This window comes from Labedella gwakjiensis (assembly GCF_003014675.1).
GTDB classification, from domain to species: Bacteria; Actinomycetota; Actinomycetes; order Actinomycetales; family Microbacteriaceae; genus Labedella; species Labedella gwakjiensis.
In genome coordinates this window covers 1,975,848-2,031,485 of the sequence record NZ_PYAU01000001.1, presented here as the reverse complement: position 1 = coordinate 2,031,485, position 55,638 = coordinate 1,975,848, and the positions used below count along the sequence as shown (strand labels likewise).

The window sequence follows — 55,638 nt, the reverse complement described above, 5'->3', positions numbered from 1 at the left end:
GCCGTTACTCCTGGGCGGGCGTCGTCGCCTCGACGATCGGGACCACGGGATGCGCGTCGAGAGCGGCGATCTGGCGCTTGAGGGCCACCTGGCGGTACGACGCGTCGATCAGTTCGGCGATGAACGTCCAGTCCGTCTCGGGCGACTCGTCCACGTCAGCACCGATCCATCCGCCCGGGCCGAAGTACGGCGGCACGAAGATGCGGGGCAGTTCGAGCAGGGCTCGCCGCTCCTCCGCGTCCGGCTTCACGACGATCGCGTGCGGACGCTGCATCGACGACCCGAGGGTGACGAAGATCTTCTTCCCCGCGCGGAACGTGGGACGCCCCCACGCCATGACCTCGGCGGACTCGGGGTACGGAGCGCACAGCGCGCGGACGCGCGCGACCACCGGGTCGCCCTCCTCGAAGAGCAGCGGGTGTTGCCGTTCCATGCGGAGAGGCTACAGCCCGCCGCCGACGTCGGACGCGGTCGAGGGATCAGGCGCCGGCGAGCGAGTAACCGGCCTCCGCGATCGCGGCCTCGACGTCGGCCGATGCGAGCGGGCGCGAGACGGTGACGTCCACGCGGGAGACGCCGCCCGCGTTCAGGTCGACGTCCACACCCTCGACGCCGTCGATCGCCGACAGCTCCTCGGTGACGGCGGAGACGCAGTGGCCGCACGTCATGCCGGCGACGAGGTACTCCTCGTGGAGGGTGGGGGCGGATTCGGTCGAGCTCATGGTGCACCTCGCGGATCGTGGGCACTCCATCGAGTACCCGGGTGGGGTATCTACGATACGCCCACGTCCACGATCGAGCAACGCCGCCCCGGGCACGTCGGCTCGGGGCGGCGGGTCGGCTCGGGATCAGCGCGAGGCGAAACCGCGGCGACGCGCGATCACAAGGGTCGCGCCGAGGGCCAGCAGGAGGGCGGCGAGCGTGCCGCCGGCCCAGACGATGCCGCCATCGGTTCCGGTGACGGCCAAGCCGCCCCCGTCCGCCTCACCGGTCGAACCGTCCGTCGGATCGGCCGGAGTCGTCGGTCCCGTCGGATCCGTGGGATCGGTCGGATCCGTGGGATCCGTCGGGTCGACCGGCGGGTCCGTCGGGTCGACCGGCGGGTCCGTGGGGTCCGTGGGTTCCACCAGCCCGGCGATGGCAGCCCGCAGCCCCTCAGCCGCCGCGGTGTAGGTCTCGAACGACGCACCCTCGTCCACGGCGCGCGCCGCGTCGAGCGCTGTCGCCAGCGCCGCCACGCTCTCCGGCGAGTACGGAGCGGTGTCGATCGCCTCGGCCTGCTCGATCAGACCCGGGAGCTGCCGGACGACCTTCCACACCATCTGCTCGGTCGCAGCCGTCAGGATGCGCGCTGCCGCATCGGCCTCGGGCTGCGTCACGTCGGGGTCGGCGGCGACGCGCTCGGCCTCGTCGAGAGCGGAGCGGAGCACCGCCACATCGATGGCGACGTAGCGCTCCTCATGCTCAACGATCGCCTGGGCGCCGTCGATGGCGGCCCGCAGCGTCGTGAGGTCGGCGGGCGGCACCTCTCCCTCCTCCGGCGCGAACTCGAACCAGTCCAGGTTGGACACGTACTGGTAGGACTGGCCGGGGACGGGATCGGAGTGCATCACGACCACGAGGGTGTGACGACCGGACACGGCCTCCGCGAGATCGACGGTCGTGGTCACGTAGGTGCCCCACCCGCCGGTCTTCGGCAGCGCGACCTCGCCGACCTTGTTCGCCTCGCTCGGCTCGTCGAGGTAGAACTCGAGTCGCGGATTCGCTCCGACCCGCTCGTCGCGTGTGGACGTGCGCACCGTGAGCGACGTCAGCTCGCCCCGTCCGAAGTCGACGTCGGCGTAGGTGAGCCGTCCGCCGTCGTAGGTGCCTCCCACATTGCCGGTCGGGCTCGTGCCCTCCGCGACGAGGGAGCCGCCACTCGACCCGGTGAAGGCCTCGGCCTCGACGCGGACCGGATCGACCGCGACAGCCTCGGACGCCGCCAGGAGCGTCACCCGATCGATGGAGATCGTGCCCGGGTCGAGGCGCAGGCTCAGTGTGGGGTCCCAGCCCGCGAGCTGCTCGGCCGTCAGCTGCGAACCGAGATCACCCGAGCGGAGCTTCCGCCACGTGCCGTCCTCCTCGATCCACGACGTGATCACACCGTCCGACACGACCGTCGCGAAGCGGTCTCCCGGATTCCAGACCACGCCCGTCGAGGTACCCGCGCCGATGTCCTTGCCCTGCCCGTCGACGACCACATCCATGCCGCTCTCGGTTCGCGTGTTGTTGAACCAGCTGTGCGCGCGGTTCGACGGTCCGTCGGTGAGGCCGATGAACAGGCTGTCCTCCGCCGCCTTCGTTCCGGCGAAGCTCTTCGGCTCGACGATCAGGGCGAAGTCCTCCCCGCCGCTCGCGGGGAGTGCGATGTGACTCCACCGCCGGCCGTCGGCCGTTGCCTCGAGCGCGCCATCGGCGGTGTCGACGGAGACGTCGGCCGAGGCCTCGCTTCCGTCACCGAACACGGTGTACTCCGACAGTCGATCCGTCGAGAAGTCGTCGTCGAAGCGGACCTCCCCGTAGAGCGTGCCGTCGAGGCGCACTTCGTCCGACGTGTCGGCGATCGTCAGGCCCGCAGCCGCGCGGGTCAGGGTCGTGTGCGCGGAGTGCAACTGCTCGTCCGTCGCCTGGTCGTTCGCGAGGGCGGTCTTCGCAGCATCCCGTGCAGCCGTGAAGGTGTCGAACGAGCTCGTCGTGTATGCGCCCTTCACGACGAGGTCGGCCTCCTCGACGAGGGCGGTGAGCTTGGCGCGCCACTGCTGGTCGACGGCGAGTGTGAACGAGCCGAGGCCCGAGATGCCGTCTCCGCTGACCTCAGTCGCGAGAGCGCCGACGAACGCCGCGTCGGTGAACGCGAGCGCGAATCGTGCGCGCTGGAGGTCGCCGAGCGATCCCCGCAGCCGGAGGTCGATCGTCGTCGCGTCCCGCTTCACCGCGGTCGCGGTGACGCCGGCGGGGAGGCCCGGGACGGTGAGCACGCCATCAGCCACGAGGTCCCGTCCATTCACGCCGGCGAACGCCGCACCGCTGATCGTGAGCGCGACCGACGTGTCGACGGTGCCGTCGGCCGACGCCGTGAGCGCCGTCTTCTCTGCGTGCAGCGCGGCACCATCGAACGTGACCTTGAACGCGAACGAGCGCGTCCCGGTGGACGGCTTCTTGGAGAAGGCCGCGTCGGCGACGCTCAGCTCGAGGTCGTCGATGCTGTCGAGTGCGCCGTGCGTCTCCGCCTGGCCCGTGAGCGCGAGCGTCACTCCGCGGTCGCCGGTCCGCGTCGCCACGAGGTTCAGACCCGCCGGCACGTTGTCGGCCGAGATCGCTCCGGTTGCCGCGAGATCGTCGCCGTTCGTGCCGGCGAACGCGCCGTTCCGCAGCGTCAGCGCGATCTCGTCGCCGACCGAGCCGTCCCCGGCCTCACTCTCGCTGAACTCGCGAGAAGCGACAGAGATCGCGCTCGTCGGGTCGTAGACCGAGCTCGGGAGGACGTCGCTCAGCGACGACGCCGACACCCCATCGGCCGCCCAGTCGGAGGCCTCATCGCCCATCTCGAACGCGAGCTCGCCTCCGGCGGTGAGCTGGTCGTACGTGACCCACGTCCGCTCGAAGTCCTGGCCGTTGAGAGTGGCCGACTGGATGTAGTAGTCGTCGGGCGAGACGCCGTTCGCGCTGATGTCGAACGTGCGGCCCGACTCGTAGCTGATCTGCACATTCTCGAAGAACGGCGTGCCGATCTGGTACGAGTCGGAGCCCGCCTGCACCGGGTAGAGCCCGAGCGCCGCCGCGACGAACGTGGCCGACATGGCCCCGGTGTCGTTGTCCTGCGTGGGCAGGAAGCCCTGCGGCGAGTTCTTGTAGACCTTGGTCTTGATCGGGGGTCGGAACTCGCCGCCGCTCGTCGGGTACTCCCCCGTGGACCCGGTGGCGATGTACCGGTTCCACGTCTCCTTCGTATAGAGGGAGCGCACCCAGTGCTGCGTCTTCGAGGGCGCGCCCACGTAGTTGAAGAGGTAGGGCACCTGCAGATCGGTCTCGTTGGCGCTCGAATACAGCATGCGTGAGCCGTCGTCGGGTGCCTGCTCACCGAACATGAAGCTCAGTGCCGAGAGGGTCTCGTCCTGGCCGCCCATGAGGTCGATCATGCCGCCCATGTCGCTCGCGACCGTCCAGTTGTACTGCCAGAGCGTGCCCTGGTAGACGTTGCCGGCCTCGAACGCCTCCGGGTTCGCGTTCACCCACGAACCGTTCGCATCCCTCGGGAACACGAGTCCGGCGGTGTCGCCGCCTGCGACGGTCACCGCGTCCTTCTTGTAGAGGTTCGTCCAGTTCGCCGCGCGCAGCCGGAAGCCGTCGGCCTCCTCGGTCCGACCGAGGGCGTCGGCGATCGTCGCGAGCGCCGTGTCGTCGTAGGCGGCCCCGAGGGTGTCGTCGACCTCGTTCGGGATGTAGCCGCGCTTGACGTTGTCCGGGTCGGCATAGCCTCCGGCGGATTGCGACACGAGAGCGGGCCACGCGTTTTCGAGGCCGCGCAGCTCGGCGCCCTTGGCGACGGCGTCGGCGATCACCACGGCTGCGCGCTCGAACCGTACCGTGGGGACGGAGTGGACCACACCGGACAGCGAGCTCTTCCCACTCGTCGCGAAGGACGCGTAGAGGTCGACGAGCGACTGCGCCATGTCGCGGAAGACCTCGGGATACCCGATCGCGAGCACCTCGAACTTGCGGAAGTCGTCCCAGGTGCCCCACCCGTCGTAGTGCGTGTATCCGTCGGCCTCATGGATCTCGCCGTCGAGACCGCGATAGGTCCCGCTCGTGCTCGTCGCGTTCACGGGCTGACCGAACATGCGGTAGAGATGCGTGTAGAAGAGCTCCTGCAGATCGCCGTCCGGGTCGCTCGTCTGAGAGGCGCTCACGGCGAGGCGGCCGAGGATCTCGTTCCAGTCCGCCTTCGTGTCTGCGCGCACGTCCTCGAACGCGCGGTCGCCCATCTCGACCGCGAGGTCGGTCTTCGCCTGCGCCGCGCTGATCGGGGAGATCGCGACCTCGAGGCCCACCTGCTCGCCCGCATCGACGTCGAATTCGAGCACGGCGCCGAGGTTGGTGCCGTCCTGGTGCGTCGCGGAACCGAGCGAGCCGGAGGCGCCCCAGGTGCGGACGGACGACGTCGCGTCCGTCGTCTCGACGTAGTAGTACATCGCGTAGTCGTAGCCGTTGAAGTGGCCGGCGATCTTCCCGCTCAGCGCCACGCGCCCGTCGGCGAGCGTCGTGACGTCGATCGACGCGTCGTTACGGCGCGTGAAGTTGTTGCGCAGGTCGACGACGAGCGAGGCCTTTCCGGCCTGGGGGAACGTGTAGCGCTCCTGGCCGGTGCGGACGTCCGTGGTCGCCTCGGCGAGGATCGGGCCCTTGTCGGTCTCGAGCTCCACGCCGTAGTAGCCGGGCTCGGCGTCCTCGGCGTCGTGGCTGTAGTCCTTGGCGTACGACTCGGTCGTGGGGACGTTCGCGTAGCTCGTGTAGGTCGGCACGACGAGCAGATCACCGCCACCGCCCGACCCTCCCACGCCGTCGAGATTCGTGTGGGTGAAACCGGCGATCTGGTCCTCGGCGTAGTCGTAGCCGCTGTGGGAGCGACCCGGCGTCGTCATGGGGTTGATCTTGACGATCGAGCTGGGGGCGGAGGCTCCCGGCATGTCCTGCCCGAAGTCGTCCTCCGTGGAGATGAACGCGTCGACCAGGTCGGCGTAGTCGATGCCCTCGGCGGGCGAGGGGGCGGCGATCGCGGAGGCCGGCACGAGGCCGGATGCGAGGACCGCGGCGAGCAGCCCTCCGGCCAGGAGGCGTCGGGAACGAGGTGACGTGGACATGGGTGGCGGGTTCTCCCGGGTGGCGTGGATGGACGCGGCCCGTGAGTGGGCGCGGCGGAGGTCGGGCGCAGCGTGGGTGGGCGGACATCCGCCCGGGGACCGTCGGGGACCGGCGCGAGCCGGCCCCCGACGGGGTGCGCGTCAGCGCTGGGTGATGCGGGTGCGACGGGCGATCAGCAGGGCGCCGCCACCGGCGAGGAGGAGCGCGGCGAGTGCCACGGAGCCCCAGGCGGTTGCCGCGTCGGAACCCGTCACGGCGAGGCCGTCGCCGGGACCGGTGTCCGCCGCGACCACGAACTGCGACCAGCCGATCAGTGCGCCCGCGTCGTCGAGCACGGCGACGCGGTGCGCGCCTGCGTCGAGGTCAGCCGGGAGGGTGGCCGTCGCTGCGCCGTTGGCGTCGGCCTGCACCCAGCCCATTCCGGTCGGCGCGGAGTACACGTAGACGTAGTACCACTCGCCGGCGGTGAGACCGGTGATGCTCACGGTTCGACCCGAGACCGTCACGTCGACCGCGTTGCGGAGGTCCTCCGGCAGGTCCGACCCGTCCGCGACCGGCGGGGCCGGTGTGGTGGTGGGCTGCTCGGGGGTGCCCGGCTCGGTCGGCGGGTCCGTCGGGTCCACCGGCGGGTCCGTCGGATCGACCGGCGGGTCCGTCGGGTCCGTGGGATCCGTCGGAGCGACCACCGTGACGATCCGCTCGGCGGTCGTCGTGTTGCCGCGAGCATCCTTCACCGTGTAGGTCAGGGTGTACGCGCCGGCTGTGGCGGTGTCGACCGAGCCCGCGACCTCGATCGCCTCGGTGAGGTCGCCGTCGACGTTGTCCGTCGCGGAGACCCCGTCGCGCGGGTCGAACTCGGCGCCCTTCTCGACCTCGCCGTCCTCCGGCACCGTCAACTCGGGAGCGGCGTCCTTCGTGAGCGTGACCTCGTCCACGACGCTGTTCACGGGCTTCTCCGAACCGTTCTGCTGGCTGCGGAGCGTGCGCACCGAGATCTCGTCGTCCGAGACGTCGAGGACGGTGTAGTTGCGCACCTTCTCCTGGTTGATGACGGAGGCCCACCACGCACCCGGGTTCTCGGTGTCGTAGTACTTCGAGCCGCTCGAGGAGTTCGCGGTCACGTACATGACCTCGCCGTCCTTCGCCTCGACCTTGACCGCCGCGGGAACCTCGTTCTCGTCGGCCTTGTGGCCGTTCTTGATGAGGTAGGTGCGCGCGTAGTTGTGGTCGTGGCCCATGAGGACCAGGTCGATGCCGAGCTCGGAGATCTTCTCCGGCATGGTGCTGCGACGGTCGATCACGTCACCGTCGTCCTGGTGCGGTCCCACCGAGTAGAGCGAGTGGTGGAAGGACACGGCCTTCCACTTCGCCTTGTCACCCTGCTCCGCGATGACCTTGTCCATCCACGCGTAGTGCGACGTGTAGTCGCGGCTGTTCGAGTTGATGTTGAGGAACAGCACGTCCTTGTAGATGAACCAGTAGTCGCCACCCGACGACGTGGCCGAACCGGCACCGGCCGTGAGGTCCTCGTTCGGGAGGTTGAAGTGCTGCTCGTAGGCCTTCGATCCCACGTCGTGGTTTCCGTTGTTCGCCACGAAGGGCAGCTCCCGCAGGTGATCGGACTGGAGGAAGAGCTCGTACTGCTGCTCGTTCGACGCGCTCTCGACCTGGTCGCCCGAGGAGTAGAGGAGCTCGGCGTCCGGGTAGCTCTGGGTGGCCACGTCGAGCGTGTCCTGCCACCCGGCCGCGTCGGCCACGGCGTTGCCAGAGGCGCCGAGCTGCGGGTCGCCGAAGAAGAAGAACGAGAAGTCCCCGGAGAAGTCCTGCGTGCGGAACGTGTACACGTCCGACCAGCCCTTGTCGTCGCTTCCGACGCGGTAGGAGTACTCGGTGTTCTCCTCGAGCCCGTCGAGCGTGGTGTCGCGGAAGTACTCGCCGCTCGTCGTGCCGCCGGTCTTCGTCGTCTCGATGGTGCGTGCCGAGTCCGGGAAGGCTCCGTCCACGACGGTCGAGCTCTTCGCGAGCTGGGCCGCCTGGGGCACGTCCACGTCGGAGTACCAGGCCAGCGTGCGCTCGGCCTCGGTCGCTCCCACGCCGAGCACGAGGTCCGAGATGGTGGCCTCGGTCGGCTCCGGGGTCGCCACCGTCGGAACGAGGCTCTTGAGGTCCAGGTAGATGTCGCTGCTCGACGCACGGTCCTGGTAGAGCGCGATCGCGATCGTGTTCTCGCCCGCCTGGAGGGCGTCTGCGGGGATCTGGAAGGTGCTCGTCACCGGGTCGCCGCCGCTGCTTCCGGCGTACGTGAGGTTCTGGTTCGCGGCGCCGTTCACGCGGTCGTCGACGAACCCTGCGACCTTCTCGCCGTTCACGTAGATGCGCACGGCGTCGTCGTACGTGACGGTGCCCTCGAGAGCCTCGATCTGCGCGAGGTCACCAGCCGGGACCTCGAACTCGTTACGGAAGTGGTAGGTCTCGATCGTGTCGGACGAACCGGTCTTCGCGTACTGGACGAGCGTCTTGGCGACGAAACCGTTACCGAGATCCGCGGCTCCGCGCTTCGATCCGAAGGATCCGGCGGCGTTCTTCCAGGCGGAGTCGTCGAACGCGGCCGTGGTCCACGACAGGGAGCCGTCGCCCGACGGGTCCGTCCCGTTGTCCGAGTACGACCAGGGATCGGCGGAGGTGAGGTACGACTCGGGCAACGGAGCGGCCGTGAACTCGAAGTAGTCGAAGTTGCCGACGTACGGGTGACCGGAATCGGCGGTCACGTGCATGACCACGATGAGCGTGTGCTCGCCGGAGACCTCGGCGGCGAGGTCGACGGTCGTCGTGTTGTAGGACTGCCAGTTGGTCCCGGTGACCGGGAGCGCCGTCGTCGCGATCTTGTTCGCGTCGGTCTTCTCGTCGATGTAGAAGTCGAGCGACGGGTTCGCGCCGACGCGGCCCGAGTTATTGACGTAACGCACCGTCAGCGACGACAGCGGAGCGGAACCGAAGTCGACCTTGTCGTAGGTGAGCTCGCCGCCGTCCCAGGTGCCGCCGACGTTGCCGAGTGAGGCGCCCGTCGAGTCGCTCGACGTCTCCTTCTTGAGGCCGTTGCCGTTGTCGCCGGTGTAGTCCTCGGCTTGGACCCGGACCGGCTCGGCGGCGATGCCGCTGGCGGCCGCGAGCACGGTGGGCGTGGATGCGGCGGCGGGAAGGCTCGCCAGCGCGAGTCCCCCCGCGGTGAGCGAGAGCAAGACGAGACCGGCGACGCCGCGTCTCCCGTTCCTGATCATTCGGGACGAAGCCGAGGGGACCGGCGTCGATTGAGGTGTCAGCAAGATGTCACAGGCCAATCGTGGGTGTGGAGAAAGAGGGCAGGAGAGGGCGCATTCCCAGCGCCCCTCCGCAACCCTTGGGGCTCATCGTGACGAGCACGAGACGGGTCGATGAACGGCGCGTGTCCCACCTGTGAAGCGTCAGGGAGTTCGGTGCGAGACCGGTGGGACGTCTTCCGTTTGGGCCGGAACGTGGTCGTCCGGAGCGTCAACCCAGGCTCAGGACGACCCCGGTCAGTCCTGCTCGGATGCTCTCGATCCCGGTACCGAGCGCGTCGATCCCGCGCTGCGATGTCACACTCCCGTCGTCGGCCGGCTCCCGCGACGTGGCACCGGGCCAGATCACGGCCGTCACGTTCTCGGTGGGTTCGGCGAGCTGCCCGCCGACCACGAGGACCTGCTGGTCGAGGATCTTGCCCGTCTCGACGTCGAAGACACCGACGACACCCTCCCCGAGGCCGACCACGAGGTCCGCGTCCGCGGCCACCGCGGACGCCAGAGCATCGCCGACCGGATCGTCGCCCGCCGGGTCGGCGGGGAATTCCTCGAGCTCCGCCCCGCTCGCGTCCGCGAATGCCCGCGTCGCATCGAGCAGCGTCTGAGACGCCTCCGTGTCGTCGGGGATGAGGACGGCGATGCTGTAGCCGCTCAGGTCTCCCGTCTCGGGCGGTGCGGCGTCGATCGTCCTCCCGGGTGCGGGCAGGACTCCCACTGCGTCGGACGGGACCGTGGAGGGCGGGACGGGCGAGCCGTCGGGCGCGGACGACCCGTCCGGGGCGGAGACGCACGCGGCGAGCGCGAGCGCGGATGCCGCGGCCAGGAAGAGCGACGCCGCTCGGCGGAGGGGACGGAGACAGGTCGACACCGCGTCAGTGAACAGGGGGCCGGCATCGACGAGGTGACCGGCACGTGACCGCCCGGTGAACGCCCGGCCTGGGCGGAGCGGATGTCCGTCCTCGTTCCCCCGGCGTTGGTCTCCCGTTCACCGGCCGACGACAGAGTGCCCAAGGGCTCCGGACGATCCGCGGGCCGCGAACGAAGAGGAGCACCATGACATCCCCCCACCCCGGTCGCAGTCGGGCCTCGGTCCTGCTCGCCGGGGCCGCCGTTCTGGGTGCCGGGATCTCGGGAATCGTCGGTCTGGGCGCGGCGCCGGCGTCGGCGCACGGCATCTCGTCCGTCGTCTACGCCGACCTCGCGGAGGGCTCGGAACAGGGCCACCTCGACGTCGAGCTGCAGCTCGAGTACGACCTTCTCGTGGTCTCAGCCGCCGACGCCCAACGCGTCGACCCGCTCTTCCAGGACGGCACCGCCGCATGGGAGTACGGCGATGCAGAGGAGCAGGCGACGGTCCTCGACACGTACGCCGACACGACGCTCGCCTACGTGTCCGACCGGTTCACCGTCTCGACGGCCGACGCGTCCTGCGAGCTCTCGCCGGTCGGCGGGTACGGGATCACCGAGCAGCAGGGAGTGCCGTACGCGGTGCTGACGCTCGACGCCGCGTGTGCGTCGGCCGACGGTGAGATCACCGTCACGAGCGGGCTGTTCCCCGATGCCGAGCAGTACGTCATGGGCACCGAGACGATCCTGACCTACGACCTCGCCGGCGGCTCGGGGAGCGCCGTGATCGACGCCGAGAACCCGGAGTTCTCGGTGGGGCAGAGCGCGGGCACGCGGCTGTGGGAGTTCTTCGTCCTCGGCGCAGAGCACCTGCTCTTCGGCATAGACCACGTCCTGTTCCTGCTCGCGCTCATCGCCGGCTCCCGCCGCTTGCGCGAGATCGTCCTGGCTGCGACCGCGTTCACGGTGGCGCATTCCATCACGTTCATCCTCGCGGCGCTGCACGTGTTCACCCTTCCGGCAGCGATCATCGAGCCGATCATCGCCCTGTCGATCGCCATCGTGGCCGCGTGGCCCCTCGTCCGGATGTGGAGAGGGAGGGGGGACGCCGACGCTGACGACCCGGCGGAGCGCCGCGGGCCTCTCGGGATGGATCGCAGCGGGTGGATCCGCCTGGGTGTCGTGTTCCTCTTCGGCCTCATCCACGGCATGGGCTTCGCCTCGGCGCTCGGCATCGACGAGGCCTGGTCGTGGTCGCTCCTGTGGTCCCTCCTGGTCTTCAACGTGGGCATCGAGGCCGTCCAGGTGGCGATCATCCTCGTCGTCTTCCCGCTCCTCGCGCTCCTCCGCCGACGGGTGCCCCGCCTGGCGCTGTGGGTCAGCGTCGCGCTGAGTGCGGGGGTCGCGATCTTCGGACTGGTGTGGTTCGTCCAACGCATCGCCGGGTGGGAGTGAGCCCTCAGTCGCGGTCGACCGCCACGGCTGCCTCCGCGAGCAGCACGCGCGCGGCCATCCCGATGACCGCGCTGTAGGTGGGGTAGGCGAAGCGCACGTTCGCGAGCGTGGCCACATCCACCCCGGACGCCATCGCCGTGGTGACCGACTGGACGACCTCGATCGCGTTCTCGCCCACCGCGTGGGCGCCGAGGATCAGCTCGCGGCGCCGGTCGGCGATGAGCAGCAGGAAGCCGCTCTCGCGGTCGTCGATCACCGCGCGGTCCACGGCGGAGAACGGAACCCGGGCCACGACGCAGCCGGGGTCCTGCTCACGCGCCTGCTCCTGCGTGAGGCCGACGCCCGCGTAGTCCGGGTCGGTGAATCCGCCCGCCGGCAGCAGGTGGTGCGGGGTGCGCCGGTTCGCGCCGAGCACCGCGTTCTCCGCGGCGGCCTCGCCCTCGAACTGGGCGGCCTGGACGAGCATGTCGCGCCCGTTCGCGTCTCCGATGGAGAAGATGTGCGGAACGCTCGTGCGGAAGTAGCGGTCGGCGGGGATGGACGAGCGAACCACCTCGATGCCGGCGTTCTCGAGACCCAGGTCCTCGACGTCGGCCGGCCACCCGGTGGCCATGATCACCGCGTTCACCTCGCGGGAGAGCGACTCGTCGCCCTCCTTCCAGGTGATCGTGATGGCACCGTCCGCGGCCCTCTCGAGGCTCTCCACCGTGGAGATACCCGTGTGCACATCGACGCCCTGGCCCTCGAACGCGGTCGTGACGACCTCGGCGATCGACGCGTCCGACGCGATGAGGATGCGCGGGGCGACGTCGAGCAGGGTCACATCGGAGCCGAACGCGTTGAACACCGTGACGAGCTGCGCGCCGGTGTTGCCGGCCCCGATCACGGCGACGCGGCGTGGGAGTTCCGGGAGGGACAGGACGTCCTCCGGCACGGTCGCGAGCTCGTTGCCCGGCACCGGCAGTCGCCGCGAGTGCCCGCCGACGCACACGAGGATCGACGTGGCGGAGATGCGGCGGCCGCTGTCGAGAACCAGGGTGGAGTCGTCGACGAAGCGCGCCCGCCCCTCCTGGATGAGGTCGACGCCCGCCTCCGCGAAACGACCGGCCTCCCGCTTGATCGAGCGGACCGCGTCGACCCGCTCATGCACGCGCTCGACGACGGCCGCCCAATCGACCGTCGGCGCGTTCACGTGCACGCCGTAGTCGCCGGCTGAACGCGTCTCCCGCACGAGACGGGCGGTCTTCGCGAGGACACGGGTCGGCACGCAGCCGGTGTTGACGCACGTGCCGCCCAGCCGTCCCGCCTCGAGCACGACCACGGAGGCACCGAGTTCCGCGGCCCGGAGTGCGGCTGCGGTGCCCGCGGGACCCGCGCCGATCACGGCGACGTCGTAGTGCTGCGTGGCATCTGAGGAGGTGTTCGAAGCGGTCTCGGGGGTCGTCGTGGTCATGCTCCGATTCTCCCGCGGAGCACTGCGAAACCACCGGGGGTTGCCGTCTGTGCGCCGCCGAGGAGTCGGCTGACGATCCCCCGGGTAAGGGCAGCCTTGTTTTGAGTCGTTCACGATAACGACTAGCCTGGAGACATGACCACCGACCTCTCCGCCGACATCCGCTCGGCCGGCCTGCGCGTCACGCGTGGACGCCTCGAGGTCCTCGCGCTGCTCGAGAACGCCCCGCATTCCGACGCCGAGACGATCCACTCCCTCCTCCGCGAGGCCGACCCCGACGTCTCGATCCAGTCGGTTCACAACATCCTCTCGGCGCTCGCCACGGCCGGACTCGTCCGCCGCATCGAGCCCGCGAAGTCCGCGGCGCGCTACGAGCGCCGCATCGGCGACAACCACCACCACGTGGTCTGCACCGGTTGCGGCGCGATCGAGGACGTCGACTGCGTCGTCGGCCACGCGCCCTGCCTCACACCGTCGGCGACGAGCGGATTCCGCATCGACACCGCCGAGGTCACCTTCTGGGGGCTGTGCAGCGACTGCGCCGCCGTCCCCACCCCATCCTTCTCCGGCCAGAAAACACCTACGACACGAGGAGTCCATCTGTGACGAACCACACCACCACCAATTCCGGAGCGCCCGTCGGCAGCGACCAGCACTCCCAGAGCGTCGGCGCTGACGGCGCCATCGCCCTCACCGACCACTACCTCGTCGAGAAGCTCGCCCAGTTCAACCGCGAGCGGGTGCCGGAGCGCGTCGTGCACGCCAAGGGCGGTGGAGCCTTCGGGACCTTCACGACCACGAATGACGTGAGCGCGTACACGCGCGCCGCGCTCTTCCAGCCGGGCGTCGAGACGGAGATGCTCGCACGCTTCTCCTCCGTGGCCGGCGAGCAGGGCAGCCCCGACACGTGGCGCGACCCGCGCGGATTCGCGCTCAAGTTCTACACGAGCGAAGGCAACTACGACCTCGTCGGCAACAACACCCCCGTCTTCTTCATCAAGGACGGCATCAAGTTCCCCGACTTCATCCGCTCGCAGAAGCGCCTCCCGGGCAGCCACCTGCGCGACCACAACATGCAGTGGGACTTCTGGACCCTGCAGCCCGAGTCGGCCCACCAGGTCACGTGGCTCATGGGCGACCGCGGCCTCCCCACCTCGTGGCGTCACATGGACGGCTTCGGATCGCACACCTACCAGTGGATCAACGCCGCGGGCGAGCGCTTCTGGGTGAAGTACCACTTCCGCACCGCGCAGGGCCACGAGACGCTCACGCAGGCGCAGGCCGACCAGATCGCCGGTGAGGACGCCGACTTCCACATCCGCGACCTGCACGACGCGATCGCCGACGGAAACCACCCCAGCTGGGACCTCTCGGTGCAGATCATGCCGTACGCGGACGCGGCCGAGTACCGCTTCAACCCGTTCGACCTCACGAAGGTGTGGCCCAAGGGCGACTACCCGCTCATCCCGGTCGGCCGCATGACGCTCAACCGGAACCCCGGCAACTACTTCGCCGAGATCGAGCAGGCCACGTTCGCTCCGTCGAACTTCGTGCCCGGCATCGCCGCGAGCCCGGACAAGATGCTGCAGGCGCGCATCTTCAGCTACGCCGACGCGCACCGCTACCGCGTGGGCACGAACCACGCCGAGCTGCCCGTGAACCGCCCCCACACGGAGACGAACAGCTACTCCAAGGACGGCGCCATGCGTCACGGCTACCGTTCGCCCGAGGAGCCGGTCTACGCGCCGAACTCGTACGGCGGCCCGCACGCCGACCCGGCAGCGCACGGCGACGACCGCGGTTGGCAGAACGACGGCGAGCTCGTCCGCTCGGCCGTGACCCTGCACCCCGAGGACGACGACTTCGTGCAGCCCCGCACGCTCGTCAACGAGGTCATGGACGACGCAGCCCGCGATCGTCTCGTGTCGAACATCGCCGGACACGTGTCGAAGGTGACGATCCCCGAGCTGCGCGACCGCGTGATCACGTACTGGAGCAACGTCGACGTGACGCTCGGTCGCCGCGTGGCCGAGGCGCTCGACCCGATCGAGACCCCGCGCTCCACCCTCGTGGACACCCCGGCGCCCGTCGCCCGCTAGCCCCACCGCCTCCTCTCCCGACCGCCCGAATACAGCTTTTGAGCGTGTTTCCACCGATACAACGGCGGAAACACGCTCAAAAGCTGCATGTGGTGGGGGCGCCTGGCGGGGAGACCGGGACCACCGAGGAGCGGCGGGCGCGGCACCGACCCGAACGGTTCGCAGCCCGCCACTCCTCGGTGGCCGTCGTCGATCCTACGATGCAGCGGCGCGCGGACAGTGGAGCATCGTGCGCGGGCCGGAACGGTCCACGACATGCTCCGACATCGGCGCACCACAGACCGGGCACGCCGAGGCCGAGCTCGGTGGCAACGGCTCCTCGTCATACGGACCGACGGGTGGAGGCCCGATCCAGGGGAAGAGCGTCGCGTTCAACCAATTGGTGAAGCCCACCTCGCGAATACGCGGTCGGGGCTGTCGCTCTGCGCCTCCAGTGTTTCGTGCCATAACCGTTAGTGTACTCACTAATTTGATACGATGGGGACATGACGACGACTCCCACTTCCGTACCCGCGGCCACCGAGAGCGACGCCCCCGAGGAGATCGACCTCCTGGCCCTCGAGAACCAGGTGTGCTTCGCCCTCGTGGTCGCGTCGCGCAGCGTCCTCTCGCTGTATCGTCCCGTGCTCGAACCGCTCGGGCTCACGCACCCGCAGTACCTCGTCATGCTCGCGCTGTGGAGCGAGGACGGCCGCTCGGTCGGCGACCTCGCAGCGACCCTCGCGCTCGAACCGGCGACGCTCTCCCCCCTCCTCAAGCGCCTCGAGGCCGCGGGTCTCGTGGCCCGCCGTCGCTCGACGACGGATGAGCGCGTGCTCGTGATCGAGCTCACCACGGAGGGCCGCGCCCTCCGCGCGCAGGCCGAGTCGATCCCTCAGCGCGTCGCCGCATCCCTCGGCATGGACCCGGCCCAGCTGACCGCTCTCCGCAGCACACTCCACACGGTCACCGCCGCAGCGAACCGTCCGTGAGGCACCGCGGTCGGTATAGTGGACGGAGCGAAGGGGAGTAGCTCCGAGCGTCCGCCACGACACACCGGCTCAGCCGGATCGGAACGGCGGGTCGCAGCGGGTCTGTCGACATACTGGAGCCGGTCACGACGACCGGCACCCGGCAGCCCACCCGGTCACCGGGCGAGCGAGACCTTCGGCCACACATCCACCCGTGGCCGGTCCTCCCTCGTGATTGCCGGTCGCCCGACCGGAAGAACTCCCGTGACCGGAATCCCCACCCCCACGCAGGTCGACGCCCACGGTGCCGCCGTCTCCCCCAGCAAGGCCCAGGTCCGCCGCTGGCGCCGCTATCTCGCGGACGAACGCGCAGAGGCCGCCGTCTACCGCGACCTCGCCTCACGTCGCTCCGGCGAGGAGCAGCAGATCCTCAACGGCCTCGTCGAGGCGGAGGAACGCCACCAGCAGCACTGGATCGACCTCCTCGGCGAGCGCGTCGGGCGCCCCCTCCCCACGGATCTGCGCACTCGACTGCTCACGTTCTTCGCCCGTCGGTACGGCTCCGTCTTCGTGCTCGCCCTCATGCAGCGGGCGGAGGCGCGCTCGCCCTACGAGGCCGACGTGGACGCGTCGCCCGCGATGGCCGCCGACGAGCGCATCCACGGCGAGGTCGTGCGCGGCCTCGCCGAGCGCGGTCGCTCCCGTCTCTCCGGCAGCTTCCGCGCCGCCGTGTTCGGGATGAACGACGGCCTCGTCTCGAACCTCGCCCTCGTGGTGGGGATGAGTGCGACGGGCGTCGCCAACTCCGTCGTGCTCGCATCGGGCATCGCCGGGCTGCTTGCCGGGGCCCTCTCGATGGGCGCCGGCGAGTACGTGTCGGTGCGGTCGCAGCGCGAGCTGCTCGAGGCGTCGACCCCCGACCCCAGCGCCCGCACCGCTCTCCCCCACCTCGATGTGGAGGCGAACGAGCTCGCCCTCGTCTACCGCGCCCGCGGCATGAGCGAGGAGGAGGCGACCGCTCACGCCCGCGAGGTGCTCGCCTCGATCGCCCACAGCGCCGATGGCCCGCCAACGGGCGCAATGGCGATCGGCCACGACGCCGAACTCGCCGACGCGGACGCGCACGAGTCCATCGGCACGGCGTGGAGCGCGGCCATCACGAGCTTCTTCCTCTTCGCCGCCGGCGCGATCATCCCCGTGATCCCGTACCTGTTCGGCCTCTCCGGACTCGGCGCAATCGCTGTCGCCGCGGGTCTCGTGGGTCTCGCGCTGCTGCTCACGGGCGCGTCGGTCGGCATCCTCTCGGGCGCCTCGCCGCTCGCCCGCGCGCTGCGCCAGCTCGCGATCGGCTTCGGCGCGGCCGCCGTCACCTACGTGCTCGGGCTGCTCTTCGGCACCTCGGTGGGCTAGCGCGCCTTCCGGCGGTAGAGCGCCATCGCCGCGACCAACGCGACCACCAGGATCGCGACGCACCATGCGAGGGCGACCCAGAGGTCCGTGCCCACCGGTCGCCCCGCGAAGATGTCGCGGATCGCGTTGACGATGGACGTGACCGGCTGGTACTCGGCGAACCAGCGCACCGGCCCGGGCATCGTGTCGGTGGGAACGAATGCCGAGCTGATGAACGGCAGGAAGATGAGCGGGTAGGAGAACGCGCTCGCCCCGTCGACCGACGATGCCGACAGCCCCGCGATCACCGCGACCCACGTGAGCGCGAGAGTGAACAGCAGAAGGATGCCCGCGACGGCGAGCCAGCCGAACACGCTCGCCCCGGTGCGGAACCCGAGCAGCAGTGCGACCCCCACGACGACGACCATCGAGATCGTGTTCGCGACGAGCGACGTGACCACGTGCGCCCACAGCGCGCTCGAGCGAGCGATCGGCATCGACTGGAATCGTTCGAAGATGCCGCTCTGCAGGTCAAGGAACAACCGGTACGACGTGTACGCGATGCCCGAGGCGATCGTGATGAGCAGGATGCCGGGCAGCATGTAGTCGATGTACGAGCCGCTCCCGGCGTCGATCGCGCCGCCGAGCACGAAGACGAACAGCAGCATGAGCGCGACGGGCGTGACCGCGGTGGTGACGATCGTGTCCGGGCTGCGCAGGATGTGGCGCAGCGAGCGCCCCGTGAGAATCGCGGAGTCGCCGAGGACGTTGCTGGTGGTCATCGTTCCGTCCCGTCTGTCGTGTCGTGAGCGCGACGGTCGTCCGAGGCCGTGGCGCCCGTGATCGCAAGGAAGACCTCCTCGAGGGTCGGCTGCTTCTCCACGTACTCCGTCCGCGCGGGCGGAAGGAGGCGTTTCAGTTCGGCGAGCGTCCCGTTCTGGATGATCCGACCCTCGTGCAGGATCGCGATGCGGTCCGCGAGATGCTCGGCCTCCTCCAGATACTGCGTGGTGAGCAGCACCGTCGTGCCAGCGGCGGCGAGCGAGCGCACCGTGTTCCACACCTCGATGCGCGCCTGCGGATCGAGTCCGGTGGTCGGCTCGTCGAGGAACACGACGCTCGGGTTCCCGATGAGGCTCATCGCGATGTCGAGCCGCCGTCGCATGCCGCCGGAGTAGGTACCGGCTCGTCGACGCCCGGCGTCGGTGAGCGAGAACCGCACCAGCAGCTCGTCCGCGATCGCTCCCGGGTTCTTCAGGTGGCGCAGGCGGGCGACGAGCACGAGGTTCTCCCGGCCGCTCAGGATCTCGTCGACGGCTGCGAACTGCCCGGTGAGGCTGATGGATTCACGCACGTCGCGCGGCTGCGTCGCCGTGTCGAAACCGTTCACGGAGGCGGAGCCGCCGTCGTGGGCGAGCAGAGTGGAGAGGATCCGCACGACGGTCGTCTTCCCCGCGCCGTTCGACCCGAGGAGGGCGACGATGCTGCCCCGCGCGACCTCGATGTCGACGCCGCGCAGCACCTCCTGGTCGCCGTACGACTTCCGCAGACCCGCCACGCGGATCGCGGGCTCGGCGATCATCGCGTCTCGCCCCGCTCCGCATCCTCGATCGCCGCGACGAGGCGGGCGCGCTCCTTGTCGATCCATTGAGTGCCGCTGTACGCGCGCGCGAAGTCCTCGGCGAAGGCCACGGGGTCGTCGCCGACGATGGCGCGCACGGGGGTTCCGTCCACGGCCGCGCGTTCCCAGAGGTCGACGGCGTCGCCCATCATCGTGACGAGGGTGTCCCCGTCGGTGACGCCCGCGTAGTACATGAGGTAGCGGTCGAGCGCCTTCGCGGCGCCGCGGTACGGCTCGGCGAGCGCCTCCATCCGCGCCTTGTGCTGCCGGTACTGCTTCTTCTGCTCGAGCGATCCGGTGACGAGCTCGATCCACTTGGCCATGATCAGTTCTCTCCCTGGTGGAGCTGTTCGATACGTTCGGCGAGGAAGCTCCATGTCCTCCAGAACTCTCCGAGCTGGTCGCGCCCGGCACTGTTGAGCGAGTAGACCTTGCGGGGCGGCCCCTTCTCGGAGGGGACCTTCTCCACGTCCACGAAGCCGCGCTGCTCGATGCGCACGAGCAGCGCGTAGACGGTGCCCTCCGCGATGTCGGCGAAGCCGAGCTGCTCGCGCAGCCGCACCGTGATCTCGTACCCGTAGGCGGGGCGCGCGGCCACGATCGCGAGCACGATGCCCTCGAGGGTGCCCTTGAGCATCTCCGTCATCTGGTTGGCCATCGATCCGCCTCTATCTACTCGGTGTCACTGACTACCGGTACAAAGTAACACTGAGTACCGGTAGATAGCAACACCGAGTACCGCACTCGATTCGGTCGTCGCGATATTCTCGCGATGTGCAGACCGGACCCGCCCACACCTCATCAGCCCGCCACTCCTCGACGCGTGGTCGGAGCGCCCGATGATCGAGGTGCACGAGGCGTCGATCGCCGATCTCCGTTCTGCACTCGACGACGGTCGCACGACCGCCGTCGAGATCGTCGAGGCGTACCTGCGCCGCATCGACACGTTCGACGGCGAGCTGAACGCGGTCGTCGTCCGCAATCCCGACGCCGTCGCGGAGGCCACCGCGTCCGACGCCCGGCGGGCCGACGGAGCACCCCTCGGTCCCCTCGACGGCATCCCGTACACCGCCAAGGACAGTTACCTGGTGCGTGGACTCACGGCAGCGGCGGGCAGCCCGGCGTTCGCCGAGCTCGTGGCGCAGCACGACGCGTTCACGATCGAGCGCCTCCGCGGCGCGGGAGCCATCTGCCTCGGGCTCACGAACATGCCCCCGATGGCGAACGGGGGGATGCAGCGCGGCGTCTACGGCCGGGCGGAGAGCCCGTACAACGCTGACTTCCTCACGGCGGCCTTCTGCTCCGGTTCGTCGAACGGATCGGGAACGGCGACTGCCGCGAGCTTCGCCGCGTTCGGGCTCGGCGAGGAGACGTGGTCGAGCGGTCGCGCGCCCGCCTCCTGCAACGCGCTCTGCGCCTACACGCCGTCGCGCGGCATCATCTCCGTGCGCGGCAACTGGCCGCTCGTGCCCACGATGGACGTGGTCGTGCCCCACACCCGCACGATGGACGATCTCCTCGCGGTGCTCGACGTCATCGTCGCCGAGGACACGGAGTCGCGGGGCGACTTCTGGCGGGTGCAGCCGTGGGTCGCGCTGCCCACGGTGTCCGAGGTGCGCCCCGCCTCGTACGCGAGCCTCGAGGGGTCGCTCGCCGGCAAGCGGTTCGGCATCCCCCGCATGTACGTCAACGCGGACCCGGAGGCCGGCACCGCGGACTCCCCCGGCATCGGCGGCTCGACGGGGCAGCGCATCGAGACGCGCGCGTCCGTCATCGCCCTCTGGGAGGCCGCCAGGGCCGACCTCGAGGCCGCCGGCGCAACCGTCGTCGACGTCGATTTCCCCGTCATCTCCAACTATGAGGGCGACCGGCCCGGTGCCCCCACCATTTTCACGCGCGGGCTCGTCTCCCCCGAGTTCCTGCACCGCGAGATCGTCGACCTCTCCGCGTGGTCGTGGGACGACTTCCTGCGCGCCAACGGCGACCCGAACCTCCCGTCGCTCGCCGGCGTCGACGGCTCGCGGATCTTCCCGCACCCCGAGGGCGCACTGCCCGACCGCGTGGAGGGCTTCGACGACGACATCGCCGACTACCCGCGCCAGGTGCGCGAGCACCCCGTGGACGACCCCACCCAGATCCCCCATCTCGAGGAGGGCCTGCGGGGTCTGGAGGAGACGCGGCGGGTCGACCTCGAGGAGTGGATGGACGAACTCGGTCTCGACGCCGTCGTCTTCCCGGCCATGGCCGACGTGGGCCCGGCCGACATGGATGTGAACCCCGCCTCGGCCGACCTCGGGTGGCGCAACGGCGTGTGGGTGGCGAACGGCAACCTCGCGATCCGACACCTCGGGATCCCGACGGTGACGGTTCCGCTGGGCACGATGGCCGACATCGGCATGCCCGTCGGCCTCACCTTCGCGGGCCGCGCCTACGACGACACCGCGCTCCTCGCACTCGCTCGCGCGTTCGAGGCGACGGGAGCCCGCCGCACGTCCCCGCCGCTCACTCCGCCGCTGTAACGGGCGGGCGGAGAGGGCCGCGGGCCGAGCCATGAGCCTCACCGGCACCGTCCAAGGCAGATCGGAGCCGTTGCACGAACGGCGCGCGCTCTTCCACAGACACGAAACCATCGAGCGGCTCCGTTTCGTAGAGCCGGTCGTCCGGGTAGCGAGGGAAGACGTGGACGTGCAGATGCCACACGTCCTGGCCGCCGTCCGGTTCGTTGTGTTGCCGTGTCGAGACGCCCGAACACCCGTAGGTCGCACGCATGGCCCGTGCGACCTCCTGGACGAGATCCATCACTCCGTGCAGATCCGATGATGAGACGTCGTAGAGGTTCTCGATGTGAGTACGAGGCACGACGAGAACATGACCGGTGTTGCGCGCCCACCAACGCGGGGAGATGAAAGCAACGGCGCGTTCTCGTTCGGCGACGACGTCCTCGAGTCGCGGGGCCGTCATCGGTTCGCCTCGAAGGAGGGCACAGAACGGACAGGGGTATCCCGCGGGTTCGTGCACGGCAAGCGGCCGCCGGCCGTCGGCGCTCATCCAGCCCCCATCACGCGATCGTCCTGCGATGCGGCTTCCCACACGTCGCGGATCGCGGCCGTCTGCTCGTCGACACTCATCCCGGCGACGTCGATGACGACGTCGACGTCCGGCGGCGACGCCATGAGGTCGTGCAGCAGGTCGAACTCGTCGTCGGTGAGGTACACCGTTCGCATCGCAGCACGCTCGTGGGCCTCGCTCAGCGGAAGCGCGAGGTGCACGACGAGACACTCGGGGAGCTCCGCGCGATAGGCGGCGAGGGCGTCAGCGGTCACGACGTCCGCGATCGTCACCGCGAAGCCGGCCCCGGTGAGATTCCGTGCCAGAGCCGCGACGTTCCGTGCGGCGAGGACGTGCTGCTCGCGGCCGGCCGGGCCGCTCCACATCGTCTCGTCACCCGCGACGACGAGCTGCCTGATGTCGTCGGCGTCGATGAAGGCGGCCCGATCCCGCTCCTCGGCCAAGCGACGGGCGCACGTCGACTTGCCGACCGCGGGGCCGCCAGACAGAACCACTGGCCGCATGCTGCACCACCTCCCCACCTCGACGCTAGCGAGCACGAGTGCGCCCGGCTACAACCGGACCGGAGGAAGGGGCGCTGGGGCGGGCAGCTCGCCCTCCGCAAGGATCCTCGCGTTCGAGTACCGTCGCCACCGTCAGACGCTCGCGAAAGTGTCACGCCAGATGAGGACGCCTCGCCGAAGGAACGGTTCGGGCACGTCGGCGTGAGACGGGGCGGGATCGGCCGGATCGACATCGAGTGTGCGTGGCCAGGGGAGAAAGCGTTCGTCAGCGTCGACCCATTCAGGATTCGGCAGACCGTCCTCGGTGAGGCGCCACTCCACGAGGCCCGCGATCGCCGCATCCCAGGCCGAATCAGACGTGGGCCCGGGCTCAGCCAGGCCGAGGATCCCCCGGACGAGACCCCGTTCGGCCAGGAGATCGTCGTTCAACTGGATCAGAGCCCTCAACGCGCGATCCTTTCGGCCCGCCCGGAGGTGACCGCGAATGTCGGCTGCCGCCGTCGCCGCGTCGTCACGTCGCGTGGGGGCCGCGTACAGCCGGTGGCCCGCGGCGGCCAGGAGACGGTCGATCGTCGCGAACTCCGCCCTCCGTCCACTCTCGGAGCGCGAGACGCTCGCCTGATCGATCCCGGAGCGTTCCGCGAGTTGGTGCTGGGTGAGCCCGCGGCTCGTGCGGGCCGCACGCACGAGTGTTGCTGCCGTTGCCATCGCCGAGCCTCCTATGTCTTATAAGACATAATCTATCAGTGACATTGCGACCGCGGGTAGCGTGAACCCGGATCAGGGAAGGGGAACGATGAGTACCGCAGCAGATCGCCACCCTGAGCTGCACCACGTCGTCGTGTTCGCGGACGGTCCGGGCGGGGGCAACCCCGCGCCGATCGTGCTGGACGCCGACGGGATGACGGAGGCGGAGATGCGCGGCGTCGCCGACGAGACCGGGCTCGAGAGCGGATTCGCGTTCCACCCGGACACACCCGACGACGACATCGCCGTCCGGTTCTGGGTACCTCGCCACGAGATGGAGATGTGTGGTCATGTCACCCTCGGCACGCTGTGGCTGCTCGCGCAGCGCGGGGTGTTCGAGACGCCGAGCTCGCCGCGTATTGCGACGCGGAGCGGCCGTGTCCTCGGCCGCATCGCCGCCGACGGTTCGGTGCAGATCAGCCAACCTCCCGCCGTCCTGACTCGGGTGGAGAACGTCGGGCCTGTTCTCCGGGCGCTCCGCATCGGGGAGGACGAACTGGCGGACGGACCGATACTCAACTCGTCGACCAGTCGCGTGAAGACGCTCATCCCACTGCGCGACGCGAGCGTTCTCGACGGGCTGCACCCCGATCTCGACCTCATGGAATCGACGTGCGACGCCGTCGGTTCTACCGGGCTCTATCCCTACGCGGTCACCGGTGACCGGGAGTTCAGCGCCCGCCAGTTCCCTCGCTCCTCCGGCTACGCGGAGGACCCGGCGACGGGCATCGCGGCGACCGCGCTCGTCGGCGGGCTCGCCTCGACGGGCGCGCTCCCGCTCGACGAACGAGATGTCACGGTACGGCAGGGCGTCGCGATGGGCCGGCCGTCGCGCATCACCGTTCGGCTCGACCTCGACGGAACCGACATCGCCGGACTCTGGCTGGGCGGGCCGGTGTCGCACGCGCCTCACCCCGACGGTCCCTGAGTCCGAGGACCGGGGTCACCCGGAGAAGGCTCCGCGGTAGGCGGCCGCCGGGTGGGTCGACGGCAAGAGCGGGCCGGCGCCCGGGAAGAGGCGCTCGCGGAGCGTCGACTCCTCGTACGCCGTGCGGTACCGGCCACGGCGCTGCAGCTCGGGCACGAGCATCTCGACCACATCGGTGAACGTCCCGGGCGAGAGGTACTGCACAACGTTGAAGCCGTCGACGCCCGTGATCTCGACGATCTCCTCGAGACGATCGGCCACCTGCTCGGGAGTTCCGACCACGTGGAACGCGTCGCTCCACGGGTCGGAGAGCGAGTCGATGATCGCCTTCGCCTTGCCGCCCTGCGCCTCGGCGAACTCCCTCTCGCGCGACTCGATGTGTCCGCGGCCCGAGAACGAGACGCCCTCGTCCTCGGCGAGCGCCGCCACGTCGATGCCGGTGCCGCCGCCGAAGTGCACGAGGTAGCCGTCGAGGTCGCGGTAGCCGAACACGTTCTCGGCCTTCCGCCGGGCCTCCGTCTCCGTCTCGCCGAGCACGATGTTGATGGAGGTGAAGGCGCGGATCGCGTCGCGCCCACGCCCGAAGGCCTCCGCGCGGTCCCGCAGGTCCCGCACGTCGGCCCCGACGCGCTCAAGCGTACGCGACGACACGAACACGCCCTCCGCATGCCGGGCGGCGAGGTTCTTCCCGGAGTCGGAGCTGCCCGCCTGGTAGATCACGGGCGTGCGCTGGCGGCTCGGCTCGCTCAGGTGCGGGCCGTCGACGGAGAAGAACCGGCCGTCGTGACCGATCTCGTGCACCTTCGCGGGGTCCGTGTACACGCGGCGCTCGCGGTCGCGCACCACGGCGTCGGCATCCCACGAGCCCTCCCACAGCTTGTACGAGACGTCGAGGAACTCCTCGGCCACCTCGTACCGCACGTCGTGGGTCACCTGCTCGCGGAGCCCGAAATTGCGCGCCGCATCGGGCAGGTACCCGGTGACGACGTTCCAGGCGATGCGCCCCTTCGTGAGGTGGTCGAGCGTCGACAGCCGGCGCGCGTTGCCGAACGGCGGCTCGTACGTGGTGGAGGCGGTGACGGCGAAGCCGAGGTTCCGGGTGACGGCCGCCATCGCGGGCACCACGAGGTACGGGTCGTTGTTGGGGATCTGGATGCCGCGCTCCACGGCGGGGTCGCGGCTGCCGCGGTACACGTCGTAGGTGCCGACGACATCAGCGATGAACATCGCGTCGAACAGCCCACGCTCGAGGAGCGCTGCCGTCTCCGTCCAGTAGTCGATGTCGGTGTAGCGGTGCCGGGAGTTCTCCGGATGCGTCCACAGGCCGTGGTTGATGTGGCTGGGGGTGTTCATCTCGAAGCCGTTGAGGTGGATCGGGGAGGGCATGCTTCGACGCTACCCGCCCGTCCGACTGCCACCGTCAAGATGACGGGGAGCGACGAGACGATCGCCGCTACCCAAGACGCCGAGCCACAGAACAACCGAGACAGATCCACGTGGAACGCCGGCATGACATCTCGTCAACAGTGGAACACTGGTGTACCATCATTGGACTGGTGGAACGCCAGCGTGACACCCGCTGCATCGAGAGAGGGGAGAGTGCGTGATCATCACGGACATGTCGCAGGTGGGCGATGTCGTCAGACAGCGTCGCACCGAGCGCGGACTCTCCCAGAGCCAGCTCGCCGAGCTGACGGGGACGACTCGTCAGTGGGTATCGCGCTTCGAACAGGGGAAGAACGACGTGAGCGTCGGACGGCTGCTGGATGTGGCTGAGGCGCTCGACCTCACACTGGACCTCCGATCGCCTCAGCGTCACCTCGACGGTCCTCGAGCAACGTCGGGCGCGATCGACACCACCACCCGCCGAGCTCCGCGACCGGATGACGGAGAGAGACTCTCCGCCGGCGTGGCCGCGATAGCGAAGACGATCGTCGATCTCACGAACCGGCGCAGAGCCGCGGCAGAGAAATCAGAACACGATGCCTGAGCGTCTCGAGGTCATCCTGTCGGGCGTCTCCGTTGCGACTCTCGATCTCCTCGGCCCCGGACGCCATGAGCTGCGTTACACGTCGGATTGGCTCACGGACGGCGCCGCCTTTCCCATCAGCATCTCACTCCCCCTCCAGTCCCCTCCGATCACCGGAGACGTCCTGTCGTCATTCCTCGACAATCTCCTCCCCGACAATGCAGACGTCAGGGAACGATGGGCACTCGACGCGGGCCTTGCCAGCACCGAGCCGTTCCACCTGCTGAAGGCCTACGGCTCCGACACCGCCGGTGCTCTTCAATTCCTCGATCCGGACAACCCGCATCGGGATGTTCGCGGACGGTCACCGCTCAGCGACACGGAGATCGGCGGTCGCATCCGGGCCATCCGGGAGGACGACACCGCCTGGCACGGTCCAGATGGGGAGATGGGCTACTTCTCGCTCGGAGGCGCGCAGGGCAAGTTCAGCCTCGGATATGGTGCGGACGGCTGGTACGAGCCCTCCGGGAGCGAACCGAGCACGCACATCCTCAAACCTCGGGTCCGCCGTCAGGCCGACGGAGAACTCATCGAATACATCGCAATGACGGCCGCCCGCGCGGCCGGCCTCGATGCGGCGTTCGTGTCCATTCGTGAGTTCGACGGCGAACACAGCCTCGTCGTCGAACGCTTCGACCGCTTTCGCGACCGCGACGGGCTCGTGCAGCGGGCTCATCAGGAGGATCTCGCGCAATCGACGGGCCGCACCCGTCTGCAGAAGTACGAGAGCAGGGGCGGGCCCAACTACCGCGACATCATCCGTCTGATCGATGACCACGCGCCGGGCGCCGCACGGGGTTCCTCCCTCCAGACCTTCGTCCGTGCCCTCGTCTTCTCCTGGATGGTGCTCAACACCGACGCGCACGCGAAGAACTACTCCGTCTTCATCACCCCGGACGGCATCGAGCTGACGCCGCTCTACGACGTCAGCAGCCTGATCCCCTATGTCGGACATACCGACGACACGTCGCGAGCGATCGGACAAGCGATGCGCTCGACGAAACTCTCGATGCGAATCGCCGCGGACTACGAGGCGGGAGAGCAGAGCTGGTTCGAGTGGTCCGCCGTCGCCCGAGAGGCAGGGATCGACCGCACGGAGCTCACGGCATGGGCGGGTGCCGTCGCCGAGAGCCTTCCTGCCCTGATCTCGGAGATCGCGGCCACGCTTCCGTCGCATCTTCAGACGACGACCGTCGCACGCTTCGTCGACCGCGCACCGACGCGTGCGCGGCAGATCCTCTCCTCTATCGACGGACCTGACCGGCCGTAGGGCGGCGTCACTCGGGGAGCGGCACACCGCCGGTCTGGCAGGCGGCACAGTATTGCGCCGCACCCTTCGATCCGGGTACGTCGCGCACGGCGTCGTGCCCCTCGGGGCAGGGCTCGCCGGTGCGGCCGTGCACGGCCATCGCGGCGACCTTCGCGGCCTTGAGCTCGGCGGGCGGCACGTCGCGTCGCGCCTCGAACGCCCCGCCGAGCACGTCGCGGATCGCGGCGAACAACTGTGCGCGCTCCTCTTCGTCGAGCGTCGACGCGTGGGCGACCGGCGACAGCCGCGCGGCGTAGAGGATCTCGTCCGAGTACGCGTTCCCGATCCCGGACAGCGTCTCCTGCTCCTGGAGCAGCGCCTTGAGCTGCTTGCGGCGGCCCGTCACGACGGCGTCGAGGTCGGCGCGCGTGAACGCGTCCGACGCCGGGTCGGGTCCGAGCTTGGCGACCGACGACACCTCCGCCGGATCGTCGACGACGTGGAGTCCGAGGGACAACCAGTCCCCCGCGTCGGTGACGGCGAGTTCCGCGCCGCCGTCGAACCCGACGCGCGCGATGACGGGAGGCGTGTCCGGCCCCGTCGGCTCGGCGTCCGTCGCGTCGTCGCGCCAGCGGGCCCAGCCCGCACGACCGAAGCTCACGAGCAGGGTCGGACCGTCGGTGTCGATCGAGAGATGCTTCCCGAAGCGGCGCACGCCGGTGACCGCGTGTCCGTGCAGTTCGGAGAGCGGTCGGGCACGCGTCTTGAGGGCGCGCGCCTCCTCGAGGTCGATCGCGGAGATCCGCCGGCCCGTCAGGTGTTCGCGCAGGAAACCGCCGAGGGAATCGACCTCCGGGGACTCGGGCATGCGGTCATCCTTCCACCTCGTGCGGGGCGGGACAATCGGTTCCGCCTCGGGGAGAAGGGGTCAGGCGCCCGGGCCCGACTCGATGCGCCAGCCGGGGCCGGCCTTCAGCTGCGCTCGCAGCGCCGACGCCGCGGAGCGGGCGCGCTCCTCGTCGGGCGCGGTGACATCGATCGCCACGGGCAGCTCGTCACCGAAACCCGCGACGGTCACGGTGGCGTGCGCACCGTCGCGCAGCGGGACGGAGGCGGAGGCGGAACCCGCACCGTGCACCTCGGAGCGGATCGTCTTCGCGATCATGGTGAGGACCTCGGGCGCTGTGGCGACGATGTGGGCGACGATCGTGACGGTGGCGGTCATGCGGCCACGCTAGCGGCGACGGCCCGGACCGGCGGCCCCGTTGCGCACCCGTCGTTCTCGACGCCTCACGGGTCTCGGGAGCCTCGCGGGCACGGCTCCGCGTCGACCGGATCGCCTTGTGTCGTGGTCGATCGCGATGTCGGTGAACCGGAAGGTGGCGCTGTCGTCCATGGGATTCTCGCCTGGGCGGGGCTTCCGTCGACGCGGCCCTGCGTGAGCTGTCGATAAGGTCGATCCGGGAGGTCTCATGAAGGCGTATGCGGGACTCTGGGGGTCGATGTTCGGTGTCTTCCTCCTGGCGGCGGTCACCTCAGCGGCGATGCTGGGGCCGCCCGGGCGCCGGAACCGATACCTCGACGCGGAACTGGCGGAAGCGATCGGCGGTCCGGCGACTGTCGCCGGGTTGGCGATCGGTCTGCTGGTCGTCCTGCTCCCCCTCCCGAAGCGACGATCGTTCGCCTCGGCCACCGAGACGTGCGCCATCGTCGTGCTGATCCTCACGTCCTCGGTGGTGGCGTATCGAGCGATCGTGGGCGCGAACGACAGCCGGGACCTCGATCCCGGGACCCTGAACCTGTGGCTGCTCGGGGCTGCCGGTATCCTCGTCCTCCTCATCGTGGTCGCCATCCGAGCAGATCGGGCCCGGCGGCGGGAGAAGGTCGCGCAACGGACGTGAGCCGACGGGGTGACGGGGCGGTGCCGATGGCACCGCCCCGACGTCCTACACGGAGGCGGCGTGTGCGGCCAGTCGGTCGAAGAGCGCGTCGAGCTCGGGGTCGACCTGCTGGAGCTCGGGGTGGGCGTCGTAGTGCGCCAGGATCCGACGGGCCCCCTCGTCGAACGTGATGGTCGTGCGGAACTCCGGTGACAACTCGCGCACCCGCGTCGCGTCGAACACGACCGAGTGGGCCTTGTCACCGAGCAGGCCCGGGCCGAGGTCCGGTGCCGCCGCAGCGATCGTGTCGCTCGCGACGTGGACGAGGTTGGGCGCGTCCACTCCCGCCGCGTCGGCGAGCCAGCGGTAGATCTGGTCCCACGTGGGCGTGTGCGAGCCGGTGATCGTGAACGCTTCGCCGATCGCCGCGGGGTTGCCGAGCAGCCCCGTGAAGCCGACCGCGAAATCGTCGCTGTGGGTGAGGGTCCACAGGCTCGTGCCGTCGCCGTGAACGATGACGGGCTTGCCGGCGCGCATCCGCGCGATGTCGGTCCAGCCGCCGAGCGTCGGCAGCAGCGTTTCGTCGTAGGTGTGCGACGGGCGCACGATGGTCACGGGCAGCCCGCGGTCCCGGTGCGCCGCGACCAGCAGGTCCTCGCACGCGATCTTGTCGCGCGAGTACTGCCAGAACGGGTTCCGCAACGGAGTGGACTCCGTGATCGGCAGGCGACGCGGCGGCTTCTCGTAGGCCGAGGCGGAGCTGATGAAGATGTACTGACCGGCACGCTCGCCGACCGTCGCCAGGACGGTCTCGACGTGCTCGGGCACGAACGAGAGGAAGTCGGCCACGACGTCGAACGGGCGCTCGCCGACGACGGCTGCGACCGCATCCGCATCGCGGACGTCGGCGCGGAGCTCGCGCACCCCCTCGGGAAGCGGTCGTGCGCTCTGCCCGCGATTGAGGACCGATACGTCGTGCCCGGCGACCACCGCCGCGCGCACGCACGCGGTGCTGATCACGCCGGAACCGCCGATGAACAAGATGCGTCGTCGCAGAGTCATGCGATCGACCCTAGTCGCGCCGGACACCACAGAAGGCAGCCCTTGACTCCGATGATCCCGCCAGGCAGGTGGCGCTCACACATGGTCCGGCAGACAGCCGTCGACTCTGAAACACACGGCGGAGACGGCGAGATTTGAACTCGCGGTCCCCATAAGGGGACTCCACCTTAGCAGGGTGGTGCACTAGGCCGGACTATGCGACGTCTCCATGTGCGTCGATCCTGCTGACGCACGGCTTCCAGCATAACCGACAGCGCACGCGTGCCCAACCAGCTCGTGGCTCGAACCGATCGTCACTCGCCACGGCCCCGATCGCGGAGACCGTCGAAGCATGCCGTCACCTCATGAACGCGGGTGACTGCGGTGGCGTCAGTTCTTGACGACGCAGCTCTCCTGCGCGGCCGACTGGCCGACCAGGCCGGAGATCACACCGTCGTCGACCGGCGGCGTCTCGGTGCCACCGGGCGTCGTCGGGTCGGCCGGGGCCGTGGTGGTCGGCGTACTCGGGTCGGCGGGCGCGTCCGTGCTCGTGTCCTCCACGCCCACGCGGCGCGCGTCGGGGTCGGAGGAGAACGACGCATCGGCCTTGATCGCCGCCATGAGCTGCTCGGCCGTCTCCGTCGACGGCACGACGCGGTTCGAGTCGTACGGGTCCTCACCCACGGGGTACTGCACGAGCTGGATGTTGTCGAGGTCGAGGTTGCGCACCGTGAGCGCCATCGAGATCATCGTGTTCACGTTGGCGAGGTTGCTCGAGAGGGAGACGCTCTCCGCCGCGACCTTGGCGATACCGAAGAGCTTCGTGGGGTCACCGAGCGTGCCGTCGCTCTTGAGCTTCTTGACGAGCGAGGACATGTACATCTGCTGGAGGGCGATGCGCGAGAGGTCGCTCCCGTCACCGACGGCTTTGCGGGTGCGGAGGAACTGCAAGGCCTGCTGGCCCTGCACGGTGCTGATGCCGTCGGGAAGGTCGAGTCCGGAATAACGATCGAAGATCGGCTCCTGCAGACACACCTCGACGCCGCCGATCGCGTTCGTCAGCTGCACGACCGAGCCGAAGGTGAACTGGGCACCGTAGTCGATGTCGATCCCGGTGAGCTCCTCGACGGTGGCAACGGCGCACGCGAGGCCGCCCTTCTCCCCGCCCTTCGCGAAGGCCGTGTTGATCATGCCCGAGTACTCACGGGCACGCGTCTCCCCCGTGGCCGGATCGGTGCACTCGGGGATCGGGATGACGAGGTCACGCGGGAAGCTCACGACCACGGCGCTCTGGTGGTCGTCGGCCACGTGGACGAGAAGATTGACGTCGTTGAGGGCGACATCGCGGTCGCCGTAGAGGGACGCGTCCTGGTTCGCGTCGTCGTCCGCGCCGATGACGAGCATGTCGAAGCCGCCGTCGAACTCCCCGATGCCGAGATGCGGGGCCTCCGTGGGGTCGTCGCCCCCCGAGATGTCCACCGAATTGTCGGAGATCCCCGCGGTGATGTCCCACACGGCATACGTCGCGACGGACGCGCCACTCACGAGGACGACGGCGAGACAGATCGCGAGCACCCGGAGCACGGCGAGGACGGGTCCGTTCCGGCGCCCCCTGACGTGGCGGGCGGCGAGCTGCCGGGATGGACGGTGCGATCGGGCCATTCGCCGATTTTAGCGTGCGACCGGGCGAAACCTCAGCTGTTGCCCTTCGAGCACGTGTAGTCGCCGGCGGTCTGGCCCTCGATCGTGCTCGGCAGCTCGACCGCATCGCCTCCGTCAGCCGTCGCGGGGGGAGTCGTCGCCGGGGTGCTGGCGGGGTCGGAGGGGTCCGTCGTCTCGGGTGGGGCTGACGTCTCGGTGGCGCCCGGCGCGTTCGGATCGGCGACCGACCCGACACCGGTGGTCCCCGTGAGACTGATCTTCTTGTCGGCCTTGATGGCGTCGAAGAGTTGCTCCGCGGCGGCGGAGAGCGGCAGTACTCCCTGCTGCCCTCCACTCGATCCGTACGCGTTCGGGTACTGCACGAACGCGATCTGCTCGAGCGGGATGTCCTTCATCGCCATGGCGATCGACACCATCGTGTTGAAGTTCTGGAGACTCACCGACAACCGCATGTTGCTCGCCGCCGCCTTCGCGATGCCGAAGAGCTTCGTCGGGTCGGAGAGCGTCTCGGAGCTCTGGAGCGTGCGGACGAGCGACGACAGGAACACCTGCTGGTTGCTGATGCGGCCGAGGTCCGATCCGTCGCCGACGCCGTGGCGGGTGCGGAGGAACTGCAGGGCGGCGGATCCCTGGAGGGTGTGGGTGCCCGCGTCGAGGTAGGTGCCGGTGTACGGGTCGGCGATCGGCTCGGCCACGCAGACGTCCACCCCTCCGACGGCGTTCGACAGAGCGATGACGCCGTTGAACTGCACCTCGGCGGCGAAGGGGATCTTCAATCCGGTGAGCGCCTCGACGGTGAGGACGGTGCACGCGAGACCGCCGTAGGACAGCGTCGTGTTGATCTTCTGGGACGACATGGCGTTGTACGTGCCGGAGCCGTCCTCCTTAGGGCAGGCCGGGATCGGCACGAACATGTCGCGGGGGAACGAGACGACGGTCGCGCTCGAGTGGTCCTCGGAGATGTGGAGGAGCATCGTGACGTCGTTGAGGTTGCCCGTCTCGACGTCCGGGTCGCCGTACGCGTCGCCTTGCCCCTGACGGCTGTCACTGCCGACGAGCAGCAGATTCACTCCGCCCTCGATCGCGTCGATGTTCGGGCTCGACCCGTCCTGCCCGGCGAGGGTGACGGCCGGCTTGACGCTCGCGGCCACGTCCCACAGGGCGTACGCGGCGACGGCCGTTCCGCTCACGAGTACCACGGCGAGCGTCGCGGACACCACCTTGAGAAGCGCCGTGAACGGGTTGCGACCGCGACGTCGCGCGTGACGGGCGACGGTGGGGTCGGTCGTGACGCGACGGGACGTCCGGGGGCTTTCGCTCACAGGGGTGCCTCTCGAATCTTCTCGGGCGCGGTCTCGGGTTCCGGTGATCTCGACGGCCGGAGCGTGGTGCTCGGGCGTCGACGCTGTGGGGGATGGAACCGGTTCACGGACCTCGTGTGGCGGAGGGCGTGGGATTCGAACCCACGAGACATTTCTGCCCACTGGTTTTCAAGACCAGCTCCATCGGCCGCTCGGACAGCCCTCCTGGAGAACGATCGTGCAGGCACGATCGAGACACGAGTGTATCCGATGCGGTTCCCGCGATTCTGTCAGCGCGATCTGTGAGCGTCCTGAAACATCCCCCGGTCTGGGGTAACGCCCGTGCCGCCCACGTCGCCGTCAGCGGGGGGCGAGGAGGTGGGAGCGCTCCGGATGCACGGCGAACCAGTCGGCCACGTACCAGCACATCGGGATGATCGTGCGCCCGCCCGCCTTCTCCACGTCGTCGACGGCATACGCCGTGAGGTCGGCCGCGTACCCGTTGCCGCGGAACGGGAGGTTCGTGAACGCGCGCGTGAACGAGACGGTGCGTCCGTCGTCCCGATAGTCGAGGGCGCTCACGATCACGCCGCCGCGGCGCATCGTGTACCGGGAGGCGTCGCGTTCATTCGCGAACTCGGTCGTCGTCATCCCTCTATTCTCCGCCGAATCCCGCCGCCCTCTCCCCGATGTGCGGACTTTCGTCGCCTCGCCCGCCGGAGGGGCGACGAGAGTCCGCAATTCGTGGAGGGGTTGAAGAGGTCAGAGGGAGTGGTGGCGACCGATCGGGACCACGAGCGGCGTGCCCGTCACCGGGTCGTCGATCACGCGGGACGACATGCCGAAGACGGCCTCGACCGTCTCGGGCGTGACGACCTCGCGGGGGGTGCCCGACGCGAAGATGCGGCCTTCCTTCACGGCGAAGAGGTGGTCGGCGTAGCGAGCGGCGAGATTGAGGTCGTGCAGGACGATCACGATCGTCGTGCCGCGCGAGCGATTCAGGTCGGTGAGCAGGTCGAGGACGTCGACCTGGTGCGACACGTCGAGGAATGTCGTGGGTTCGTCGAGCAGGAGGACATCGGTCTGCTGCGCGAGCGCCATCGAGATCCACACCCGCTGCCGCTGGCCGCCCGAGAGCTCGTCGACGGGGCGTTCGGCGAGCTCGAGGGAGTCCGTGGCTTCGAGCGCCGCGGCGACAGCCAGGTCGTCCTCCGCCGTCCACCGGGCGAAGAGTCCCTGGTGCGGGTATCGCCCACGTCCCACGAGGTCGGCCACGACGATGCCTTCCGGCGCGATCGGCGTCTGCGGCAGCAGCCCCAGCACGGTCGCGACCTTCTTGGTCGGCATCTGCGAGATCGGCGCGCCGTCGAGGAGCACGGCGCCGGAGGTCGGGGCGAGCAGCCGCGCCATCGCGCGGAGCAGCGTCGACTTCCCGCATGCGTTCGCCCCCACGATGATGCTGATGCGCCCGGGCGGGATGACGAGATCGATGGCGTCGAGCACGACGCGTTCGCCGTACGCGACCGTCGCGGCGTCGACGTCGAGGGTGTGGGACTCGGTCACAGGGATCCTCCCGAGCGGTTGGAACGGATGAGCAGGTAGAGGAGGTACGGCGCGCCGATCGCGCCCGTCACGACGCCCACGGGGAACGAGGTGTCGAACGCGAACTGGCCGAGCAGGTCGGCCGTGAGCACGAGCAGCCCGCCGACGAGGCCGGCCGGGATGAGGAGCGAGCGCCCACCGCCGACGAGCCGCGAGGCGATAGGGCCCGAGAGGAACGCGACGAACGCGATCGGGCCCGTCGTGGCCGTCGCGACCCCGGCGAGCGCCACCGCGACCACCACGAGGAGCAGCCGCGTGCGGTCGACCCGCACCCCGAGCGCCGTCGCCGAGTCGTCACCCAATTGCATCGCCGTGAGACGCCTCGTGAGGAGCAGGATGGCGGGGAGCAGAACGAGGAGGCTGATCGCGAGCGGCGGCACGCCGTCCCAAAACGCGCTGTTGAGGCTGCCCGTGAGCCACCGGAGAGCGGCCTGCACCTCGAACGCGTTCGACTTGAGAAGGAGGTAGCTCACGACACTGTCGAGCATCGCCCCCACTCCGATGCCGATGAGGATGAGGCGCGCACCCGAGAGACCGTTGCGGTAGGCGAGCAGGTAGATGACGAGGGCGGTCGCGAGGCCGCACACGACGGCGAGCACCGAGACGCCCGCTCCTCCGAGGCCCAGTACCGTGATGGCGAAGACTGCTGCAGCGCTCGCGCCGGAGGTGATGCCGATCACGTCGGGGCTCGCGAGCGCGTTCCGCAGCATCGTCTGGAAGGTGACGCCCGCGAGTCCGAACGCGATTCCGGCGAGGAGACCGGTGATGGCCCGGGGAAGCCGCAGCGTGCCGACGGTGAACGAGGCACCCGGCACCTGCTCGCCCAGGATCACGCGCACGACCTCGATCGGGGAGTAGAAGGTGTTGCCGACGCTCAGCGTGACGAGGAAGACGATGAGGAGCGCGATCGCGAGGGCCCCCATCACGACTGCCCGGCGGCGGCCGCGCTGACGCCGGGCGGCCCGCAACCGTTCGGACGTGCCGGAGGGAGCGCCGACGGCCGGCGGCGCGTCGATCACGTGTTCGCGGGTCACGTCACAGCTCCTTGAGCTTCTGTCGGCGCACGACGGCGATGAAGACAGGGGCACCGATGAGCGCGGTGATGATGCCGACCTCGATATCGCTCGGCCGCGTCACGACGCGTCCGACGACGTCGGCGAGCAGCAGCAGGAGTCCGCCGAAGCCCACCGAGTACGGCAGGATCCAGCGGTAGTCGCTGCCGACCAGCATGCGGGCGAAGTGGGGAACGACGAGTCCGATGAAGCCGATGGGACCGGCGACGGCTGTCGCCGCACCGCACAGCAGCACGCCGCCGAGTGCCGCGACGGCCCGCGCGGTCTTGATGCGCCCGCCGAGGCCCGTCGCGAGCTCGTCGCCGAGGGCGAGGGCGTCGAGCGACCGGGCGGAGAAGAGGGACAGCGCGGCCCCCACCGCGAGGAACGGCAGGACGGTGCCCATCGCATCCCAGGTCGCTCCGCCGATCCCGCCGATCTGCCAGAACCGGAACACCTGAAGCGCGTCCACTCGCGGCAGCACGATCGCCGAGACGAGGGAGCTGAGCGCCGCCGTCGTCGCGGCACCCGCGAGGGCGAGCTTCAACGGGGTCGCGCCGCCGCGACCGAGGGAGCCGACCGTGTAGACGAAGACAGCACTCGCGGCCGCGCCGGCGAGGGCCAGCCAGATGTAGTCGGTGACCGTCGTCATCCCGAAGAAGGCGATGCCGGTGACGACGAAGAGCGACGCACCGGTGTTGACGCCGAGGATGCCGGGGTCGGCGAGCGGGTTCCTGGTCACGCCCTGCATGATGGCGCCGGAGAGGCCGAGAGCGGCGCCCACGAGCAGGCCGAGGACCGTGCGGGGCACACGCGCACGCACCGCCTCCTCGGCGAGGCCGGTGGCCGACGGGTCGAAGAAGGCGCGCAGGATCTCTTCGAGCGACACCTCCCGCGAGCCGATCGCGACCGACAGGATCGTCACGGCGACGAGCCCGACGAGGCATCCGAGAAGACCGAGCACCCGTCGACGACGGCGGGACGCCGACCGGGACCGCGAGGGTCCGGCCGGCGTCTCGACGTGCGAGGGTGCTGCGATCACGCCGCGTCGTCTGCGTTCTTCGCCGCCGTGGCGAGCATGTCGGTGAGCTCGTCGAGCGACCACGGGATGCTCAGCACCGTCGGCGTGAGCGTCGCCGCGATGGGGAGGCTGTTGTCGAGCACGACGACGGATCCGCTCTTGACGGCGGGCATCTGCGAGAGCAGCGGGTCGGCCTCGAGCATCGGGATGGTCGTGTCGTCGCCGTAGACCACCATGATGTCGACGTCGTCGAAGGTGTCGGCGTTCTCGGCGCTCACCGTGCCGTAGAACTCCGGGTTCTCGTCGGAGAGCGTCTGGAGGCTCTCGGGGATCTCGAGGCCGAAGTCGGTGAGGTAGCTCGTGCGCGAATCGCTCGTGGAGTAGTAGCCGATCGTGCTGTCGCCCGGGGTGAAGTATCCGACCATGGCGGTCTTGCCCTCCAGGGCCGGCTCGTCCGCCACGGCGTCTGCGAGCTGCTGCTCGGTCTCGGCGATGAGCGCGTCGGCCTCATCCGCGAGGCCGAGTGCCGCGCCGTCGAGTTCGGCCATCTCGCGCCACGTGCTGCCCCACGGCTTGTCCGGGTAGGCGATGGTGGGGGCGATCTGCGTGAGCGTGTCGTAGTCCTCCTGCGTGAACCCGCCGTACCCGCCGAGGATCACGTCAGGCGTCGTGTCGGCGACCTGCTCGAAGTTGAGGCCCTGCGTCTCGTCGAAGAGAGCGGGAAGGTCGTCGGTGCCTCCGAGCTCCTCGAGCTTCTCGTAGGTCCAGGGGAGGATCCCGTCGCCGTCGTCGTCGCCGTAGGTCTGCGCCGTCATGCCGACGGGGACCACGCCGAGGGCGAGAGCGACGTCCTGGTTGGCCCACGAGACGGTCGCGACGCGTTCGGGCTTCGCCTCGATCTCCGTCGATCCGAAGACGTGGTCGACGGTGACGGGGAATCCGGCGGAGGAGCCGGATTCCGACGCTCCGTCCGTGGAGCCGCCGGTGCCGCTGGAGCAGGCTGCGAGGCTGAGGGCGCCGGCCGCCGCGAGGGCGATGACGGAGAGGGTTCTGCGAGAAGAGCGCACGGAAGTCCTTCGGAAGAAGCGGTGGGATTAGGCATGCCTATCCTAAGGGCATCCCCTGGGCATCCGAAAGTCCAACCGGAGGCCGGGCCTACGCGCGGGGTTCTCGACCCCGCTCCCGGGCCTCCCCCACGAAGTACCCGTACGGGCCGCCGGCCGCCCTGTCGATCTTCTGTGCGGCCCCGAGATGGAGGCTGCTGTGCGCCTGATCGGCGACGTGAGGGAGCATCATCGTGCCCGGGATCATCGAACGCACCCAATCGGGGTCGAGCACACCCGGCGTGCGCTCGGCGATGGTCGCCAGCGCGACGTCGCGCTCTCGGAGCAGTGCGTCGCGCACGGCGGGGTCGACCCGCCGCCATGCCTGCTCCACCTCGACCACGGCGCGCTCGAGCTCCTGCCGCACCACCGAGAGGCGGAGCGTGTCGACGTCGTCGTCGTCGATCGGCGCGGCGCCCGCGAGGCGCCGCCGCCACACGCTCACCACGACCGCGAGGACCAGGAGCGCCACGCCGGTCACCGCGGTGACCGACCACCAGACGGGAGTCGTCGAACCCCACGTGGCGGGACGCAGCGGCAGAGCGGCAGCCGAGCCGAGCGCGGCGATCGCGGAGATCCAGAGCGGCCCCGACACGAGGCGGCTCGGTCGACCCATGGTCGTCGGGAAGAGGAGCGATCCCCCGAGGCACAGCAGGGCCACCACGGAGGAGATCCCGGAGACCACCGCAGCCGTGGAGGCGGGGAGGGGCGGCGTACTTCCCTTCGAGAACCCCAGTGCCACGAGGACCGACGCGACGACGGTCGCGCCCCCGAGGAATCCGAGGACGCGCAGGCTCGCCCTCCAGCTCGCCGGGCGCACCGCGTCACGCGCGTCGGGCCGCTCGGCGAGCAGAGCGTCCTGCCTCTCCTCCCAGGCCTCCCGCGCTGCCCGCCGGAGCTTCGACCGGATCGCGTCCGCCTGCGCTCCGAAGGAAGGGAACCAGGAGATCACCCCGACGTCGACGACCTCCTCGATCGGCGTGTCGATCGTCCCGCGCGCCCGCTCCCCGAGCTCTCGCCCGGCGCCGACCGGTATCTCGGGGGTCTCGCGGGACATCGAACGGGGCGATACCGATCAGCGGGCGAGGTGCTCGCGCAGCGCGAAGGCGAGCCCGTTCTCCGTGATGGGCGCCGTGCGGGTGTTCGCCGCCGCGAGCACCTCGTCGGGCGCCTGTCCCATCGCCACCGCGGTGCCCCCGCCGGCGACGGCCCACTCGAACATCTCGATGTCGTTGCGACCGTCACCCGCGACGAGCACTCGATCGCTCGGAATGTCGAGAGCCTCGCGCACGTGCTCGAGCGCCGTCGACTTGTTCACGCCTTGCGGCGCGATGTCGAGCCACGCCGTCCACCCGATCGAGTACGCCACCTGGTGCAGCCCCATCCGCTCGACGCTCTCGAGGAACTCCTGCTCGTCCTGGCCGGGCGACACGACGACGACACGCATGACCGGCTCGTCGTACAACCGCTCGAACGGCACCTTCTCGGCGTTGTCGAGGGTCCAGTCGACCATGCCCTCGGTGTACTTCCGGAAGCCGTCCGGCAGCTCCACCATGTAGCGGCCGTCGTCGAGGCTCGCGTGGATGGTCTCGAGCACGGGACGGGCGTCGAAGGTCTCGATGAGGTGGCGCCTGTAGCCGGACTCCTCGGCCGCGTCGCGCTTCATCACGAGCGCGCCGTTCGCGCACACGACGTACTCGGGCTCGAGGCCGAGCATCTCGAGCACGGGGTGCGTGGAGTCCCAGCTGCGCCCGGTCGCGAGAGTCACGATGTCGCCGCCGGTCGCCGCCGCGCGGACGGCGTCGCGCACCTCGTCGGCGAGCGAACCGTCCTCGCCGAGAACCGTGCCGTCCACGTCGAGGGCGACGAGCCGCGTCTCCCCGCTCATCGGGCGGGCACCGCGACCTCGAGGCCGCCCAGGTACGGGCGGAGCACCTCGGGGATGACGACGGAACCGTCCTCCTGCTGGTGAGTCTCGAGGATCGCGACGAGCCAACGGGTGGTGGCGAGCGTGCCGTTGAGCGTGGCGACGGGACTCGTCCTCCCCTCCTCGCCGCGGAAGCGGATGCCGAGGCGACGCGCCTGGAACGTGGTGCAGTTGGACGTGGACGTGAGCTCGCGGTACGCGTCCTGTGTGGGGACCCAGGCCTCCACGTCGAACTTGCGCGCTGCGCTCGACCCGAGATCGCCGGCCGCCGTGTCGATCACGCGGTACGACAGGCCGAGGTCCGTCATCATGCGCTCCTGGTACCCGAGGAGGCGCTCGTGCTCGGCCTCCGCGTCCTCCGGGGTCGTGTGGACGAACATCTCGAGCTTGTTGAACTGGTGCACGCGGATGATGCCGCGGGTGTCCTTGCCGTACGAACCGGCCTCGCGCCGGTAGCACGTCGACCAGCCGGCGTAGCGGAGCGCACCCTTCTCCAGGTCGAGGATCTCGTCGGCGTGGTAGCCGGCGAGCGCGACCTCGCTCGTGCCCGTGAGGTACAGCTCGTCGTCTGGCAGGTAGTAGATCTCGTCGGCGTGGGCGCCGAGGAATCCGGTGCCCTCCATGATCTCGGGCTTCACGAGGGTGGGCGTGATGAGAGGGATGAAGCCCGCCTCGAGCGCACGGTCGAGCGCGAGGTTCATGAGGGCCAACTCGAGGCGCGCACCGATTCCCTTGAGGAAGTAGAAGCGCGCACCCGACACCTTGGTGCCGCGCGTCATGTCGATCGCATCGAGGATCTCGCCGATCTCGAGGTGGTCGCGGGGCTCGAAGTCGAACGTGGGCCGGTCCCCGACCTCGCGGAGCGTGACGAAGTCGTCCTCCCCGCCCGGCGGGACGCCGTCGATGACGATGTTCTGGATCTGCTTCATCGCCTCGGCGAAACGGGCATCGGCCTCGTTCTGCTCCTGCTGCGCGGCCTTGACCTGCTCAGAGAGACCCTTGGCCTGAGCGACGAGCTCGGCCTTCTCCTCCTTGGGAGCCTGGGCGACGCGCTTACCGTGCGCGTTCTGCTCGGCGCGGAGCGTCTCGAAGCGGGTGATCGCCGCGCGCTTCGCGGAGTCGGCCTCGAGGGCCGAGGAGACGGCCTCGACGGAGGCACCACGTGCCTCCTGTGAGCGGCGGACGAGGTCGGGATTCTCACGGAGGAGTACGGGATCGATCACAGGGTCCAGTCTATGCGGCGGGGTAGGTTGTCCCCATGGGAGCTGCGGAGTCGAGATGGGCCGCGGTCGTCTACAACCCCGTGAAGATCGACGTCGATGCGCTCCGTCCGATCGTGGAGCTCGCAGCCGTCGCCGAGGGGTGGGGCGACACGCGCTGGGTGGAGACGAGCATCGAGGACCCGGGCGCCGGGGTCACGGCCGCGCTCGTGGCCGACGGCGCGTCGATGGTCTTCGCCGCCGGCGGCGACGGCACCGTGCGCTCGGTCGCCGAGGCGCTCGCGGGCACCGGGGTGCCGCTCGCGATCCTGCCATCGGGAACCGGCAACCTCCTAGCCCGGAACCTCGACCTGGCACTGTCGGACGTGTCCCACAGCGTCACCCACGCATTCACCGGGACGACGCGGAACATCGACATCGGCGAGGTCCGCATTGAGCGGAAGGACGGTTCCGTCGACACCCACGGCTTCCTCGTGATGGCGGGCGTCGGCATCGACGCGCGCATCATGGCGAGCACGAACCCCGCTCTCAAGAAGGCCGTCGGCTGGCTCGCCTACGTGGACGCCGGCCTCCGCGCGATCCCCACGTCGCAGCCGTTCCGCGTCCGGTATCGCCTCGAGGGGCGACACGAGCACAGCGCCCACGTCTCCACCGTCATCGTGGGCAACTGCGGGCTCCTGCCCGGCGGGATCGAACTCCTCCCGGACGCGAGTGTCGACGACGGTCTCCTCGACATCGCCGTCCTCCAGCCGAAGGGCCTCTGGGGATGGGTGCAGGTGTGGCGCAAGGTCACGTGGCAGAACCGCGCGCTCAAGAGATCGAGCATCGGACGCCAGATCATCAAGGCGAGAGCGCGCGGCGTCCAGTCGAAGACGATCACCTACCTGCGGAGCTCCGGCGTGCTCCTGTCGCTCGACGAACCGAACGAGGTCGAGCTCGACGGCGATGACTTTGGCATGGGCCGCTCCGTCCGCTTCACGACACGGCCGGGCGCTCTCGGCGTCCGTGTCCCGGCGCCGGTCACCGCACGGGCGCCCCATCGGATCGCTACTCGCTGACCTCGGGCTCGCTGACCTCGGGCTCACCGACCTCGGGCTCGTCGCCCCGCAGGGAGCGGACCATGCTGCGGAGCGCGTCGAAGGCCTGAGCCTGCTGATCCGGCGTCATGCCGCGCAGCATCCGGAGTTCGACGGCTCGGACGGCCGCCGTCGCCACCTCGAGCCGCTGACGGCCGAGCGGGGTGAGCCGTGTGGGCAGCACCTTCCCGACGCGCGCCTCCTCCGGTCTCGTCACGTAGCCGTCCCGCTCGAGCGCCTGCAGCAAGACGTTCATCGACTGGCGCGTCACGAAGGCCCCGCGCGCGAGCTCGGAGTTCGACAGCCCTGGCCGCTGGGACAGCAGTTCGAGGCACGAGTAGTGCGTCACGGTCATGCCGAGCGGACGCAGCGCCGCCTCCATCGCGACGCGGAGGGCGCTCGACGCCTCCTTCAGGAGGTATCCGAGCGACGTCTCCAGATCGATTCCCGCGCCGTCTTGACTCATGTCAGTATTCTGACATAGATTGATCCGTGTCAGAAAACTGACACGACGAAAGGACTCTCGACATGCCGGTCACCGGACCCGACTTCATCTCCCTCCAGACCTCCGATCTCGATGCCTCGCAGGCGTTCTACGAGAAGTACCTCGGACTCGTGCGCTCCCCCGCCGGCCCTCCCCACGCCGTGGTCTTCACGACGACGCCGATCGCCTTCGCGTTGCGCGACATCGTGCCAGGCACGGACATCGCGTCCACGCCTCAGCCCGGTATCGGCGCGGCGATCTGGCTGCACGCCACCGACGTGCAGGCGATCCACGACGCACTCGCGGCCGACGGTCACACCATCGTGTCGGAGCCCATCGACGGTCCGTTCGGCCGCACCTTCACGTTCGCCGACCCGGACGGCTACCACGTGACCCTGCACGACCGCGCGTAACGGCGATGCGGGGGCGGCGCGGCGACCAGCGCGAGGCGGCGACGAGCGTGACGGTGATCGCCAGCGCGCCGCCCATGGCGAGCGGCGCCGTCACCATACGCGGTGACCACGGCACGAGCGGGGTGGGGAAGACGTTCCCGGTACGGAACGCTCCGTAGCCCACGGACACGCTCGCCTCGCTCCCGGTGATGACGAACACCGGCATCGCGTCGTACATGAGCGATTCCGTCACCGCGTCCCGGACGATGTGCGGCTGGCTCCAGAAGTTCCGCGTGTAGTCCGCTGCCACGCTCTGGGTGGCTGCGACCCGGTCGGCCTGCTCGTACGCCACGGCGACGCGCGCTCGGGCGTCGAGCAGCACGATCGCGATGCCGCCCAGAACCAGGGCGGCCACGACGATCCCGACCGCCAACGGGCGGAGGCGGTTCATTCCGTTCCCGGCACCGAACGCCGTCGCGGAGTCCACCCGGCCGCACCGATGAGGAGGACGGTCATGAGGAGCACACCACCGGCCGCGATCGGGATGACGAGCATGCGCGGAGCCCACGGCCGCTGCAGCGGAATGATCGAGAAGATGCCGCCGAACGCCCCGTAGCTCACGTTCACGTAGTCGTCCCCGCCCTGGGTGAAAGCCGCAGGCATCGGCCCGTCGTTCGCGAGGGAGTCCGCGAGCAGGGTCCGCAGCATGGGCGCCCGCGGGCCCACATCGTATCCCTGCTCCTCCTCGTAGAAGTCGGCGACGTCGGTGACCGCCTGCGCAGCCGCGGCCATGCGCGCGTTCGCGTCCACCACGACGAGAGCCGAGCCGCCCACCATGAGCAGCACCGCGAGCGCCCCGAGCGCGAGGAGGAGGCGACGCCGAACCCGGATCATCGCTCGTCCGGTCCGCGTCCGTCCGGCTCGCCGTCCGGCCGCACCGGCGCCTTCGCCGCGGGGCGCCACCGCACGGCGACGAACACGAGGACGGCGAGGATGGCCGCGATGCCGAGGATGAACAGCAGCGGGCCGATCGACCACCCGATCTGCATGGAAACGAGTTCGGCCGTCGGGTCGGGTGTGTCCTCCGTACCCGACGTCTCCCCGTAGATCACGCCGCTCTGCGCGAAGTCGACGTAGATCGTCTCGAGGGCGGCGCGGAACATCTGGAAGCCGACGAGCGCGAGCACGGCCCCGCCGATGACGAGGCCCAGGAGGTACGGGTTCTTCCACGGCGGGATGGACGCGGCGCGCTCATCCTCGACACGCGTCGTCGACGCGTCGTTCCCGGCCGTCACGACGACGGTCTGGCCGTCGGTCCCGTCCTCGTCGCCCGGCGACTCGTCGACGAGCTCGGCGAAGGGCGACCACGCGGGCGGCTCGATCCGCTGGGGCGCCCGTGCCGTGTCCGGGGCCGGCTCGGGACGCCGTTCCGGTGCATGCTCCGCTCGCTCGCGACGCGTGGCGCCCGGCGGGGCGAAGAGCTCATCGTCCACGGCACGCCGCGCGCGCGAGCGTCGGCTGTCCGGTTCGCTCGGGGGGCGGCCACCGCCGTGCACGGCGGGGTCGTAGCCGCGCTGGTAGATCGGGTCGTGCCGGGGGTCGAGGTCCTGCGACTCTGCCATGGGCCTTCCTCTCTTCCTACGTGTCTCGTTCGGCGCCGACTACGAGGCGGCCGGGTTCGACGCGCCCTGCGGGGTCGAGCCGAGGCGCGGAGGCACGTCGGGTTCCCCGCTCACGATCGCGCGCAACCAGTCGCGGGCATCGATGAACACGTCGTCGTCGTAGCGCGGGTCGAAGCTCACACGCACGCCGTCGGCCCGGGGGTAGGAGCCGAGGAAGACGACGCTCGGGCTGAAACGGCGGACGCCGAGCATGGCGTCGGCCACGCGTTCATCGAGGATGTGCCCATCGGCATCGATGATGAACCGGTACCGCCCGAGCTCGTCGCCGATGGGACGCGACTCGAGGAGGCTCATGTTGACGCCGCGCGTGGAGAACTGCTCCAGGAGTTCGAGGAGGGCTCCCGCACGGTCGACCGGCAGCTCGGCGACGAGGCTCGTCTTGTCGGCGCCCGTGGGGCGCGGGAGCTCCCGGGTGGTGGAGACGAGCACGAAGCGCGTGACGGCGTTGGGGTTGTCGATGATGCCGGTGGCGACCGTCTCGAGCGCGTAGTGGTCGACGATCGTGGGGGGCGCGACAGCCGCGTCCGCGAGCTCGTTCTCGAGCAGGCTCGCGGCGGCCTGCACGTTGCTCGACGCAGGGATGTGGGCGTGGCCGGGCAAGGCGCGGTCGAGCCAACCGCGGCACTGCGCATAGGCCACCGGGTGAGCCGTGACGACCCGGACGTCCTCGAGCCGCGTCCCCGGGCGTACGACGAGGACGAAGCCCACGTGAACGAGGTACTCGCCGATGATCCGCAGACCCGGCATGGTCGACAGCGCGTCCTGCGCGACGGAGACGCCCCCCTCGATCGAGTTCTCGATCGCGATCATCGCCGCGGTGCTGCGCCCGCTCACCACGTCGTCGAGCGCCTCGCCCACGTTGTTGACCGACCGCCACTCCTGGCCGCGCGCCTCCTCGACCTGAGCGAGCGCGGCCTCCGTGAACGTCCCGCGCGGCCCCAGATAGCTGTAACGACGGGGTTCGGGCGCTGGGGCTGTCGACATAGGGGAAGCCTAACCACTACCCCCGACGACCACCTCACGCCGTCGTCCACCCCTCTGACCAGAACGCGCCCACGCGGGCATCGATATTGATATCGTCAGCCGCATGACCGATCCCGTCCACGGAGAAGACGTCGGCCGCCCCCGCCCCGCCGTCCCCGTCGTCCGTTCCGCGCGCCCGAACGCCGGAACCGTGTCTGCATGACCGCCCCGCTCACCGAGAGCGGCTCGGCGAGGACCGGAGATCGGCTGCGATGGGTCGACGTGACGCGCGGCCTCGCCGTCCTGCTCGTCGTGTTCTATCACGTCGTCATCGCACTCAAGGTCGCCGACGTCGACGCACCGACGTGGGCCGTGGTGCTGAACGACGCGCTCGCGCCGTTCCGCATCCCCACCCTCATGTTCTGCTCGGGTCTGCTCCTGGCCCGATCGCTCAAGAAGCCCCCTCGCCAGTATCTCGTCGGGAAGCTCCGGCACATCGGGTGGCCGTGGCTCGTCTGGACGGCCGTCATCGTCGGTTTCCTGTGGTTCGGCAGCTCCGTCGCGGGAGACGGCAACTACGGCCCCGAGCGGCTCGTGGAGCTCGTCCTCTCCCCCACCACCTACACGTGGTACCTGGCGTACCTGCTCGCCTTCTACGTGGTGGCCCTCGTCGTTCCGGCCGTCGTGCGCACCGCGGCGATCCCGCTCCTGCTCATCGCGAGCATGCTCCTGAATGACGGCGACGGGTGGACCCGTGTCACCTTCCTCCTGGCCTTCTTCTTCCTCGGCGACGTCGCCGCACGGTACAGGGTTCGCTTCGAGGGTCTCGCGAGGCGCCCGGTCGTCTTCGTGATCGCCGCCCTCGCCGCCGTCGGCACGGCCGTCGCATCGACGCAGCTGCCCGGTCTGCGCTACGACCTCGTGGCCGCTGTCGGTGTCGTCGGGCTCGTCCTGGTCGCCGTGCCGCTCGGCGGATGGGTCGCCACCACCGTTGTCGGCCGCGGCCTCGCCGCCATGGGTCGCGACTCGATCGTGTACTACACGACGCACTGGATCGTCGTGACCCTCTCCGTCCACATCCTCGGCCGCGTCGGACTCGACCAGAGCACTCTGATGGTGATCGTCCTGCTCGTCCTCGGTCTGGCCGTGCCGTGGGCCATGGCATGGCTCTCGCACCGGTCGCGCATCGTATCGGCCCTGTACTCCTGGCCGGCGCGGCGACAGCGGACCGTCGCCTGACCGGACGGCGGAGCGGCGACATCCGCCCGGGCGGCCGTTCCGAACGCCGGGCATGGAACGATCAGGTATGAGCCGCCGCATCCGTCACACCATCGCAGCCGTCGGCGCCCTCGTGCTCGGCGGGTCCCTCGCCGCCTGCTCGACCGCACCGAGCGCCGAGAGCACGGCGGTTCCGGAGGGGGACGGTCCGGTCGTCGCGTTTTACGGCGACTCGTACACCCTCGGCACCGGGGCGAGCGATTACACGAAGCGCTGGTCGACGGTGATCTCCGAGCAGCGCGGGTGGCGCGAGGTGAACCCGAGCGTCAACGGCCTCGGGTTCATCAATCATCGGAACGCGTTCGGTGAGGGGAGCGGCGACCTTCCCGACATCGTGATCGCGGCGGAGCCCGACATCGTCTTCGTGACGATGGGCCTGAACGACAACTTCAGCTATGCGAGCTCGGCCGACCGCATCCACGAACAGATCACCGCCGATCTCACGCGGCTCCACGATGCCCTGCCCGACGCGCGCTTCATCGTGGTGGAGCCGTTCTGGTACACCGCCGAGCGGCCCGAGTCGCTCGCCGTGATCAGCGGCTGGGTCGAGGAGGCCGCAGCCGAGATCGACGCGGACTACATCCCCGGTGCGAGCCGCTGGCTCGACGGGCACTACGCGGAGTCGGCCGACAGCTGGATGGCCTCAGACGGGCTCCACCCGGACGACACGGGCTATGCCCACATGGCCGAGGAGATGGACGCCGCCCTCGCCGCCCTCACCCCACCCCTCTGACCCCAAAAAGATCGCGATACAGCACGGAACCACGTGGTGTATCTCCGTCTTTATGGGGTGAGAGTGGGGGTCGGGGTCTCGATGTGGGAGACGGTCACGCGCACGTCGAGGGCACCCTCGATCGGCGTTCCGGTCAGGTGGGCTCGCACGGCGTCGCCCACCGCGCGCAGCGTCAGGGGCACGGGGAATGTGGACAGCACGCCCACCGCGACCTCCACACGCAGCCCGGCGTCTCCGGTGCGCGTGAGCGACACCTTCGCGGGAGCCGAGTCGTCTGCGGCCGTCGCGTTGGCGACGGCGAGACCCACCGTACGATGGAGCGGCCCGGCGGGGTAGACGCCCACCACTCCGGGAACCGCGGCCACGACCGTGGTCAGTTCTCTGGACAGCTCGAGATCGCTCACCGTGGGTCCTCCGTGCTCGCCGTCCGCCTCGTGTGGACGTCCTGGATGGTCACGTCGATGGACGTCACCTGAAGCTCCGTGTGCTCGCGAAGGGTGTCACCGATCACGACACGCATCTCGCGCGCCAACTCGAGCAGGTTGCGTCCGAAGACGCCCGATGCCGTCACGTCGATCGAGATCGGCACGCCCGGAACGTTCACGTCGCCGTCGAGACGCACACGGCCGACGATCGCGCCGCCCACGCCGTCGCCGGCCGCGCGGATGAGTCCGCGCACGGATCCCTCGGTGATCGAGAGGTGCACATCGGGGTCGACGCTCGTGATCGGGATGTCCCGACCGGCGCGCGCCTCCCTGCTGATGTTGTCCATCACGTTCTTGATCCACTTGTCGTCGCGCTCGCGGTCCTCGACCGCCTCGGCCTCGAGCATCTCCCACGTCGCAGAACGGAGTCGCCCTAGCGCATCGAGCGCGATGAGGCAGCCGGGCGAGTTCTCGATGTCCGGGTTGCGCGGCGTCCGGCCTGCGTCGAGATAGTCGGACAGCTCCTCGACGGTGTGGCCGTCGAGAGCCTCCGGATCGAGGCCGCCGAGCACCTCCTCCGGGCCCGCCTCCGCCCCCTGGTCGTCCCTCATCGCCATTCCTCCATGTCTTTGAGCAAGGTGCGCCGTGCACGGGAGAGCAGGCCCCGCACCGTCGACACCGGCAGATCGAGCTCCTCCGCGATGTCGGCGTATGACACGCCACCGACCTCCTTGAGCACCCAGCACTCGCGCTGTTCGGCGGGGAGCCGACCGAGCGCTTGCGCGAGGGCATGCATCTGCATGCTCATCTCGACCTGACGCTCCGGGGTGTTCTGTGCAGGACCCGGTGCGTCCCAGTCGTCGATGTCGCGGTGGTACTTCCGTCGTCGGATGCGCTCGATCGCCTTGTTGGAGACCAACCGCATGAGCCAGGATCTCACGACGGTCACGTCGGCGAGCTCGGCCACGTGGTTCCACGCGTTGATGAACGACTCCTGCACGACGTCGTCGGCTTCGTCGTTCGAACCGAGCACCTTCACCGCGTAGGCCCGGAGCATCGGGCCGTATCGACGCATGAGGGCTTCGAAGGCCACGGCGTCGCCGTCCGCGGCACGCGCAGCGAGGATGCCGTCGGAGGCGTCGGAGAGGGGAGATCTCGCGTCCATCCCGACCCTTCCTCGCCCCGAACGACGGACTCCCCGGAAAAAAATTCGGGAATCCGCGTGACGAAACCGTCCGTCGGCTCGTCTCTGTAGTGACTATCGCACAACGCGACGAGACCCCATACGGGCAGCCACCCGGGCGCCCGCAGCTTGACAAACAGAAGGAGAAGGACCATGGCGAACAGCACGACGACCACGACGACCGACCTCACCGAGGCGGGAACCGGAACGGGCAAGACGGTCATCGTCGATGGTGTCGTCGCCAAGGTCGCCGGCATCGCCGCGGCCGAGGTTCCCGGCGTCTTCGCGCTCGGCGGCGGCGTGAGCCGCGCGATCGGCGCGATCCGCGACGCCATCAACCAGACGGACAAGGCGCAGGGCGTCTCGGTCGAGGTGGGCGAGACCCAGGCGGCCGTCGACATCACCCTCGTGGCCGAGTACCCCGTCTCCCTCCAGAAGGTGGCGAACGACGTCCGCGATGCCGTCACTACCGCGATCGAGCAGATCGTCGGCCTCGAGGTGACCGAGGTGAACGTGACCGTCAACGACGTGCACCTGCCGTCGGACGACGCGGACGAGTCCGCCGAGGCTCGCGTCCAGTAACGCACCCCACAGACTGCCCGCCCGGGACCCCCCCTCATCCCGGGCGGGCTTTTCCCTGCCCGGCAGGTCGCGATCTCGCGGGAGCGGGATCAGACCGCGATCGGCGTCGCCGTTCCCATGACCACGATCCCGCCGGAGGCGGGGACGTCGACGAGGAGGACGCTCGGGCGCCCCACGTGCCTCCCCTGGTGCACGACCATGCGACCCGGCACCTCGATGGCCCTGTGTTCCCGGACGTAGGCGCCGAGCGCGGCGGCGGCCGATCCGGTGGCCGGGTCCTCCGTGATCGTGCCGACGGGGAAGAGGTTGCGCGTCTCGAACTCACCCGACGCCGTCTCGACGGCCGTCGTCACCGTGCCCGTCCAGCCCTGCTCGTCCATGAGCGTCCGCATGTCGTTCGGGTCGAATCGGAAGTCGTCGAACGTGGCGGCGTCCGCGAAGACGAGCACGGGGTGACGGTTGCCGGCGAAGGCGATGCGCGGCGGCAGGTCGCGACGCACGTCGTCGCGCCCGACGCCGAGCAGGTCGAGCAGTCGGTCGAGCACGTCGTCCCCCATCGGACCGACCCACGGTTCCACGCTCGTGAACGAGGCCCAGACCACCCCGTCCACCTCTCGGGTGTCGATGAGCACCTCGCCGACGGGAGTGTCGAAGGCCAGGACCCCCGCACCGTCACGCTGCGCGAGCGCGACGGCCGTCGCCACGGTCGCGTGACCGCAGAACGGCACCTCGGCGATCGGCGAGAAGTACCGGAGCGAGTGTCGCCGTGGCCCGTCGCCCGCAGACGAGGCCGTGACGAAGGCCGTCTCGGCGTAGCCGACCTCGGCGGCGATCCGCTGCATCGCTGCGGCGTCGAGCTCGCCGGCCACGAGGACGACTCCTGCCGGGTTCCCTCCCGTCGGAGCGGCGGCGAAGGCGGACAGGCGGAGTACGACGGGCGCATCGGTCATGCACAGATCCTCCCAGCGACGGCCCCCCGCGGGCATATCCGATCGCGGACAGGTGGCCCTCCCCAGTCCACTCGGCAACCTCTGGTCGCGCATCGGGCGGCCCTGCCAGAATGAGCGCATGACCGACCGCGCCGGAACACCCGCAACCGAATCCGATCTCGTCGACCTCGACGCTCTGCACGAGGCCTACTACTCGCTCAAGCCGGACGTCTCCGTGCCCGAGCAGCGCGTCGTCTTCGGCACGAGCGGCCACCGCGGCTCCTCCCTGTCGACCTCGTTCAACGAGGACCACATCGCCGCGACCACCCAGGCGATCGTGGAGTACCGCGCGGGCCAGGGCATCACCGGCCCCCTCTTCATCGGCGCCGACACCCATGCATTGAGCCGTCCAGCACTCACGACGGCCCTCGAGGTGCTCGTCGGCAACGGCGTGCGCGTGCTCGTCGACGAGTTCGACGACTTCGTGCCCACGCCGGCACTCAGCCACGCGATCCTCGCCTACAACAACGCCGGCCACGACGACGAGGCCGACGGCATCGTCGTGACGCCGAGCCACAACCCGCCGCAGGACGGCGGCTTCAAGTACAACCCGCCGCACGGTGGACCCGCCGACTCCGACGCCACGTCGTGGATCGCGAACCGAGCGAACGAGCTCATCGCCGACGGCCTCCGCGACGTGAAGGAGGCGGAGCCGTCCGCCGTCGAGACGTACGACTTCCGCACCGCCTACGTGAACGACCTCGCCAACATCATCGACGTGGACGCCATCCGTGCCGCCGGCCTGCACATCGGCGCCGACCCGCTCGGCGGCGCGAGCGTGCACTACTGGCAGGCGATCGCCGACACCTATGGCCTCGACCTCACCGTCGTGAACCCCGACGTCGACCCCACGTGGCGCTTCATGACGCTCGACTGGGACGGCAAGATCCGTATGGATCCGTCGTCGGCCAACGCGATGTCGTCGGTGCTCGCCCACCGCGACGAGTACGACATCCTCACCGGTAACGACGCGGACGCGGACCGTCACGGCATCGTGACGCCAGACGGCGGCCTCATGAACCCCAACCACTACCTGGCTGTCGCCATCCAGTACCTCTACGCCAATCGCCCCGACTGGAAGGACGACGCCGCGATCGGCAAGACGCTCGTCTCGTCGAGCATGATCGATCGGGTAGCCGAGTCGCTCGGGCGCCGCCTGTGGGAGGTCCCGGTGGGCTTCAAGTGGTTCGTGCCCGGCCTCGTCGACGGTTCCGTCGGCTTCGGCGGCGAGGAGAGCGCCGGTGCGAGCTTCCTCCGTTTCGACGGCACCGTGTGGACCACCGACAAGGACGGCATCCTGCTGTGCCTGCTCGCGTCGGAGATCACCGCGAAGACCGGCAAGACCCCGTCGCAGCTCTACACGGAACTCACCGAGCAGTTCGGAACGCCGGCGTACGAGCGGATCGACGCGGCGGCCTCGAAGGAGCAGAAGGCGAAGCTCGGCAAGCTCGACGGCGATGCGATCACCGCGACGGAGCTCGCGGGCGAGCCGATCATCGCGAAGCTCTCGGCCGCTCCGGGCAACGGCGCGGCCGTCGGCGGGCTCAAGGTCGTGACGGAGAACGCGTGGTTCGCGGCTCGCCCGTCCGGCACGGAGGACGTCTACAAGATCTACGCCGAGTCGTTCAAGGGCCCGGAGCACCTGAAGCAGGTCCAGGCCGAGGCGAAGCAGATCGTCGACGCCGCCATCGCCTGACCCACCCCACCCCACCCCACCCCACCCCACCCCAAAAAGATTGCGATACGGCCCGAAATTTGGTGCCGTATCGCAATCTTTTTGGGGTGAGGGGGCGAGGAGGTCAGGGGACCGAGTAGTACCAGACCGTCGAATCCGGGTGGTCGATGGTGATGGCGTCGTCGACGTCGCGGAAGTCGCGGTTCTCGTTGTGGCCGGCCACCTTGATCTCCAGACCGTTCTCGCCCTGGACGATGTCGGACACGATCATGACGTGGTCGGGATTGCCGTTGAAGTTCCAGTCGAAGAAGGCGATGTCGCCCACCTTCAACTTGTCGCGCTGGGTGTCGTCGAGCTTCGTGAGACCGAGACTCGTGTCGCTCTGGAGCCAGTCCTCGAGGGCGGGGGCGTAGACCCACGCGCGCGTTCCCTGACCGTTGCTGCTCGACCAGGTGGAGTTCATCTGCCACCCACGGGCCAGCAGCGTCTGCGAGACGAAGTTGGCGCAGTCGCCGCCCGACGGGTTGTAGTCGCCGTACGCCGTGTTGTAGTTCTCCCAGTGGGTGAGTGCGTAGCCGAGCTGCTTGTCGACCGGGGTGAGGGCCGAATAGGTGTAGGTGCTCGTCCCCAGCGCGGGAACCTGCTGGTCGCCCACGAACACCGTGATATCGGCGGTCGTCGGCTGGTAGTCGGCCGTGCGCGGGACGGCGGCTGTGACCCGCGTGTCGTCCACCACGGTGACATCGGTGGCGGGCCTGTCGCCCACGAGCACCTCGGTGACCTCCGACAGTCCGATGCCCGTGATGGCGATCTCGCCTCCGCCGCTCACCGGGCCCTCGGGCGCGTCGACGTCGGCGACGAGGCTCGCTTCGACCGAGACCGGTTGGTAGGCCTTCGGCTCCGGCGCCGTGGTGCAGCCCGACAGCACCAGCCCGGCCACGACGGCGACCGCTCCCGCGAGGAGGGTCGATCGACGGGCGCGAATGGAAAGTGGTGCGGTCACGACGGGCTCATCCTCAAAGATCTGGGGTTCCTCCATGGTACGGGCCGACCCGGTGAGCACCCCGACAGCCACGGCGGCCTGGGGACGGAACCACCCAGCGATTCACCCTCCCGGAATCCTTCCGGACCTCCTAAGGTGGGATTACAACGATGTAACCGGGAGACGCACATGGCCAACGCACGACTGATCTTCGACCCTCGCCGTCCCGTGGGCGCCGTGAACCGACGCGTCTTCGGCTCGTTCATCGAGCACTTGGGACGCGCCGTCTACGACGGACTCCACGAGCCCGGGCACCCCACGGCCGACGCCGACGGCTTCCGCGAGGACGTGAAGGATCTGGTCCGCGAGCTGGGCGTGAGCGCCATCCGCTACCCCGGCGGCAACTTCGTGTCCGGCTTCCGCTGGGAAGACAGCGTCGGTCCGAAAGAGGAGCGTCCGAAGCGCCTCGACCTCGCCTGGCACTCGACGGAGACCAACGAGGTCGGCCTCCACGAGTTCGCGTCATGGCTGGACGACGTCGGCAGCGAGCTCATGCTCGCCGTGAACCTCGGAACCCGCGGCACCCTGGAGGCCATCGATCTCCTCGAGTACTCGAACGTCGCAGCGGGCTCGGCCCTCGCCGACAGGCGCGTCGCCAACGGACGCACCTCGCCCTTCGGCGTGAAGATGTGGTGCCTCGGCAACGAGATGGACGGCCCGTGGCAGCTGGGCCACCGCTCCGCCGACGACTACGGCAAGCTCGCCGCGCAGACGGCGAAGGGCATGCGCATGCTCGACCCGTCGCTCGAACTCGTCGTGTGCGGGTCGTCCGGTCGCGGCATGGCGACGTTCGGCGAGTGGGAGAGGGTCGTCCTGAACCACGCCTACGACGACGTCGACTACATCTCCTGCCACGCCTATTACGCGGAGAAGGACGGCGACCTCGGCAGTTTCCTCGCCTCAGCGATCGACATGGACACCTTCATCGACGACGTCGTCACCACGATCGATCACGTGAAGGCCGTGAAGCGCAGCGACCACGTCGTGAACATCTCCTTCGACGAGTGGAACGTGTGGGACATCGCCCGCTACGAGACGGTCGACAAGATCGAGGGCATCGACAACTGGCCGGTCGCACCGCGACTTCTCGAGGACGCCTACACCGTGGCGGACGCCGTGGTGGTGGGCAACCTGCTCATCTCGCTCCTCCGTCGCGCGGACCGCGTGACGAGTGCGTCGCTCGCGCAGCTCGTCAACGTGATCGCGCCGATCATGACCGAACCCGGTGGCATCGCGTGGAAGCAGACGACCTTCTTCCCGTTCGCCGTCACGTCGGCGCTCGCGACGGGCGAGAGCGTTCCCACTCGCGTCGACTGCGACACGTACGAGACGAAGGAGTTCGGTGACGCTCCGCTCGTCGACGCGGTCACGACGGTGGACGAGGAGCTGGGACGGGCGAGCGTGTTCGTGGTGAACCGGTCGCAGACGGAGAGTGTGCGCCTGGCGATTCCGCTCGGTGAGTTCGGCACCGTCTCCGAGGCGACGGCTCAGACGCTTTCGGACGACGATCCCTACGCCGTGAACACCCTCGAGAACCCGGAGCGCGTCGGGCTCGCGACGAACGAGTCGATCCGGATCGAGGACGGCGAGGTCGTCATCGATCTTCCGCCGATCTCGTGGACCGCGATCTCCCTCACCCGCTGAGCGGACCGACGGGTGACGGCCGGTCGCTTCGCGGCCGTCCTTCACCCGCCTCATCCCTCAGCCGGCTCACGGAACGTAGGCGGCCTCAGGCGGTCAAGGCTGCCGGCTCTCGCCTCGCGCCG

Annotated in this window: 55 protein-coding genes and 2 tRNA genes (1 of these 57 cut by a window edge); 17 read left to right on the top strand and 40 right to left on the bottom strand. The window is 69.5% G+C overall.

Annotated features, from left to right (window positions below; genetic code table 11):
* Nucleotides 1-4 precede the first annotated feature (4 nt).
* From CLV49_RS09640 to CLV49_RS09620, 5 genes are all read right to left on the bottom strand, one after another.
* On the bottom strand, nt 5-433 hold the full coding sequence (locus CLV49_RS09640) for an MmcQ/YjbR family DNA-binding protein (protein ID WP_106563356.1): 429 nt from the start codon (nt 431-433) through the stop codon (nt 5-7).
* 46 nt (nt 434-479) lie between these two features.
* Complete coding sequence (locus tag CLV49_RS09635; protein ID WP_208019800.1) at nt 480-722, bottom strand: heavy-metal-associated domain-containing protein; 243 nt, start codon at nt 720-722, stop codon at nt 480-482.
* 126 nt (nt 723-848) lie between these two features.
* Nucleotides 849-5,903 (bottom strand): glycoside hydrolase domain-containing protein, encoded by a 5,055-nt coding sequence (locus CLV49_RS09630; protein WP_106563354.1) that lies wholly within the window; start codon nt 5,901-5,903, stop codon nt 849-851.
* Between the two features lie 141 nt (nt 5,904-6,044).
* On the bottom strand, nt 6,045-9,182 hold the full coding sequence (locus CLV49_RS09625; RefSeq protein WP_106563353.1) for an immunoglobulin-like domain-containing protein: 3,138 nt from the start codon (nt 9,180-9,182) through the stop codon (nt 6,045-6,047).
* A 250-nt stretch (nt 9,183-9,432) separates the two neighbouring features.
* A complete protein-coding gene (locus tag CLV49_RS09620) occupies nt 9,433-10,089 on the bottom strand; it encodes a BMP family ABC transporter substrate-binding protein (RefSeq protein WP_106563352.1) in 657 nt (218 codons plus the stop codon).
* Nucleotides 10,090-10,274: 185 nt separating this feature from the next.
* Here CLV49_RS09620 and CLV49_RS09615 point away from each other — a divergent pair, with 185 nt between their 5' ends.
* Nucleotides 10,275-11,522, top strand: a complete 1,248-nt coding sequence (locus tag CLV49_RS09615) for a HupE/UreJ family protein (protein WP_106563351.1) — start codon at nt 10,275-10,277, stop codon at nt 11,520-11,522.
* A 4-nt stretch (nt 11,523-11,526) separates the two neighbouring features.
* Here CLV49_RS09615 and CLV49_RS09610 read toward each other — a convergent pair whose 3' ends face one another.
* Nucleotides 11,527-12,975: a dihydrolipoyl dehydrogenase family protein gene (locus tag CLV49_RS09610; RefSeq protein ID WP_106563350.1), complete on the bottom strand. Its 1,449-nt coding sequence runs from the start codon at nt 12,973-12,975 to the stop codon at nt 11,527-11,529.
* Nucleotides 12,976-13,110: 135 nt separating this feature from the next.
* Between CLV49_RS09610 and CLV49_RS09605 the strand changes: the two genes are divergently transcribed.
* The 4 genes from CLV49_RS09605 (at nt 13,111) to CLV49_RS09585 (ending at nt 17,434) form a co-directional block, all read left to right on the top strand.
* Entirely contained in the window at nt 13,111-13,581 is a 471-nt protein-coding gene (locus CLV49_RS09605; RefSeq protein ID WP_106563349.1) for a Fur family transcriptional regulator, read from the top strand.
* Complete coding sequence (locus CLV49_RS09600) at nt 13,578-15,074, top strand: catalase (RefSeq protein WP_106563348.1); 1,497 nt, start codon at nt 13,578-13,580, stop codon at nt 15,072-15,074. Before CLV49_RS09605 ends, CLV49_RS09600 begins: the two co-directional genes overlap by 4 nt.
* A 485-nt stretch (nt 15,075-15,559) precedes the next feature.
* A complete protein-coding gene (locus tag CLV49_RS09590) occupies nt 15,560-16,045 on the top strand; it encodes a MarR family winged helix-turn-helix transcriptional regulator (protein WP_106563346.1) in 486 nt (161 codons plus the stop codon).
* 252 nt (nt 16,046-16,297) lie between these two features.
* Nucleotides 16,298-17,434, top strand: a complete 1,137-nt coding sequence (locus CLV49_RS09585; RefSeq protein ID WP_106564997.1) for a VIT1/CCC1 transporter family protein — start codon at nt 16,298-16,300, stop codon at nt 17,432-17,434.
* Here CLV49_RS09585 and CLV49_RS09580 read toward each other — a convergent pair.
* Genes CLV49_RS09580 through CLV49_RS09565 form a run of 4 tightly spaced genes read right to left on the bottom strand, consistent with a single transcriptional unit; the run spans nt 17,431 to nt 19,692 of the window.
* Nucleotides 17,431-18,195 (bottom strand): ABC transporter permease, encoded by a 765-nt coding sequence (locus tag CLV49_RS09580; protein WP_106563345.1) that lies wholly within the window; start codon nt 18,193-18,195, stop codon nt 17,431-17,433. The two genes, CLV49_RS09585 and CLV49_RS09580, sit on opposite strands and share 4 nt — an antisense overlap.
* Entirely contained in the window at nt 18,192-18,995 is an 804-nt protein-coding gene (locus CLV49_RS09575; protein WP_106563344.1) for an ABC transporter ATP-binding protein, read from the bottom strand. The genes CLV49_RS09580 and CLV49_RS09575 overlap by 4 nt, the downstream gene beginning before the upstream one ends.
* A complete protein-coding gene (locus CLV49_RS09570; RefSeq protein ID WP_106564996.1) occupies nt 18,992-19,360 on the bottom strand; it encodes a DUF1048 domain-containing protein in 369 nt (122 codons plus the stop codon). The genes CLV49_RS09575 and CLV49_RS09570 overlap by 4 nt, the downstream gene beginning before the upstream one ends.
* Nucleotides 19,360-19,692 (bottom strand): PadR family transcriptional regulator, encoded by a 333-nt coding sequence (locus CLV49_RS09565; protein WP_106563343.1) that lies wholly within the window; start codon nt 19,690-19,692, stop codon nt 19,360-19,362. Before CLV49_RS09565 ends, CLV49_RS09570 begins: the two co-directional genes overlap by 1 nt.
* Before the next feature lie 181 nt (nt 19,693-19,873).
* Here CLV49_RS09565 and CLV49_RS09560 point away from each other — a divergent pair, with 181 nt between their 5' ends.
* Complete coding sequence (locus tag CLV49_RS09560; protein WP_106563342.1) at nt 19,874-21,553, top strand: amidase; 1,680 nt, start codon at nt 19,874-19,876, stop codon at nt 21,551-21,553.
* Here the strand turns inward: CLV49_RS09560 and CLV49_RS09555 are convergent.
* The 3 genes from CLV49_RS09555 to CLV49_RS09545 all read right to left on the bottom strand — a co-directional run bounded on the left by CLV49_RS09555 (nt 21,537) and on the right by CLV49_RS09545 (nt 23,314).
* Nucleotides 21,537-22,082 (bottom strand): HIT family protein, encoded by a 546-nt coding sequence (locus CLV49_RS09555; protein ID WP_106563341.1) that lies wholly within the window; start codon nt 22,080-22,082, stop codon nt 21,537-21,539. The two genes, CLV49_RS09560 and CLV49_RS09555, sit on opposite strands and share 17 nt — an antisense overlap.
* Nucleotides 22,079-22,597 (bottom strand): AAA family ATPase, encoded by a 519-nt coding sequence (locus CLV49_RS09550; RefSeq protein ID WP_127054351.1) that lies wholly within the window; start codon nt 22,595-22,597, stop codon nt 22,079-22,081. Before CLV49_RS09550 ends, CLV49_RS09555 begins: the two co-directional genes overlap by 4 nt.
* Before the next feature lie 141 nt (nt 22,598-22,738).
* Entirely contained in the window at nt 22,739-23,314 is a 576-nt protein-coding gene (locus CLV49_RS09545; protein ID WP_106563339.1) for a helix-turn-helix domain-containing protein, read from the bottom strand.
* An 88-nt stretch (nt 23,315-23,402) separates the two neighbouring features.
* Here CLV49_RS09545 and CLV49_RS09540 point away from each other — a divergent pair, with 88 nt between their 5' ends.
* Nucleotides 23,403-24,281: a PhzF family phenazine biosynthesis protein gene (locus tag CLV49_RS09540; protein WP_106563338.1), complete on the top strand. Its 879-nt coding sequence runs from the start codon at nt 23,403-23,405 to the stop codon at nt 24,279-24,281.
* Between the two features lie 15 nt (nt 24,282-24,296).
* Here the strand turns inward: CLV49_RS09540 and CLV49_RS09535 are convergent, their stop codons facing one another.
* The gene (locus CLV49_RS09535; protein ID WP_106563337.1) at nt 24,297-25,667 is read right to left on the bottom strand and encodes an LLM class flavin-dependent oxidoreductase; all 1,371 of its coding nucleotides are present in this window, start codon (nt 25,665-25,667) and stop codon (nt 24,297-24,299) included.
* Between the two features lie 217 nt (nt 25,668-25,884).
* Here CLV49_RS09535 and CLV49_RS09530 point away from each other — a divergent pair, with 217 nt between their 5' ends.
* Both CLV49_RS09530 and CLV49_RS09525 read left to right on the top strand, forming a co-directional pair.
* Nucleotides 25,885-26,271, top strand: a complete 387-nt coding sequence (locus tag CLV49_RS09530) for a helix-turn-helix domain-containing protein (RefSeq protein ID WP_106563336.1) — start codon at nt 25,885-25,887, stop codon at nt 26,269-26,271.
* Entirely contained in the window at nt 26,264-27,580 is a 1,317-nt protein-coding gene (locus tag CLV49_RS09525) for a HipA domain-containing protein (RefSeq protein ID WP_106563335.1), read from the top strand. Before CLV49_RS09530 ends, CLV49_RS09525 begins: the two co-directional genes overlap by 8 nt.
* 7 nt (nt 27,581-27,587) lie before the next feature.
* Here the strand turns inward: CLV49_RS09525 and CLV49_RS09520 are convergent, their stop codons facing one another.
* Both CLV49_RS09520 and CLV49_RS09515 read right to left on the bottom strand, forming a co-directional pair.
* Nucleotides 27,588-28,427, bottom strand: coding sequence for a DNA-formamidopyrimidine glycosylase family protein (locus CLV49_RS09520; RefSeq protein ID WP_106563334.1), 840 nt, complete (start codon nt 28,425-28,427; stop codon nt 27,588-27,590).
* A 60-nt stretch (nt 28,428-28,487) separates the two neighbouring features.
* Nucleotides 28,488-28,784, bottom strand: coding sequence for a hypothetical protein (locus CLV49_RS09515; RefSeq protein WP_106563333.1), 297 nt, complete (start codon nt 28,782-28,784; stop codon nt 28,488-28,490).
* Nucleotides 28,785-29,031: 247 nt separating this feature from the next.
* On the opposite strand from CLV49_RS09515, the gene CLV49_RS09510 reads away from it, so the two are divergent.
* Nucleotides 29,032-29,460, top strand: coding sequence for a hypothetical protein (locus CLV49_RS09510; protein WP_106563332.1), 429 nt, complete (start codon nt 29,032-29,034; stop codon nt 29,458-29,460).
* 45 nt (nt 29,461-29,505) lie between these two features.
* On the opposite strand, the gene CLV49_RS09505 is transcribed toward CLV49_RS09510, so the two are convergent.
* From CLV49_RS09505 to serS, 13 genes are all read right to left on the bottom strand, one after another.
* Complete coding sequence (locus tag CLV49_RS09505; protein WP_106563331.1) at nt 29,506-30,501, bottom strand: SDR family oxidoreductase; 996 nt, start codon at nt 30,499-30,501, stop codon at nt 29,506-29,508.
* Between the two features lie 119 nt (nt 30,502-30,620).
* Nucleotides 30,621-30,709: transfer RNA gene (locus CLV49_RS09500), tRNA-Ser, on the bottom strand.
* Between the two features lie 161 nt (nt 30,710-30,870).
* The gene (locus tag CLV49_RS09495) at nt 30,871-32,142 is read right to left on the bottom strand and encodes an LCP family protein (protein WP_106563330.1); all 1,272 of its coding nucleotides are present in this window, start codon (nt 32,140-32,142) and stop codon (nt 30,871-30,873) included.
* Between the two features lie 32 nt (nt 32,143-32,174).
* Nucleotides 32,175-33,464 carry an LCP family protein gene (locus CLV49_RS09490; protein ID WP_106563329.1) on the bottom strand — a complete coding sequence of 430 codons (1,290 nt, stop codon included), beginning with the start codon at nt 33,462-33,464 and terminating at the stop codon, nt 32,175-32,177.
* Between the two features lie 117 nt (nt 33,465-33,581).
* Nucleotides 33,582-33,669 (bottom strand) — tRNA-Ser (locus CLV49_RS09485).
* A 134-nt stretch (nt 33,670-33,803) separates the two neighbouring features.
* Nucleotides 33,804-34,094, bottom strand: a complete 291-nt coding sequence (locus CLV49_RS09480; RefSeq protein ID WP_106563328.1) for a GNAT family N-acetyltransferase — start codon at nt 34,092-34,094, stop codon at nt 33,804-33,806.
* A 111-nt stretch (nt 34,095-34,205) separates the two neighbouring features.
* Entirely contained in the window at nt 34,206-35,006 is an 801-nt protein-coding gene (locus CLV49_RS09475; protein ID WP_106563327.1) for an ABC transporter ATP-binding protein, read from the bottom strand.
* Nucleotides 35,003-36,079 carry a FecCD family ABC transporter permease gene (locus CLV49_RS09470; RefSeq protein ID WP_243696628.1) on the bottom strand — a complete coding sequence of 359 codons (1,077 nt, stop codon included), beginning with the start codon at nt 36,077-36,079 and terminating at the stop codon, nt 35,003-35,005. Before CLV49_RS09470 ends, CLV49_RS09475 begins: the two co-directional genes overlap by 4 nt.
* Before the next feature lies 1 nt (nt 36,080).
* Nucleotides 36,081-37,139: a FecCD family ABC transporter permease gene (locus CLV49_RS09465; RefSeq protein ID WP_243696629.1), complete on the bottom strand. Its 1,059-nt coding sequence runs from the start codon at nt 37,137-37,139 to the stop codon at nt 36,081-36,083.
* Entirely contained in the window at nt 37,136-38,185 is a 1,050-nt protein-coding gene (locus tag CLV49_RS09460; RefSeq protein ID WP_106563326.1) for an iron-siderophore ABC transporter substrate-binding protein, read from the bottom strand. Before CLV49_RS09460 ends, CLV49_RS09465 begins: the two co-directional genes overlap by 4 nt.
* Nucleotides 38,186-38,273: 88 nt before the next feature.
* The gene (locus CLV49_RS09455) at nt 38,274-39,278 is read right to left on the bottom strand and encodes a hypothetical protein (protein ID WP_106563325.1); all 1,005 of its coding nucleotides are present in this window, start codon (nt 39,276-39,278) and stop codon (nt 38,274-38,276) included.
* A gap of 18 nt (nt 39,279-39,296) precedes the next feature.
* On the bottom strand, nt 39,297-40,109 hold the full coding sequence (locus CLV49_RS09450) for an HAD family hydrolase (RefSeq protein ID WP_106563324.1): 813 nt from the start codon (nt 40,107-40,109) through the stop codon (nt 39,297-39,299).
* On the bottom strand, nt 40,106-41,371 hold the full coding sequence (gene serS, locus CLV49_RS09445) for a serine--tRNA ligase (RefSeq protein ID WP_106563323.1): 1,266 nt from the start codon (nt 41,369-41,371) through the stop codon (nt 40,106-40,108). The genes CLV49_RS09450 and serS overlap by 4 nt, the downstream gene beginning before the upstream one ends.
* 35 nt (nt 41,372-41,406) lie before the next feature.
* Here serS and CLV49_RS09440 point away from each other — a divergent pair, with 35 nt between their 5' ends.
* The gene (locus tag CLV49_RS09440) at nt 41,407-42,426 is read left to right on the top strand and encodes a diacylglycerol/lipid kinase family protein (protein WP_106563322.1); all 1,020 of its coding nucleotides are present in this window, start codon (nt 41,407-41,409) and stop codon (nt 42,424-42,426) included.
* On the opposite strand, the gene CLV49_RS09435 is transcribed toward CLV49_RS09440, so the two are convergent.
* On the bottom strand, nt 42,416-42,910 hold the full coding sequence (locus CLV49_RS09435; RefSeq protein ID WP_106563321.1) for a MarR family winged helix-turn-helix transcriptional regulator: 495 nt from the start codon (nt 42,908-42,910) through the stop codon (nt 42,416-42,418). The two genes, CLV49_RS09440 and CLV49_RS09435, sit on opposite strands and share 11 nt — an antisense overlap.
* 62 nt (nt 42,911-42,972) lie before the next feature.
* Here CLV49_RS09435 and CLV49_RS09430 point away from each other — a divergent pair, with 62 nt between their 5' ends.
* Nucleotides 42,973-43,341 carry a VOC family protein gene (locus CLV49_RS09430; protein WP_106563320.1) on the top strand — a complete coding sequence of 123 codons (369 nt, stop codon included), beginning with the start codon at nt 42,973-42,975 and terminating at the stop codon, nt 43,339-43,341.
* Here CLV49_RS09430 and CLV49_RS09425 read toward each other — a convergent pair.
* From CLV49_RS09425 to pheA, 4 genes are read right to left on the bottom strand one after another with little or no spacing between them, the layout of a single operon-like run.
* Nucleotides 43,289-43,771 carry a hypothetical protein gene (locus CLV49_RS09425; RefSeq protein ID WP_106563319.1) on the bottom strand — a complete coding sequence of 161 codons (483 nt, stop codon included), beginning with the start codon at nt 43,769-43,771 and terminating at the stop codon, nt 43,289-43,291. The two genes, CLV49_RS09430 and CLV49_RS09425, sit on opposite strands and share 53 nt — an antisense overlap.
* Nucleotides 43,768-44,214, bottom strand: a complete 447-nt coding sequence (locus tag CLV49_RS09420) for a hypothetical protein (protein ID WP_106563318.1) — start codon at nt 44,212-44,214, stop codon at nt 43,768-43,770. The genes CLV49_RS09425 and CLV49_RS09420 overlap by 4 nt, the downstream gene beginning before the upstream one ends.
* Nucleotides 44,211-44,942 (bottom strand): hypothetical protein, encoded by a 732-nt coding sequence (locus CLV49_RS09415; RefSeq protein ID WP_106563317.1) that lies wholly within the window; start codon nt 44,940-44,942, stop codon nt 44,211-44,213. Before CLV49_RS09415 ends, CLV49_RS09420 begins: the two co-directional genes overlap by 4 nt.
* Nucleotides 44,943-44,981: 39 nt before the next feature.
* Nucleotides 44,982-45,986: a prephenate dehydratase gene (gene pheA, locus CLV49_RS09410; RefSeq protein ID WP_106563316.1), complete on the bottom strand. Its 1,005-nt coding sequence runs from the start codon at nt 45,984-45,986 to the stop codon at nt 44,982-44,984.
* A 198-nt stretch (nt 45,987-46,184) separates the two neighbouring features.
* On the opposite strand from pheA, the gene CLV49_RS09405 reads away from it, so the two are divergent.
* Together CLV49_RS09405 and CLV49_RS09400 are read left to right on the top strand one after the other, a co-directional pair.
* Nucleotides 46,185-47,204: an acyltransferase family protein gene (locus CLV49_RS09405; RefSeq protein ID WP_106563315.1), complete on the top strand. Its 1,020-nt coding sequence runs from the start codon at nt 46,185-46,187 to the stop codon at nt 47,202-47,204.
* Nucleotides 47,205-47,271: 67 nt separating this feature from the next.
* A complete protein-coding gene (locus CLV49_RS09400; RefSeq protein WP_106563314.1) occupies nt 47,272-47,976 on the top strand; it encodes an SGNH/GDSL hydrolase family protein in 705 nt (234 codons plus the stop codon).
* Between the two features lie 50 nt (nt 47,977-48,026).
* On the opposite strand, the gene CLV49_RS09395 is transcribed toward CLV49_RS09400, so the two are convergent.
* The 3 genes from CLV49_RS09395 to CLV49_RS09385 are packed head-to-tail and all read right to left on the bottom strand — an operon-like array spanning nt 48,027 to nt 49,566.
* Nucleotides 48,027-48,380 (bottom strand): hypothetical protein, encoded by a 354-nt coding sequence (locus CLV49_RS09395; protein WP_106563313.1) that lies wholly within the window; start codon nt 48,378-48,380, stop codon nt 48,027-48,029.
* Nucleotides 48,377-49,012: an Asp23/Gls24 family envelope stress response protein gene (locus tag CLV49_RS09390; RefSeq protein ID WP_106564993.1), complete on the bottom strand. Its 636-nt coding sequence runs from the start codon at nt 49,010-49,012 to the stop codon at nt 48,377-48,379. Before CLV49_RS09390 ends, CLV49_RS09395 begins: the two co-directional genes overlap by 4 nt.
* Entirely contained in the window at nt 49,009-49,566 is a 558-nt protein-coding gene (locus CLV49_RS09385) for an RNA polymerase sigma factor (RefSeq protein ID WP_106563312.1), read from the bottom strand. The genes CLV49_RS09390 and CLV49_RS09385 overlap by 4 nt, the downstream gene beginning before the upstream one ends.
* A 171-nt stretch (nt 49,567-49,737) precedes the next feature.
* On the opposite strand from CLV49_RS09385, the gene CLV49_RS09380 reads away from it, so the two are divergent.
* Nucleotides 49,738-50,166: an Asp23/Gls24 family envelope stress response protein gene (locus tag CLV49_RS09380; RefSeq protein WP_106563311.1), complete on the top strand. Its 429-nt coding sequence runs from the start codon at nt 49,738-49,740 to the stop codon at nt 50,164-50,166.
* An 89-nt stretch (nt 50,167-50,255) separates the two neighbouring features.
* On the opposite strand, the gene CLV49_RS09375 is transcribed toward CLV49_RS09380, so the two are convergent.
* Entirely contained in the window at nt 50,256-51,116 is an 861-nt protein-coding gene (locus tag CLV49_RS09375; RefSeq protein WP_106563310.1) for a PhzF family phenazine biosynthesis protein, read from the bottom strand.
* A 118-nt stretch (nt 51,117-51,234) separates the two neighbouring features.
* On the opposite strand from CLV49_RS09375, the gene pgm reads away from it, so the two are divergent.
* On the top strand, nt 51,235-52,851 hold the full coding sequence (pgm, locus tag CLV49_RS09370) for a phosphoglucomutase (alpha-D-glucose-1,6-bisphosphate-dependent) (protein WP_106563309.1): 1,617 nt from the start codon (nt 51,235-51,237) through the stop codon (nt 52,849-52,851).
* A 103-nt stretch (nt 52,852-52,954) separates the two neighbouring features.
* Here pgm and CLV49_RS09365 read toward each other — a convergent pair whose 3' ends face one another.
* Nucleotides 52,955-53,833 (bottom strand): amidase domain-containing protein, encoded by an 879-nt coding sequence (locus tag CLV49_RS09365; RefSeq protein ID WP_243696630.1) that lies wholly within the window; start codon nt 53,831-53,833, stop codon nt 52,955-52,957.
* A 168-nt stretch (nt 53,834-54,001) separates the two neighbouring features.
* Here CLV49_RS09365 and arfA point away from each other — a divergent pair, with 168 nt between their 5' ends.
* Nucleotides 54,002-55,516 carry an arabinosylfuranosidase ArfA gene (arfA, locus tag CLV49_RS09360; protein WP_106563308.1) on the top strand — a complete coding sequence of 505 codons (1,515 nt, stop codon included), beginning with the start codon at nt 54,002-54,004 and terminating at the stop codon, nt 55,514-55,516.
* Between the two features lie 93 nt (nt 55,517-55,609).
* On the opposite strand, the gene CLV49_RS09355 is transcribed toward arfA, so the two are convergent.
* Nucleotides 55,610-55,638, bottom strand: the final stretch of a protein-coding gene (locus CLV49_RS09355) for a DUF2834 domain-containing protein (RefSeq protein WP_106563307.1). The gene runs 343 nt beyond the window's last position; the window shows 29 of its 372 coding nt (coding positions 344-372); the start codon falls outside the window, past its right edge; its stop codon occupies nt 55,610-55,612.

Coding starts and splice junctions, on each gene's coding strand:
- CLV49_RS09640 (WP_106563356.1), bottom strand. CDS start 433: ATGGAACGGCAACACCCGCTGCTCTTCGAGGAGGGCGACCCGGTGGTC.
- CLV49_RS09635 (WP_208019800.1), bottom strand. CDS start 722: ATGAGCTCGACCGAATCCGCCCCCACCCTCCACGAGGAGTACCTCGTC.
- CLV49_RS09630 (WP_106563354.1), bottom strand. CDS start 5,903: ATGTCCACGTCACCTCGTTCCCGACGCCTCCTGGCCGGAGGGCTGCTC.
- CLV49_RS09625 (WP_106563353.1), bottom strand. CDS start 9,182: ATGATCAGGAACGGGAGACGCGGCGTCGCCGGTCTCGTCTTGCTCTCG.
- CLV49_RS09615 (WP_106563351.1), top strand. CDS start 10,275: ATGACATCCCCCCACCCCGGTCGCAGTCGGGCCTCGGTCCTGCTCGCC.
- CLV49_RS09610 (WP_106563350.1), bottom strand. CDS start 12,975: ATGACCACGACGACCCCCGAGACCGCTTCGAACACCTCCTCAGATGCC.
- CLV49_RS09605 (WP_106563349.1), top strand. CDS start 13,111: ATGACCACCGACCTCTCCGCCGACATCCGCTCGGCCGGCCTGCGCGTC.
- CLV49_RS09590 (WP_106563346.1), top strand. CDS start 15,560: ATGACGACGACTCCCACTTCCGTACCCGCGGCCACCGAGAGCGACGCC.
- CLV49_RS09580 (WP_106563345.1), bottom strand. CDS start 18,195: ATGACCACCAGCAACGTCCTCGGCGACTCCGCGATTCTCACGGGGCGC.
- CLV49_RS09575 (WP_106563344.1), bottom strand. CDS start 18,995: ATGATCGCCGAGCCCGCGATCCGCGTGGCGGGTCTGCGGAAGTCGTAC.
- CLV49_RS09565 (WP_106563343.1), bottom strand. CDS start 19,692: ATGGCCAACCAGATGACGGAGATGCTCAAGGGCACCCTCGAGGGCATC.
- CLV49_RS09560 (WP_106563342.1), top strand. CDS start 19,874: ATGATCGAGGTGCACGAGGCGTCGATCGCCGATCTCCGTTCTGCACTC.
- CLV49_RS09555 (WP_106563341.1), bottom strand. CDS start 22,082: ATGAGCGCCGACGGCCGGCGGCCGCTTGCCGTGCACGAACCCGCGGGA.
- CLV49_RS09545 (WP_106563339.1), bottom strand. CDS start 23,314: ATGGCAACGGCAGCAACACTCGTGCGTGCGGCCCGCACGAGCCGCGGG.
- CLV49_RS09540 (WP_106563338.1), top strand. CDS start 23,403: ATGAGTACCGCAGCAGATCGCCACCCTGAGCTGCACCACGTCGTCGTG.
- CLV49_RS09535 (WP_106563337.1), bottom strand. CDS start 25,667: ATGCCCTCCCCGATCCACCTCAACGGCTTCGAGATGAACACCCCCAGC.
- CLV49_RS09525 (WP_106563335.1), top strand. CDS start 26,264: ATGCCTGAGCGTCTCGAGGTCATCCTGTCGGGCGTCTCCGTTGCGACT.
- CLV49_RS09520 (WP_106563334.1), bottom strand. CDS start 28,427: ATGCCCGAGTCCCCGGAGGTCGATTCCCTCGGCGGTTTCCTGCGCGAA.
- CLV49_RS09515 (WP_106563333.1), bottom strand. CDS start 28,784: ATGACCGCCACCGTCACGATCGTCGCCCACATCGTCGCCACAGCGCCC.
- CLV49_RS09510 (WP_106563332.1), top strand. CDS start 29,032: ATGAAGGCGTATGCGGGACTCTGGGGGTCGATGTTCGGTGTCTTCCTC.
- CLV49_RS09505 (WP_106563331.1), bottom strand. CDS start 30,501: ATGACTCTGCGACGACGCATCTTGTTCATCGGCGGTTCCGGCGTGATC.
- CLV49_RS09495 (WP_106563330.1), bottom strand. CDS start 32,142: ATGGCCCGATCGCACCGTCCATCCCGGCAGCTCGCCGCCCGCCACGTC.
- CLV49_RS09480 (WP_106563328.1), bottom strand. CDS start 34,094: ATGACGACGACCGAGTTCGCGAATGAACGCGACGCCTCCCGGTACACG.
- CLV49_RS09455 (WP_106563325.1), bottom strand. CDS start 39,278: ATGTCCCGCGAGACCCCCGAGATACCGGTCGGCGCCGGGCGAGAGCTC.
- CLV49_RS09450 (WP_106563324.1), bottom strand. CDS start 40,109: ATGAGCGGGGAGACGCGGCTCGTCGCCCTCGACGTGGACGGCACGGTT.
- CLV49_RS09440 (WP_106563322.1), top strand. CDS start 41,407: ATGGGAGCTGCGGAGTCGAGATGGGCCGCGGTCGTCTACAACCCCGTG.
- CLV49_RS09435 (WP_106563321.1), bottom strand. CDS start 42,910: ATGAGTCAAGACGGCGCGGGAATCGATCTGGAGACGTCGCTCGGATAC.
- CLV49_RS09430 (WP_106563320.1), top strand. CDS start 42,973: ATGCCGGTCACCGGACCCGACTTCATCTCCCTCCAGACCTCCGATCTC.
- CLV49_RS09425 (WP_106563319.1), bottom strand. CDS start 43,771: ATGAACCGCCTCCGCCCGTTGGCGGTCGGGATCGTCGTGGCCGCCCTG.
- CLV49_RS09420 (WP_106563318.1), bottom strand. CDS start 44,214: ATGATCCGGGTTCGGCGTCGCCTCCTCCTCGCGCTCGGGGCGCTCGCG.
- CLV49_RS09415 (WP_106563317.1), bottom strand. CDS start 44,942: ATGGCAGAGTCGCAGGACCTCGACCCCCGGCACGACCCGATCTACCAG.
- pheA (WP_106563316.1), bottom strand. CDS start 45,986: ATGTCGACAGCCCCAGCGCCCGAACCCCGTCGTTACAGCTATCTGGGG.
- CLV49_RS09405 (WP_106563315.1), top strand. CDS start 46,185: ATGACCGCCCCGCTCACCGAGAGCGGCTCGGCGAGGACCGGAGATCGG.
- CLV49_RS09400 (WP_106563314.1), top strand. CDS start 47,272: ATGAGCCGCCGCATCCGTCACACCATCGCAGCCGTCGGCGCCCTCGTG.
- CLV49_RS09390 (WP_106564993.1), bottom strand. CDS start 49,012: ATGAGGGACGACCAGGGGGCGGAGGCGGGCCCGGAGGAGGTGCTCGGC.
- CLV49_RS09385 (WP_106563312.1), bottom strand. CDS start 49,566: ATGGACGCGAGATCTCCCCTCTCCGACGCCTCCGACGGCATCCTCGCT.
- CLV49_RS09380 (WP_106563311.1), top strand. CDS start 49,738: ATGGCGAACAGCACGACGACCACGACGACCGACCTCACCGAGGCGGGA.
- CLV49_RS09375 (WP_106563310.1), bottom strand. CDS start 51,116: ATGACCGATGCGCCCGTCGTACTCCGCCTGTCCGCCTTCGCCGCCGCT.
- pgm (WP_106563309.1), top strand. CDS start 51,235: ATGACCGACCGCGCCGGAACACCCGCAACCGAATCCGATCTCGTCGAC.
- arfA (WP_106563308.1), top strand. CDS start 54,002: ATGGCCAACGCACGACTGATCTTCGACCCTCGCCGTCCCGTGGGCGCC.